At 41.9% G+C, this 57,671-nt stretch carries 46 protein-coding genes (2 of these 46 cut by a window edge); 18 read left to right on the top strand and 28 right to left on the bottom strand.

Going from position 1 to position 57,671, the window contains the following annotated elements:
- Positions 1–1,366, top strand: the 3' portion of a protein-coding gene (locus CWC28_RS13385; protein WP_105174678.1) for a dipeptidase. 125 nt of this gene lie to the left of the window's left edge; only the last 1,366 of its 1,491 coding nucleotides appear in the window; its start codon lies off the left edge, out of view; the stop codon is at positions 1,364–1,366.
- 62 nt (positions 1,367–1,428) lie between these two features.
- Here the strand turns inward: CWC28_RS13385 and CWC28_RS13380 are convergent, their stop codons facing one another.
- Positions 1,429–2,220, bottom strand: coding sequence for a putative porin (locus CWC28_RS13380; protein WP_138625263.1), 792 nt, complete (start codon positions 2,218–2,220; stop codon positions 1,429–1,431).
- Positions 2,221–2,346: 126 nt separating this feature from the next.
- Entirely contained in the window at positions 2,347–2,775 is a 429-nt protein-coding gene (locus tag CWC28_RS13375; protein ID WP_138625262.1) for an OsmC family protein, read from the bottom strand.
- 245 nt (positions 2,776–3,020) lie between these two features.
- Between CWC28_RS13375 and CWC28_RS13370 the strand changes: the two genes are divergently transcribed.
- From CWC28_RS13370 to CWC28_RS13360, 3 genes are all read left to right on the top strand, one after another.
- The gene (locus tag CWC28_RS13370) at positions 3,021–3,635 is read left to right on the top strand and encodes a hypothetical protein (RefSeq protein WP_063700321.1); all 615 of its coding nucleotides are present in this window, start codon (positions 3,021–3,023) and stop codon (positions 3,633–3,635) included.
- Between the two features lie 56 nt (positions 3,636–3,691).
- Entirely contained in the window at positions 3,692–5,779 is a 2,088-nt protein-coding gene (locus CWC28_RS13365; protein ID WP_105174675.1) for an SPFH domain-containing protein, read from the top strand.
- Positions 5,780–5,842: 63 nt separating this feature from the next.
- Positions 5,843–11,791: a DNA repair ATPase gene (locus CWC28_RS13360; RefSeq protein ID WP_138625261.1), complete on the top strand. Its 5,949-nt coding sequence runs from the start codon at positions 5,843–5,845 to the stop codon at positions 11,789–11,791.
- Here the strand turns inward: CWC28_RS13360 and CWC28_RS13355 are convergent.
- Both CWC28_RS13355 and CWC28_RS13350 read right to left on the bottom strand, forming a co-directional pair.
- On the bottom strand, positions 11,765–11,929 hold the full coding sequence (locus tag CWC28_RS13355) for a DUF2256 domain-containing protein (protein WP_082873955.1): 165 nt from the start codon (positions 11,927–11,929) through the stop codon (positions 11,765–11,767). The two genes, CWC28_RS13360 and CWC28_RS13355, sit on opposite strands and share 27 nt — an antisense overlap.
- Positions 11,919–13,415 carry a cryptochrome/deoxyribodipyrimidine photo-lyase family protein gene (locus CWC28_RS13350; protein WP_138625260.1) on the bottom strand — a complete coding sequence of 499 codons (1,497 nt, stop codon included), beginning with the start codon at positions 13,413–13,415 and terminating at the stop codon, positions 11,919–11,921. The genes CWC28_RS13355 and CWC28_RS13350 overlap by 11 nt, the downstream gene beginning before the upstream one ends.
- 169 nt (positions 13,416–13,584) lie before the next feature.
- Here CWC28_RS13350 and CWC28_RS13345 point away from each other — a divergent pair, with 169 nt between their 5' ends.
- Positions 13,585–13,872 carry an EF-hand domain-containing protein gene (locus tag CWC28_RS13345; protein WP_063700317.1) on the top strand — a complete coding sequence of 96 codons (288 nt, stop codon included), beginning with the start codon at positions 13,585–13,587 and terminating at the stop codon, positions 13,870–13,872.
- The gene (locus CWC28_RS13340) at positions 13,869–14,336 is read left to right on the top strand and encodes a hypothetical protein (protein WP_063700315.1); all 468 of its coding nucleotides are present in this window, start codon (positions 13,869–13,871) and stop codon (positions 14,334–14,336) included. The genes CWC28_RS13345 and CWC28_RS13340 overlap by 4 nt, the downstream gene beginning before the upstream one ends.
- 55 nt (positions 14,337–14,391) lie before the next feature.
- Here the strand turns inward: CWC28_RS13340 and CWC28_RS13335 are convergent, their stop codons facing one another.
- Positions 14,392–14,991 (bottom strand): FMN-dependent NADH-azoreductase, encoded by a 600-nt coding sequence (locus CWC28_RS13335; RefSeq protein WP_063700313.1) that lies wholly within the window; start codon positions 14,989–14,991, stop codon positions 14,392–14,394.
- A 188-nt stretch (positions 14,992–15,179) separates the two neighbouring features.
- Between CWC28_RS13335 and CWC28_RS13330 the strand changes: the two genes are divergently transcribed.
- Entirely contained in the window at positions 15,180–17,102 is a 1,923-nt protein-coding gene (locus CWC28_RS13330) for an alpha/beta hydrolase family protein (RefSeq protein ID WP_063700311.1), read from the top strand.
- A 54-nt stretch (positions 17,103–17,156) separates the two neighbouring features.
- On the opposite strand, the gene CWC28_RS13325 is transcribed toward CWC28_RS13330, so the two are convergent.
- The 3 genes from CWC28_RS13325 to yghU are packed head-to-tail and all read right to left on the bottom strand — an operon-like array spanning position 17,157 to position 19,778.
- Positions 17,157–17,543 (bottom strand): hypothetical protein, encoded by a 387-nt coding sequence (locus tag CWC28_RS13325; RefSeq protein WP_105174672.1) that lies wholly within the window; start codon positions 17,541–17,543, stop codon positions 17,157–17,159.
- 60 nt (positions 17,544–17,603) lie between these two features.
- Entirely contained in the window at positions 17,604–18,902 is a 1,299-nt protein-coding gene (locus CWC28_RS13320) for an MFS transporter (protein WP_105174671.1), read from the bottom strand.
- Positions 18,903–18,938: 36 nt separating this feature from the next.
- A complete protein-coding gene (gene yghU, locus CWC28_RS13315) occupies positions 18,939–19,778 on the bottom strand; it encodes a glutathione-dependent disulfide-bond oxidoreductase (protein ID WP_055021453.1) in 840 nt (279 codons plus the stop codon).
- A gap of 111 nt (positions 19,779–19,889) precedes the next feature.
- Here yghU and CWC28_RS13310 point away from each other — a divergent pair, with 111 nt between their 5' ends.
- Together CWC28_RS13310 and CWC28_RS13305 are read left to right on the top strand one after the other, a co-directional pair.
- A complete protein-coding gene (locus CWC28_RS13310) occupies positions 19,890–20,264 on the top strand; it encodes a SpoIIAA family protein (protein ID WP_105181125.1) in 375 nt (124 codons plus the stop codon).
- A gap of 8 nt (positions 20,265–20,272) precedes the next feature.
- Positions 20,273–21,292: an endonuclease/exonuclease/phosphatase family protein gene (locus tag CWC28_RS13305; protein ID WP_171038309.1), complete on the top strand. Its 1,020-nt coding sequence runs from the start codon at positions 20,273–20,275 to the stop codon at positions 21,290–21,292.
- A 46-nt stretch (positions 21,293–21,338) separates the two neighbouring features.
- On the opposite strand, the gene CWC28_RS13300 is transcribed toward CWC28_RS13305, so the two are convergent.
- Positions 21,339–21,929, bottom strand: a complete 591-nt coding sequence (locus CWC28_RS13300) for a rhomboid family intramembrane serine protease (protein WP_138625259.1) — start codon at positions 21,927–21,929, stop codon at positions 21,339–21,341.
- Positions 21,930–22,041: 112 nt separating this feature from the next.
- Positions 22,042–22,728, bottom strand: a complete 687-nt coding sequence (locus CWC28_RS13295) for a type 1 glutamine amidotransferase domain-containing protein (protein WP_138625258.1) — start codon at positions 22,726–22,728, stop codon at positions 22,042–22,044.
- Positions 22,729–22,862: 134 nt separating this feature from the next.
- On the opposite strand from CWC28_RS13295, the gene CWC28_RS13290 reads away from it, so the two are divergent.
- Positions 22,863–23,774 (top strand): LysR family transcriptional regulator, encoded by a 912-nt coding sequence (locus CWC28_RS13290; RefSeq protein ID WP_138625257.1) that lies wholly within the window; start codon positions 22,863–22,865, stop codon positions 23,772–23,774.
- Here CWC28_RS13290 and CWC28_RS13285 read toward each other — a convergent pair.
- The 6 genes from CWC28_RS13285 to CWC28_RS13260 all read right to left on the bottom strand — a co-directional run bounded on the left by CWC28_RS13285 (position 23,771) and on the right by CWC28_RS13260 (position 30,959).
- Positions 23,771–24,508: a dienelactone hydrolase family protein gene (locus CWC28_RS13285; RefSeq protein WP_138625256.1), complete on the bottom strand. Its 738-nt coding sequence runs from the start codon at positions 24,506–24,508 to the stop codon at positions 23,771–23,773. The genes CWC28_RS13290 and CWC28_RS13285 overlap by 4 nt on opposite strands.
- A gap of 89 nt (positions 24,509–24,597) precedes the next feature.
- Positions 24,598–25,827 carry a glycerophosphodiester phosphodiesterase family protein gene (locus CWC28_RS13280; RefSeq protein ID WP_138625255.1) on the bottom strand — a complete coding sequence of 410 codons (1,230 nt, stop codon included), beginning with the start codon at positions 25,825–25,827 and terminating at the stop codon, positions 24,598–24,600.
- Between the two features lie 35 nt (positions 25,828–25,862).
- Positions 25,863–26,720: a carboxylate/amino acid/amine transporter gene (locus CWC28_RS13275; protein ID WP_063700288.1), complete on the bottom strand. Its 858-nt coding sequence runs from the start codon at positions 26,718–26,720 to the stop codon at positions 25,863–25,865.
- A 99-nt stretch (positions 26,721–26,819) separates the two neighbouring features.
- On the bottom strand, positions 26,820–28,247 hold the full coding sequence (locus CWC28_RS13270; RefSeq protein WP_063700286.1) for an amidohydrolase family protein: 1,428 nt from the start codon (positions 28,245–28,247) through the stop codon (positions 26,820–26,822).
- Positions 28,248–28,394: 147 nt separating this feature from the next.
- On the bottom strand, positions 28,395–30,533 hold the full coding sequence (locus tag CWC28_RS13265) for a M3 family metallopeptidase (RefSeq protein ID WP_063700285.1): 2,139 nt from the start codon (positions 30,531–30,533) through the stop codon (positions 28,395–28,397).
- A gap of 216 nt (positions 30,534–30,749) precedes the next feature.
- Positions 30,750–30,959 carry a hypothetical protein gene (locus CWC28_RS13260; protein WP_063700283.1) on the bottom strand — a complete coding sequence of 70 codons (210 nt, stop codon included), beginning with the start codon at positions 30,957–30,959 and terminating at the stop codon, positions 30,750–30,752.
- Positions 30,960–31,157: 198 nt separating this feature from the next.
- Between CWC28_RS13260 and CWC28_RS13255 the strand changes: the two genes are divergently transcribed.
- Positions 31,158–32,030, top strand: a complete 873-nt coding sequence (locus CWC28_RS13255) for a mechanosensitive ion channel family protein (protein WP_063700282.1) — start codon at positions 31,158–31,160, stop codon at positions 32,028–32,030.
- Between the two features lie 23 nt (positions 32,031–32,053).
- Here CWC28_RS13255 and CWC28_RS13250 read toward each other — a convergent pair whose 3' ends face one another.
- Positions 32,054–32,602 carry an HdeD family acid-resistance protein gene (locus CWC28_RS13250; RefSeq protein ID WP_105174667.1) on the bottom strand — a complete coding sequence of 183 codons (549 nt, stop codon included), beginning with the start codon at positions 32,600–32,602 and terminating at the stop codon, positions 32,054–32,056.
- A 156-nt stretch (positions 32,603–32,758) separates the two neighbouring features.
- Between CWC28_RS13250 and CWC28_RS13245 the strand changes: the two genes are divergently transcribed.
- The 6 genes from CWC28_RS13245 to yegD all read left to right on the top strand — a co-directional run bounded on the left by CWC28_RS13245 (position 32,759) and on the right by yegD (position 40,563).
- Positions 32,759–34,453, top strand: a complete 1,695-nt coding sequence (locus tag CWC28_RS13245; protein ID WP_249324971.1) for a mechanosensitive ion channel family protein — start codon at positions 32,759–32,761, stop codon at positions 34,451–34,453.
- Between the two features lie 368 nt (positions 34,454–34,821).
- The gene (locus CWC28_RS13240) at positions 34,822–37,083 is read left to right on the top strand and encodes a TonB-dependent receptor (protein WP_063700278.1); all 2,262 of its coding nucleotides are present in this window, start codon (positions 34,822–34,824) and stop codon (positions 37,081–37,083) included.
- Between the two features lie 109 nt (positions 37,084–37,192).
- Positions 37,193–37,492 (top strand): hypothetical protein, encoded by a 300-nt coding sequence (locus tag CWC28_RS13235; RefSeq protein ID WP_054551791.1) that lies wholly within the window; start codon positions 37,193–37,195, stop codon positions 37,490–37,492.
- 48 nt (positions 37,493–37,540) lie between these two features.
- Complete coding sequence (locus tag CWC28_RS13230; RefSeq protein WP_138625254.1) at positions 37,541–38,197, top strand: HAD family hydrolase; 657 nt, start codon at positions 37,541–37,543, stop codon at positions 38,195–38,197.
- Between the two features lie 91 nt (positions 38,198–38,288).
- Positions 38,289–39,128: a DNA ligase gene (locus CWC28_RS13225; protein ID WP_105181114.1), complete on the top strand. Its 840-nt coding sequence runs from the start codon at positions 38,289–38,291 to the stop codon at positions 39,126–39,128.
- Positions 39,129–39,195: 67 nt separating this feature from the next.
- Positions 39,196–40,563 carry a molecular chaperone gene (gene yegD, locus CWC28_RS13220; protein ID WP_063700273.1) on the top strand — a complete coding sequence of 456 codons (1,368 nt, stop codon included), beginning with the start codon at positions 39,196–39,198 and terminating at the stop codon, positions 40,561–40,563.
- A gap of 32 nt (positions 40,564–40,595) precedes the next feature.
- Here the strand turns inward: yegD and CWC28_RS13215 are convergent, their stop codons facing one another.
- The 4 genes from CWC28_RS13215 to CWC28_RS13200 all read right to left on the bottom strand — a co-directional run bounded on the left by CWC28_RS13215 (position 40,596) and on the right by CWC28_RS13200 (position 45,037).
- On the bottom strand, positions 40,596–41,060 hold the full coding sequence (locus CWC28_RS13215) for a methylglyoxal synthase (RefSeq protein ID WP_063700272.1): 465 nt from the start codon (positions 41,058–41,060) through the stop codon (positions 40,596–40,598).
- 8 nt (positions 41,061–41,068) lie between these two features.
- The gene (locus CWC28_RS13210; protein ID WP_063700271.1) at positions 41,069–41,701 is read right to left on the bottom strand and encodes a LysE family translocator; all 633 of its coding nucleotides are present in this window, start codon (positions 41,699–41,701) and stop codon (positions 41,069–41,071) included.
- Positions 41,702–41,799: 98 nt separating this feature from the next.
- Complete coding sequence (locus CWC28_RS13205) at positions 41,800–43,641, bottom strand: S8 family serine peptidase (protein WP_105174665.1); 1,842 nt, start codon at positions 43,639–43,641, stop codon at positions 41,800–41,802.
- 223 nt (positions 43,642–43,864) lie between these two features.
- Positions 43,865–45,037, bottom strand: coding sequence for a multidrug effflux MFS transporter (locus CWC28_RS13200; RefSeq protein ID WP_105174664.1), 1,173 nt, complete (start codon positions 45,035–45,037; stop codon positions 43,865–43,867).
- A gap of 177 nt (positions 45,038–45,214) precedes the next feature.
- Here CWC28_RS13200 and CWC28_RS13195 point away from each other — a divergent pair, with 177 nt between their 5' ends.
- The gene (locus tag CWC28_RS13195) at positions 45,215–45,691 is read left to right on the top strand and encodes a hotdog fold domain-containing protein (RefSeq protein WP_138625253.1); all 477 of its coding nucleotides are present in this window, start codon (positions 45,215–45,217) and stop codon (positions 45,689–45,691) included.
- On the opposite strand, the gene CWC28_RS13190 is transcribed toward CWC28_RS13195, so the two are convergent.
- The 7 genes from CWC28_RS13190 to CWC28_RS13160 form a co-directional block, all read right to left on the bottom strand.
- Complete coding sequence (locus tag CWC28_RS13190; protein WP_063700263.1) at positions 45,688–46,170, bottom strand: bactofilin family protein; 483 nt, start codon at positions 46,168–46,170, stop codon at positions 45,688–45,690. The two genes, CWC28_RS13195 and CWC28_RS13190, sit on opposite strands and share 4 nt — an antisense overlap.
- Positions 46,160–47,311: a M23 family metallopeptidase gene (locus CWC28_RS13185; RefSeq protein ID WP_063700262.1), complete on the bottom strand. Its 1,152-nt coding sequence runs from the start codon at positions 47,309–47,311 to the stop codon at positions 46,160–46,162. The genes CWC28_RS13190 and CWC28_RS13185 overlap by 11 nt, the downstream gene beginning before the upstream one ends.
- 151 nt (positions 47,312–47,462) lie before the next feature.
- A complete protein-coding gene (gene fahA / locus CWC28_RS13180; protein WP_063700260.1) occupies positions 47,463–48,776 on the bottom strand; it encodes a fumarylacetoacetase in 1,314 nt (437 codons plus the stop codon).
- Between the two features lie 155 nt (positions 48,777–48,931).
- The gene (hppD, locus tag CWC28_RS13175) at positions 48,932–49,978 is read right to left on the bottom strand and encodes a 4-hydroxyphenylpyruvate dioxygenase (protein ID WP_063700542.1); all 1,047 of its coding nucleotides are present in this window, start codon (positions 49,976–49,978) and stop codon (positions 48,932–48,934) included.
- Between the two features lie 315 nt (positions 49,979–50,293).
- Positions 50,294–53,017 carry a metallophosphoesterase gene (locus CWC28_RS13170; RefSeq protein WP_063700258.1) on the bottom strand — a complete coding sequence of 908 codons (2,724 nt, stop codon included), beginning with the start codon at positions 53,015–53,017 and terminating at the stop codon, positions 50,294–50,296.
- 116 nt (positions 53,018–53,133) lie between these two features.
- A complete protein-coding gene (locus CWC28_RS13165; RefSeq protein ID WP_063700256.1) occupies positions 53,134–54,564 on the bottom strand; it encodes a peptide MFS transporter in 1,431 nt (476 codons plus the stop codon).
- A 244-nt stretch (positions 54,565–54,808) separates the two neighbouring features.
- A protein-coding gene (locus CWC28_RS13160; RefSeq protein WP_138625252.1) for a cellulose synthase subunit BcsC-related outer membrane protein crosses the window boundary here: on the bottom strand, positions 54,809–57,671 show its 3' portion. 950 nt of this gene lie beyond the right edge of the window; only the last 2,863 of its 3,813 coding nucleotides appear in the window; its start codon lies beyond the right edge, outside the window — the gene reads right to left on this strand; its stop codon occupies positions 54,809–54,811.

Raw genomic sequence — 57,671 nt, 5'->3', positions numbered from 1 at the left:
CTTAGAGAATTTAGTTTCGTATCCAACGGTAAATAAAGAAGGTCTAGCGACTCCTGATAACCCAGATTTCATTGGCTTTAAGTCGTTCTTAAAAATGAAAGCGGCGCAGTTTGGTTTTGATTATCAAGATTTAGGCTACACAGTGTTAATTGGCATGGGTAACCAAGCTGACAAAGTAACCATAGTAACCCATGGTGATGTGCAACCTGCAGATGCTAGTAAATGGCAGCAAAGTCCATTTGAAATGGATAAAACCTCTGAGCCAGGAAAGCTAATTGCACGTGGTACAGAAGATGATAAAGGTGCAATTGCGACTGCACTGCATGCAATGAAGGCGATTAAAGATAACGGTATTACTTTAAATAACCGTATTGAATTAATGGTTTACCTTGCAGAAGAGTCTGACTGGGCACCACTCGAAGAGTTCATGAAAACCTATCAGCAACCTAAATATGCTGTCACTATTGATGCTTCATACCCTGTGGTTGTTGCAGAAAAAGGCTGGAGCTTAATTGCGCCGACTTTCTCTGCGACCTCAGCACAAACAGGCTTATATGTTAGTGGCTTAAAAGGCGGCGCCTTTGTTAGCCAAATCCCTGAAGATGCCAGCGTGTTAGTACATAACGCTGATGCGGCGACAGTGGCTAAATTACACGACAATGTCGCTCAGCTTAAAAACGTCAAAGTGGCGATGACAGAGCAAGACAATAGCTTGTTAGTCCAAGTGAAGGGGATTTCAGCGCATTCATCTGAGCCAGAAGCGGGTGAAAATGCCATTGCGCACCTTGCAGAAATCTTTAAAGGTATTGATCTTGAGAACAATAGCGATGGCCAAGCAATTGAGTTTATCAATCAGCTAATTGGCCTTGATTTATACGGCGCGCAATTCGGTGAAATTGGTTACAAGCATGATTTTATGGGCCCGATGACTGTATCGCCAACCTTATTAAGCCGCGACGGTAACGACATTAAACTGTCGATTAATATGCGTCGTCCGGTAGGTAAACAAGAAGCTGTGCTTAAGCAGCAAATTAATGAAGCGCTTAGCGCTTGGCAAACCACTAATAATGTCACTTTAAAAGACACTAAAGTGGTAATTGGTACGCCAATGCTGTTAGATGGTGCGCCTCATGCAGAAGCATTACTCGATATCTTTAAGCACTTTACTGGCGATAAAGACGCGGGCTTTGTGTCAATTGGTGGTGGCACAAATGCTAAACTATTTGATAATGCGGTGTCATTCGGTCCATCAATGCCAGGTAAAAAGTACACAGGCCACTCAGAGCATGAGTTTATTACTGAAGAGCAGTTAGCACTGAACTTAAAAATGTACACTGCAATGATGATGAAGCTAGGTAATATGTAATTCTATAAACTGAAAACGCCGCTTTATAGCGGCGTTTTTTTAAACTGGTGACTCATTCCTATTTAGAATTGGGCAACAAACTTAAGGTTATAAAGTTCAGCTGAGCCGCTTTCAGTGTAATTAGCGGTTAAATAATATTTATCATTAATAAAGTACTTACCTTGTAAAACGAGTTCAGAATCATCCAACCCTGCACCTATGGCATAGTGTTCGCCAAAGTAATAGCTGATCATGGCATTGCTTGCTGATTCATAAAGGCTGTCTTGGTGGCCAACATCGACGGTAATGTAATGGCTGCCGCTTAAATGATTAAAGTATCTGGCAGAGACATTCCAAACGTCGAGTTCATCATCTGTTTCTGCGCTAAAACCAAGGTAATCCTTATCGTTGATTTGGAGGTTATACTGCGCTTTCAAGCGGAAATAATCATCACCATATTCACGCACATCTCTATTTACAGAGACTTTTAAGGCATCGGCAAATAAGTAGCCTACTCCTAAGGTATAGTCATCAGTATCATCAACATCGTAAATTTCACCTGTAACAAACCAGTTTTTATAAAATCCTTCACCAAACATACCGAGATAATCAGTGTAATCGCTATTAAAGTAATTCACTCGAATGTTTGAATCTGTATCTAGGTAGCCATAATCATCAAGTACCCCAGAGCTTTGCTGCTCCTCAAAGTAGTAATGGCTCACTAATTGGTAAGCATTAAAACTATATCTGTGATTCTCTATGTGCGTATAGTCGATACTATTGAACCATTGTTTACTCACCTGTTGTTCTGTTGCGATAGAGCAGTTTGAATAAGCAAGTGTTGCCAGAGCAATAGGGGCTAGTTGTTTAAACATACATATCCTTGTTGTATTTGGTTTTGTTTCATAAAGATAATACAACAAGCAGCTACTTACATTGTAATAAAGTGTTGTGGGTCTGTTAGTTTGTGAAAAGGCCAAGCAGCGCTTGGCCTATAAAGCTTAATTAAGCGTTGTGGTGAGTGATATTTCGGCATTCATCAGTTTAGAAATAGGGCAGCCTTGTTTAGTTTGTTCACAAAGTTGCTCAAATTTTTCGCCCGAAATTTCTTTTATCTTTGCGCTGACATCAAGTGCAATGTGGCTCACTTCGAAGCCGTCGTCAACCTCATCAAGGCTCACTGTTGCTTTGGTAGTTATGTCGTCAGCGACAAAGCCAGCTTCTGTTAGTGCCAGCGATAGCGCCATGCTAAAACAGCTACTGTGTGCCGCTGCAACCAGTTCTTCAGGGTTAGTGCCCGGCTTATCTTCAAAGCGAGTGTTAAAGCCAAATGGCTGTTTCTCAAGCGCGCCACTTTGACTAGAAATATAGCCTTTGCCAGATTTAATATCACCAGACCAACTCGTATGTGCAGATTTTTTAATCGTCATCGTCATCTCCTTTGTAAATTTTTTCGACAACCGTGAAAGGCTTTCAGGGTTTTGTGCCGAAAACTGTGAGTTAACGATATAAGTGCAACTTAAACGCCAATCTGTATGAAAAAGCTTAATAGTTGCTGAATTTTGTTGTATATATAAATGAAACTTGAATAGGTGAAGTCAATTCAGTGATAATTATTTACCTATTTAAGGGTCTTGATTGGCGCTAAATAATTATAAAAATGGAATGCAGTAATATGGAATTTTTGAACCTCGCTTTTAGTTTTCCTTCGGTTATTTTATCCGCTCTACTTTTTGTTGTAGTTATATTTTGGGCTATCACACTGCTCGGATTCGCAGATATTGATATGTTTGAGTCCGATGTCGATAGTGATGTATCACAAGCAAGTTCAGGAAGCATTTGGCATACATTAGGATTTGGTGATGCACCACTTACTGTATCGGCAAGTGTGTTGGTGATGACCAGCTGGTTAATTACCATTTATGCACACAAGTTTTTTGCAAGTGTACTTGGCAATGGCATTGTTTTTTATGTGCTTGGCGGTTTGTTGTTACTTATTAGCCTTTTGGTCGCTATCCCTATTTCTGCCCTTTTATTACGCCCATTAAGACGCTTTTTTGCGAGTAAAAGTGCATCACAAAGTTCAGATCTACTCGGCTTAGAATGTGTTGTTGCCACAGGTAAAGTGACTGACTCATTTGGTCAAGCGCGCGTTAAGTACCAAGGTACAGAGCAATTGATTGAAGTTCGTGCAGAAAATAATGAGCAATTCTCTTCTGGTGACACTGCCGTGTTGCTTGAGCACATCAAAGATAAACACTGTTACATCATTACCGCAAAGCCTTGGTGATCCTAGGCTTTAAGAAGTAATAAAAAATAAAATCGATAATCACGTTAGGACATAACATGGAATATTTAGATAACTTAATACCAATATTGGTTTTTGTGGGGATAGCGATCGTCGTTATTTTCGCAATTCTATTAATCATCGGTAAGTTCTACCGAAAAGTAGAGCAAGGTCAAGCGCTTATTATCAATAAAATGAAGAACGAGCCCGATGTAACTACAACCGGTGGCATCGTTTTTCCAGTCATCCATAAAATGGAAGTAATGGACATTTCGACTAAGCGTATGGTTCTTGAGCGTAAAGATAAAGGCGGCTTAATCTGTAAAGATAACATTCGTGCTGATATCGCGATTACGTTTTATATTCGTGTAAATGAAAACAAAGAAGATATTTTACGTGTAGCTAAGCAAGTGGGGTGTGCAAGGGCATCTGAGCATGAAACATTGCAAGAGTTATTTGAAGCGAAATTTTCAGAAGCGCTTAAAACAGTGGGCAAACGAATGGATTTCGTTGAGCTTTTCACTCACCGAAATGAGTTTCGCGATAATATCAAAGAAGTCATTGGCCAAGATTTATCAGGGTATACCCTTGAAGATGTGGCTATCGACTACTTAGAACAAACCTCAATAGAAAAGCTTGATCCTCAAAACATTCTCGATGCAGAAGGTATTCGCCGTATCACTGAGATGACTGCAATACAAAATGTTTCGACCAACCAATTGAAATGTGATGAACGTGCAAAAATTGAAGTTCAGAATCAAGAAGCAACTGAAAAATCTTTAGAGATTGAACGTCAACGTGAAGATGCCGTTGCTCGTCAAAGACGCGAAATTGAAACCGTTAAAGCTCGTGAAGAGTCAGAAGCTGAAAAAGTTCGTCAAGAAGAACGCTTAAAAGCAGAACAAGCACGTTTACTAACCGATGAAGCAATTGGTATCAGCGAACAAAACAAACAGCGTGAGCTTGATATTGCAGAGCAAAATCGTCTTCGTGTGCTTGCTATTGAAGAAGAAAAAGTTTCACGAGCTCGTGAAATCGAGGTTATTGAGCGCGAACGAGAGACTGAAATCTTACGGATCAACAAAGAAAAAGCACTGGAAGTCGAGCGCAAAGAAATTGCCGATGTTATTCGTGACCGTGTGATTGTTGAAAAGTCAGTTGCTGAAGAAGAAGAGCGTATTAAAGACGTTAAAGTGCTTGCCGATGCGGAGCGTTCAAAAGAAGCCATCATAATTCGTGCGAAAGCAGAAGCCGAAGAAGCCTTGGTGAAAGATATTGAAGCAGCAAAAGCGCAGGAGCAAGCGGCTGAGTTTAAAGCAAAAGAGCTAGAAACAATGGCCAATGCAGAGCTTCGTATTGCGAATCAACAAGCCGAGTCGAAGAAAATTCTCGCTCAAGCCCAGCAAGTTGAAGCTGCTGCGAAAGGGCTTGCTGAAGCTGATGTTATAAAAGCAAAAGCTGAAGCGAATGCACTGCAAGGTGAGGCAGACGCTAAAGTTCTTCGTCAAAAACTTGAAGCTGAAGCACAGGGTAACCGTGAAGTTGGCTTAGCACAGGCACAGGTTCAAAGTGCAATGGCTGAGGCTAATGAGAAGCAAGGTGAAGTTGAAGCAATTAACCTTGAACGTAAGATGCAAGCAGAAGCGAAAGGTCTTGAAGAGAAACTACAAGCACTTAATTCGATGAATCAAGATGCACGTGATTATGAGAGCTTCACATTACAGCTAAATCAACAAAAAGAATTAGTGTTAGCAAAACTATCAGCAAGCAAAGACATTGCAGAGCACCAAGCTCATGTAATGGCTAAAGCGTTAGGTGATGCTGATATTAATATCATGGGTGGTGATGGTCAGTTCTTTAATCAGTTCATGAGTGCGATAAGTTTAGGTAAATCAATCGATGGTATCGTTGATGAAAGCAAAACGGTACAAACTATCTTTAAAGATCATTTAAATGGTGACCGCAATTTAATTGAGGATTTAAAAGGGGTGTTAGCGGGGGCAAATGGTTCGGCAGAAACACTAAAGAACTACAACATGAGTAAATTGCTTAAACAATTGAGCAATACAACAGCTGCAGAAAAAAGTCAGCTATTAAGCATGTTAGGTAATTTAGGCTCCAAAGCAGAACTCGAGTCTAAAGACTAGCCTATTTTAGCCGTAGCATGCATTTGCTGCGGCTAACTTCTTTTAAACATCAGGACTGATTGCATGACGGATCAAACACAACAAGCATTAGAGCAGGGCTCGTACGATTTAATTAAACGCCGTTTAAATAATTTTGGTAGTAGCTTAAAAACACAAGTCGATAACGTTAATAAACAACGAATTGTGGAGTTTGGTAGCACCGAGTTACAAGTTAAAGGGCGGGTAAGAGTTCGCACCGAACAAAACTGTACACCACGCGATATTGCGATTGTTGGCGATAAAGTTATTTTTGCTTACAACGTTTCACTTGGTCTGAAAAAAGAAACGTCTATCAGTGATGTTTTCAGTGTCCATAAGTTAATTGAGCAGGATGAACATTATGAAGTTGAACCTTATCCTGAGCACACTCGCTTTTTAACGGATAAGCGATTTATTCGCGATTTTGAGGAACTCTATACTTATTACAAGCAAACAAGTCTTCAGCATCTTTACCAGCAGAATGGTAAGTTGTTTGCACTATTCCAAATTGGTGACAAGTTAACGGATGTAAGAGTATTTCGCTGGGAAATTCACCCAGATAACACAATTAATTACATCGATAACCGCGGCGAACGAGATATACAAAATGCCCATGACTACGATTTTGAATGGTTAAAAACAGACCGAAGTCATCACGTTGAAGGACGACATGCCCACGTTAATATCAATGATCAAGTATTCGTAGAAACGCTAGGTGGCACATTAACCATCAAAGTTGAAAACAGTACGGATACGGGAGAAGGCATCTACTTTGAGCCCGTTGATGATAAAAATCAGTCACTCGCTGATAGTGATATTGAATACGCGCAAGTCGGTGAGCTAATTTTATTAAAGATACTTCCGTATCGTGAAAAGCAATGGCGATACTTTATTTTTAACACGCGCACTCAGCAAGTGATAAGACAAGATGCAATTGGCAGTGCCTGCGTTAGTTTACCTGAAGATCATGGCATTATCTTTCCTGGCGGTTATTACTTACAGTCAGGCCAAGCTCGTTCATTTGAAGAGCAAATTAAGGACTTAGATTTTCATCGTCAAGTTAAAGCGCCCAATGGTGAAGACGTTTTATATGTGTTTTATGAACCAAGCGAAGGGCGCTATGCGCTATTTGCCTATAACATTATTGAGAAAAACCTACAAAATCCAATCTACTGTCACGGCTATGGTATCTATGGTAACGGTTTAACACTAACTTTTAAGGCTGATAAAGACGAAGCCGAACGTGTTCATCCAATTCAAATTTGGCAAAGTCCTTTTGTTTCATCGGAATTTGCAGCAAATGCACCGCCTGCAACCAGCTTATTCGGCAAAATAGGTAACCCAGAATTAGTTCGAGGTATTTCTGATTTATACAGTGTCTGTAAGTCTATAAACGAGCAGAATCCTAATGTTTATCATTATGAGGATCTTATTGCATTAAGCCGCAATATCTTCGACCGCTACCATTGGTTGAATGAAACTGATTTTGCAGACATTGCTACTTCTTTACATTCAATTTTTGAAACGGCTGAACAAGTTTTAGACGAATTTGAAAAGGTGACTGAAATTCAAAATAAGGCCAAGCAAGCCTTAGTTGAAATTAATTCGCAATTTACAGAAGTAAGCCGTGAAATTAGGCCCGATAGTTTCAAGTTAGCACCTGAATTTGTCCAAGGTATTGATGCGCTTAAGGTTCTAAAGGGACAAATAATCAGCCTTGAAGATGTTAAATACATTGATGTTGAGGCGTTGTCTCAGCTACAGCAGCAAACGGATGAAAAGCTAGAACAGCTAAGCCAAGCAACTGCTGAATTTTTACAAAAAGATACGGCTCTTGAGCCTTACCATGAAACACTGGCTGAACTTGAAGCGTTAAGTAATAAAAGTGAGAGTGTTACAGAGTTAAAATCGTATGTTGAGCAATTAGATACTCAAAGTAGCGAACTTGATTTACTTAACCACACCATGCTTGATCTTGATATCGCTGATAGTCGCGTTCGTACACAAATACTTGAAGATATCAGTGCGGTATATGCGCTAGTTAACCGTGCAAAAGCAAGTATTGAAATTCGCCAGAAGAGTTTGGGCAGTGTGGAAGCTAAAGCGGAGTTTGCGGCTCGATTTAAATTGTTCTCACAAAGCATAACGAATGCCCTAAACAATGCGAAAACGCCAGATGCGTGTGATGAACAGCTTTCTCGTTTGCTTATCCAGCTTGAAGAATTGGAATCACAATTTAGTGACTTTGATGAGTACCTTGCGGAAATTATTGCTAAGCGAGACGATGTCTACGAAAGCTTTGAGGCCCACAAGCAAAGCCTTATTGATGCAAGACAGCGACGGGCACTAAATTTAGCCAATGCGGCTGAGCGGATTTTACAAGGTGTGAATCGCCGTGCGCTGAGCTTTTCTGAGTTAGATAAACTGAATACTTATTTTGCATCAGATCCTATGATCAGCAAACTAAGAGCGTTGTGTAATGAGCTTAAAGACATTGGTGATGAAGTTCGTGCTGATGATATTCAAGCAAAACTTAAAGCGAGTAAAGATCAAGGGATACGTGCACTGCGCGATAAACAAGATATTTACAGTGACGGTGGTAGCACAGTAAGTATTGGTAAGCATGCATTTAGTGTTAATAAACAACAGTTAGATTTAACCTTGTTGCCCCGTGATGAGCAGCTGATGCTGCACTTAACTGGGACTGACTATTTTGAACCAATTAGTGATGAGCAATCACTTAACGTTTTAGCTAAAACACAGCACCTGTGGCAGCAAACGCTCGTATCTGAAAGTGATCTTGTCTATCGAGGTGAATACCTTGCTGCGCAAATGATTCTAGCCTGTGAAAACGCTGAACATCCATTGAGTTTTGATGAGCTTCAACAAGCTGAACAAAATGGCTCTTTACTTAAACTGATACAAAAGTTTGCTGAGCCTCGTTATCAAGAAGGTTATGAAAAAGGTATTCATGACCACGACGCGCATGCAATTATTAAATCACTTTTGCAGCAAAAAACATCCCTCGATTTACTTATCTATCCGGCTAGCTGTCGGGTGATGGCGCAACTATTTTGTGCGCAGTTATCAACACAGGATGTAAATACTTTTTACCATCAAGCAAGTAATGCAATGCTGATGGAGAAGCATTTTAATGCGGGACATTTTGCTGAAACCTTGATGATGCAAATAAGCCAACTTATCGATGCATTTAGTCAACAAATGTTAGGCTTTTGCCAACAATTAACGGATTTCTCATGTGAACTAAGTGCTGAGTATTTAGTTAAGCAATTAGGGCAACAACAAAGCGCAGAGCAGCTTCAATTTGTACTAACGCAGCAAGCTTTAAACTTAGCTAAACAGTTTGCAAGTGATGCAAAAGCGAAGGGGTACTTTGCCGATTTAAATCAAGCATCTGAGAATGTTAGTAATCTAAATGACCGTGCGCAGTTATTTTTTAGCTGGATAAGTGCTTACTGCCAACATCAACCGAGTATGCCATTGGCTGTGCAGTTAGAAGCCGCTAACTATTTACACTTAAGTGATAATACGCCAATCAAGCACAGGGTTTTGGATATTCAGGTTAATACAGCTGTTACGGATTTAATGGGACAACATAAGCGTGTTGTTGAGCAAGCAATGGACGTTAATTATGCGGAGTTTTATGCACGAACTCGGCACTATATAACCAGCCAAGTTCCAGCATTTGAACAGTATCACCAGTTGAGAAATACTATTTTAAATCAGCAAAAAGAGCGTCTTCAGCTAGACGAGTTTAAAGCTCGTCCATTAAGCTCATTTGTTCGAAATCAACTGATCAATAAAGTGTACTTTCCAATTATTGGCGATAATTTAGCAAAGCAAATTGGCTCTGCTGGTAAAGATAAGCGCAGTGATTTAATGGGGATGCTATTACTCATTTCGCCGCCAGGATATGGTAAAACAACCCTGATTGAATATGTTGCGAACCGTCTTGGCTTGACGTTTGTAAAAGTGAATTGCCCATCAATTGGACACGATCAAGTATCGCTCGATCCTGCCCAAGCTATAAATGCAACCGCTGAAAAAGAAATAGCAAAAATCAATCAAAGCTTTGAAATGGGTAATAACGTCATGCTTTATCTTGATGATATTCAGCATACAAACCCTGAGTTTTTACAAAAGTTTATTTCGTTATGTGATGGTTCACGCCGAATTGATGGTGTTTGGAATGGTAAAAGTAAAACCTATGATTTAAGAGGTAAAAAGTTTGCTGTTGTGATGGCAGGTAACCCATATACAGAATCAGGTGAAAGCTTCAAAATCCCAGATATGTTAGCTAACCGTGCTGATATTTATAACTTAGGCGACACGCTAGCAGGTTGCGAGCAAGAGTTTGCCATGAGTTTTATTGAGAATGCGTTAACATCGAATGCCGTTCTTGCTCCGTTAGCAAATCGTAATATGGACGATTTGTATAAGTTGGTTCGTATCTGCCAAGGTGAAGACATAGCTTTAAATGAACTTGAGTACGGCTATTCACAAGCTGAAGCGAATGAAATAAAGGCCGTATTAACTCGCTTGATGACCGTTCGCGACACCGTATTGAAAGTGAATGCTCAGTACATCGCTTCGGCTGCACAAGACAATAACTACCGTACAGAACCGCCATTTAAACTACAGGGTAGTTATCGGAACATGAATAAAATGGCTGAAAAAGTCGTTGCAGCCATGAATGAAGAAGAGCTTGAGAATCTGATCCGAGATCATTACCGTGGTGAAGCTCAGACCTTAAGTAAGGGCTCTGAGGAGAACCTGCTTAAATTAGGAGAATTACGAGGTACATTAACTGAGCAGGAGCAGACTCGTTTTACTCAAATCAAAACAGATTTTTGTCGTCTGAATAAGTTAGATGGCGCTGGTAGTCCGGCCATGATGGCTGTCGAGCAAATGGGATTCTTAAACGAGTCTTTAGAGACCATTGCGAGCAAGTTAAGTAAGACTAATTTGAGTCATGATTATAGTGAATTACTAAGTAGCCTAGGTATCAATTTAAAAGGATTAGATACCAAACCAGCTCTACATTCATTGCAAAGTACGATTCAACAGGGCTTTGTGCAAGCGCCATATCAAGATAGTTTTGAGCAGTTAAACCAGCTGTTAGCAACAAGCAATACGACTGAGCAGCTTAATGAATTAATTGCGATATTAAAAAACCACAATTATCAACAGCCTTTAGCCGTTTTGGCTGAACAATTCGGCCAGCTTGATAACCGTAAAGAACTACAAGAGCTAATTGAAACGCTGAAGCAAACCCAGTGTCAATCACAGCTAGGAGAGTTAACGTCAGCAGTCAAAGACACCGATAATCGGGCTGTATTAAATGCAATTTTACAGCAGCTAGCCAAGCTTGATAGCCGCAATGAGTTAACGGAGTTAACCGAGGTGGTAAAACAATCAAACCCGCAGAGTCAGCTTGCTGATTTGGCTGAGCAGCTTACTAAAGCGATTAATGGAAATAACACTAAGCAAAGTTTTGCTGGGTTACAAGATGCCTTGAATTTGCATACTCAACAAGTAAGCCATCAAGACCAGTTAGCTCATATCGCGCAACTTTTAGAAGTTCATTCACCTAAAGTCGCAATTGAAGAGTTAAAAATGAGTCTATTGGCAGCGTCACAGCAACAACTTCAGCATTTCACAACGCAATTGGAAAAGCTCATTACTGATAATCAGCAAGATGATTCGCTGCATGCAATTTTAGCTGCACTCAAAGCGTCTGCAGATAACTGCTCTCAATCGGAGTTATTAGGGCAGTTGTCTGAACAATTAGCCGCATCAAATAATCGCGATTTACTTTCGTTAATAGTCGAACAAAATAAAGTGCAGGCTGAATTTAATTCAGACTATGCTGCACGTCTTGAGGCTTTGTTGAATGAACTTAAAAATCAACCAGCCCGCGTTATTGAAAAAGAAACGGTTACAAGTTCATTGCCTAGACAAACTTTGTTGTAATAACTTCGCTTCACGCTTGCAACGCTCTGAGCAGTATTTAACATGCTGCCAGTCGCGTTGCCACTTCTTACGCCACATAAATGGCCTGTCGCAAACAGGGCAGGTTTTACTAGGTAAATTAAGCTTTTTATGAGCCATGGTGTTGCTTTTTAAGGCTTGTAACATGCTGGTGCAGCACGACCTTGGCACCTTGCTTTACATCATCACGTTCTCGAAATGACCATAATCGCTCACGTGCTTGCTTGGCTGCATGTTCAATATCGACCATGGGCTCAGGGTAGTCTTCGCCGAGTTTAAAGTTATTAAATAAGGCCTCCATTGGCGGCTGTTGCCATGGCTGGTGGAGATCTTCTATAGGTAAATTTTTAAGTTCAGGGCACCATGTTTTAATAAACATGCCATCTGCGTCTTTGTCTTCAGATTGCTTGATTGGGTTGTATAAGCGAATCGTGTTGGTTCCTGTGACCGATGCTTGCATTTGAATTTGTGGGTAATGAATTCCCGGTTCAAAATCTAAAAAATAACGCGATAAAATTAAACTAACAGGATGCCAATGAATGTTCATATGATGGGTCATAAAGCTGACTAACATAGCGCGCATTCGAAAATTAATGTAACCCGTTGCTGCGAGGCAGCGCATACACGCATCAATTAAAGGAATACCTGTTTGACCTTGTTCAAAGCGTTTTAAGTGCTCTGCAACGAGTTCATCATCGCGATAAGGATAGTGTAGGTAGCCAGCATTTTGCGGTGCAAACTCCATGCTGCACTGAGTTTCGAACTTTTGCATAAAATGACAATGCCAGTGAAGCCTAGATTCAAAAGCATGTAATGAACGACGCCAGCTTAAAGGCTGCTTAGCTAAATAGTATTTTAGGGTTTGATAAACCTGCCTAAGGCTCAGGTTACCAAAGGCTAAGTAAGGCGAAAGCCTAGAGCATGAATCTCTACTTTTTGATGGGCTTGAAATGCCACTTTGGTAGTTCATTGCTCGTTCTTCTACAAAGCTCTGTAGGCAAGCTCTGGCTGCATGAGGGCCACCATATTGAAACTGCGGGTCGTGCTCTAGAAAATCATCAACACAGGTCGCTGCTTGGTAATTATTAGGCAAAATTGCATTAAATGCTTGCCAATTTGGCGTTACAAGACGTTGGTTCATCACGCCATGCCAATAAGTTTGCCAGTCAAAGTGTTTAGGTCGCGCGCGCTTAACGCCCCCAAGTGGTGTTTCATACCATGGAATCGCTTTGTTGTTTAGCCAACTCTTCACCAACCTGTCTCGCTCAAAGGTATTGTATAGACCTATTTCTTGATGACTATAAACCCCTGCAATATCAAAATCTTCACTAAGGGTTTCTAACAAGGTAATCATTTCTTGATTATAAATGGCGATTTCAGCGTTGTATTTTTCAAGTTGTTGGTTGATGTCTTTAAGTGACTGAGCAACAAAACGCCAGTGCCTTAAGCTGTAATGGGGATCTTCGAGTAATAGTGGCTCAAAGTTATAAATCAGTATGCAGGGCAGGTCTGATGCAATCGCATTGGCAAGTGGTTGATGATCAGAGAGTCTTAGGTCACGTTTGAACCAAACAAGATTCACTTTTTGCTTTTTTGAGCCTGCCATAATCGTCGTGTTGGAAAATTGTTTTGCTCTTCATACGTAACAAGTCACAACTTCGATTAATTGCTAACGTAATCCACAAAGTTTCCACATTTGTTGCATATTGCCCACACACTTTTGGATGGTATTCAGATTATGCTTACGGTCAATTGAATGACATAAGAGGTTCGCTATGAAGCATTTATCTGCACTTTCTGTTTTAGCTATTTCGTTGTTAGCCACAGCGCCCGCTTGCTTTGCTCGCGACCATCAAGGCGGTCCACCTCCACGACCTGACTTTACGACGATTGATATTGATGGCAATGGGGTGATTGATTTTACTGAGTTTAGTGAACAGCCTATGCCTGAAGATATGCTGCAAACCATTTTTAATGACATGGATGCTGATCAAAATGGTGAAGTAACTGAAGACGAGTTCAACAACCATAAACCACCAAAACGTAAGGAAAATCAACGATGATCAACAGTGTTTCATCGGGTGCGAATTTTCAGCCCATGCAACGACCTCAAGCAGAGCCGTTAACCAGTGAACAAACAGAGTTAATGAATGAAACCTTAGCTCAGTTTGATCCTGAAAACTTAACTGCAGAAGATGCACAATCTATTATGCAAACATTTATGGACGCAGGTATTCAACCGGGTCAAGAGATGGAAGCAATTATGGCTGAAGCTGGCTTTGATGCCGCTGAAGTCGGTGAATTAGGTCGCCCTGAAGGTGAACGCCCGCCTGGTCCACCACCGCCGCCGCCAAGTGGTAACTCACTCGAGCAGGTTGATACTGAAGAAGTTGTCAGTTATTTAGATGAGTTGTTAGCGCAATATTCTGATCAACTGGGAGAAGAAGATAAAGAAGCGATTCTAGCCTCTGTGCAAGAAAAGTTTGGTTTATCTGAAGGTGATTCGCTGTTATCGGTCACAGCGTAAATCACAAAGCGGTCATGATGACCGCTTTTTTATATCTAGCTTTATTAATCACTTATTAAAGCGACGCGGTAAAAGCCTTTATTTTGTTTTGTGCTGCTTCTAAGCTTTGCTCTGCACCCGGCATCGCAAGGCCTTCTGCATAGATAAAGTTAACGTCAGTCATACCCACAAAACCAAGTACATCTTTTAAGTATTTAGTTTGTGTATCCATCTCTGTGCCTTGATACATACCGCCACGTGCAGCAAGTACCACTACTTTTTTGTCTGTAATTAAACCTACTGGGCCTTGCTCAGTGTATTTAAACGTAATACCAGCACGAGCAATACGATCAATCCAAGCTTTAAATGTTGATGGAATACCAAAGTTGTACATTGGCATGCCAATAACAATCAGGTCGTTATCGTTAAGTTCAGCAATTAAATCGTCAGAAATTGCAGCAAGTGCTTTTTGCTCATCGCTGCGCTCGTTTGCATCAGTCATCCAAGCAGCCATTTCTGTCTGCGTTAAGTGAGCAATCGCATTGTCGCTTAAATCGCGAGTTGTTACTGAAATTTGTTGGTTGTTAGCAAGCTGCTCAACAAAATGTTGGCTAAGTTTGCTTGAATTACCTTGTTCACCATTTAAAGATGAATTTAACACAAGTACTTTTTTCATCATGTCACCTAAGAAAACTGAAGTTATGCAGCCATTATAATTAGCAAAAAATAAATTAATAATGCTATTAATCGAGTGTTATGTTCGCTTTAAACGAATGAATGGTGTGCCTAAATTTGTGAACTGGTCTTTTTTTATAATTTAATGTTATTATTGCCGGTACAATAAAAATAGAAATGGACTTTATTATGAAGTACTTACTGCTTACACTTTTGGCAGTGCTCAGCTTAATGCCCCGTGCTGCTGAAAACACCCAACTCCCTGTAGAATCTTTCGCCTCTTTACGGGCTTTTAGCCAAGTAAAATTTTCGCCAAATGGTAAAAATTTATCGTTTATTCGAAATGTAAATGGTGAGTTAGTTTTAATGGTTTATAACCGTGAAACTAAACAAGCTGATTCTATTATCCGTTCAGATAACCACACTATTTTCTTCGATTGGTATGAATGGGCAAATGATGAAGTGCTACTTTTAGGTGCGCGCTATATTCAACGTCAATTTGGCGGTCCTAAATATTCATCGACTCGCATGTATGCCTACAATATTAACGATAAAGGCAAGGCGAAACTAGCCAATGAACCAAACTATAACCGTGATGAACGCCAACCTCAATTTGGCGATCAGGTCATCAGTTTTTTACCTAATGATAAAGATAAAATCTTAGTGCAAGGTGACTTTGATGTTGCCAATGCGCCTGGTGTGTATGAACTTGATTTAAATACACTTCGTAAAAAGAAAGTGCAGCGTTCACGTAACAAAGTCATTGCTTGGAAAGCAGACCGCCAAGGTAATGTACGAATTGCTCTTAAAATGGATGAAGATGAATTTGAATATATTCTTTACGATGAAGATAGAGATAATCGTAAAACGTTATTTAAATATAAAGCATTTAGCCCTGATGTCGTGACAATTTTAGGCTTTGATAAAGACCCTAATATTCTTTATTTCAAAGCACTTAAAGATGGCTATGATGCGCTTTATAAAATGGACCTAGCAACCATGAAAAAAGAGTTAGTGTTCAGCGATGACAACTATGATTTTGACGGCTCTATTTTTTATTCGCCACTTACCGGTGAGGTAGCTGGTTTTACTCATTCGCATCTAGAAGATGGCATTCGTTATTGGAACGATGACTTGAATAAATTATACACTGCATTACGTGGTGTATTACCAGCAGATAAGTTTGATATTGATATTATTGATACCAGTAAAGATCAGCGTCAATATGTGGTTTATTTGACAAGCGACGACAGCACAGGAACTTACCTGCTTGGGAATCGTGATACTAACGAGTTAACCGTATTTGCATCGGCATTCCCGGATATTGATGACACAGTTTATACTGGTAAAAAGAAAATCAGTTATAAAGCCCGTGATGGCTTAACTATTGAAGGGTATTTAACTTTACCTGTGGGTTACAAAGAAGGGGATAAATTACCCACTATTGTGTTCCCGCATGGTGGCCCTATGGCTCGTGATTATGCTGGTTTTGACTATTGGACAGCATTACTTGCCTACAATGGTTATGCAGTACTGCAACCAAACTTCCGTGGTTCGAGTGGCTATGGTCATGAATTTGAGATGGCCGCAGTTCAAGGTTTTGGTAAAGAAATGCAAGATGACTTGCAAGATGCTGCTAATTGGCTTGTTAAGGAAGGTATCGCTAATGGAGATAAAATCTGTATTGGTGGGGCAAGTTATGGTGGTTATGCCGCATTAATGGCGGTGGTTAAGCACCCAGAAACATTCAAATGTGCAGCAAGCTTTGCTGGCGTTACTGACCTTGAGCGTATTGTTAGTAAGGCGCGACATTTCACTAATAAAGAAATTGTGCGTAAGCAATTTGGTACTGATAGCGATAAACTAGAAAAGGTGTCGCCTGTTAATTTTGCGAAGCAAATCAATCGCCCGGTGCTATTGGTTCATGGCTCAGATGATAACGTGGTGCCTGTTTATCATAGTCGTGAAATGGATGATGAACTTAAAGACGAAGGCAAAGATGTTACTTACATTGAGCTCGAAGATGGCGACCATTACTTATCGCACCAGCCGTATAGAATTAAAACGTTGAAAGCGTTTTTAGAGTTCTTCGATAAGAACCTGAAAAACTAGCAAAGAAAAAGGCGACCTAGGTCGCCTTTTTTAATATTTGATTCTGCGTCAATTTTATTTATAGGCTAATTCAGCATCAATATTGCGCATTAAGTTGGTAACCCAGTTAATGTATTGGCGGTGGATTTTTTTGCCATTGTAATCAAGGTTTATCGAATCTTTGTAATCAATCGAGTATTCTTGTTCGTTAAACGTAATATCAACGCGTAATTGATGTTTACGAATATCAAGTTTACCTAAGATTTGACCTTCAGCGTTTGAACGACACGTCCAACCTAGTTTCATACATGCTTTTAAAATATTGGTTTTGATACTTTCAAGGTCATGTTTACCAGATGCCATTTGCGGTACAGGGTTTGCGTCAAAGTTACGAATAGGCACACTGGTGCTACAAGCAGAAAGTGTAAGTAGCGTTAAAAGTGCAAAAGCTGCCTTTTTCATAGTAAGTCCTTTTTTGGGAATAAAAAACAGCAAGATTATGCGCTTTTTTTAAGGTAGGGTCTAGGTATCAGGTAAAAACCAAGCACTTATAGCACCGACTAAGCCTAAGATACTGTAGAAAAAAATTAATTCTGCCGTTGTTAAAAAACTATTCAATAAGCCAACACTACCTAGCAGTAATAAAATAACCCCGATCACCGTATTACTGACAGAGACGTAGTCAGTGCGCTTGTTTCCTTCAGCCATATCAACAAGGTAGGTTTTACGACCAAGGCGAACCCCTTGATGAGCTACGGTGAGTAAAAAATAACAGAGCGGTAATAGCCAAAACTCATTGAGCGTTTGTGGGCTAAGATAAGCTACTAAATAAACGGCGAAACCGTTGAGGGTGACGAGCATTGCAGCAAACACTAATACTTTGCGGCTCGATAAGTCACTTAATCGACCCCAGATAGGCGCAGAGACTAAGCTGGCAAGCCCAGAAAGCGCCATAAACGTAGCAAGTAGTGAAAAGTCGAAAGCCTGTTCACTGGCAAGAACGATATAAAACGGTGCGCTTAAAGCAGAGCATAACAACAATGCTCGAGTGACAATAAAATGAGCAAATTGCTTATCTTGGTAAAGCAGTTTTAATTTTGATAAAGCATGTAAAAAGCCGTTTTCAGCGCCTTCGGTTGCGCCTTTGTATTCTTGAATGCGGCTATAACTGAGTGCTGCAAACAGCCACATTAAAGCGGCCAGCATTAATGCAACATACACCCCATTTTCATAGCCAAGGCTTTGTAGATACCATAAACCAAGACCAAAAGTGAGCGTTGCAAATCCGGCAAAACTCGCAGCAAGACCGCTAATGCTACCACGCTGCTGTTTTGGAATAACCTTGCCTAATACATCTTTTGCAGCGATGGAATTAAAGCCACGGGCTAGGCTAAAGACAATTAAAATAGCGATGATAGCAAACCCAGCAGTTGCACCTTGGAGTGTTAAAGCACAAATCAGCATACCAACAATACATAAAGCCTGCACAATTGCGCCAATCACCCAAACCCACTTTCTGACTGGGAGCTTGCGAATAGCACTGGCGATGGCCAGTTGTGGCAGCATTGAGCCTGACTCACGAATAGGCACAAGCCAAGCAATAAAGCTACTTGGTACATTAATGCTTTGTAATAGCCAAGGTAGGGTCACTTTAGGGTTTAACAAGGCATCTGCAAATTTACTGAATAGCTGACTTACTAATAGAGTAATAAAATTGCCGGGTACCACTTTACAAGCGGCTTCATCAATTGCTTTACAGGCACGGGCGTCTTCGGTGTTACTAAGGCGTTGGTAGATGTCTTCTTTACTGAGCTTTTTCATAGGGTTCAGAGGTTATGAAAAAGGGCAATTAAGCCCTTAAAAATCTTCCTTAGAGTGGCGCTCCGCTAACTGCTCAGCTTCATCACCCCATGTTTTGTTAACTCTGCGACCTCGTTTTACTGCAGGGCGGCGCTCAATTTGTTTTGCCCAGCGCATCACATGACTATATGACTCAACATCTAAGAACTCAGCTGCATCATATAAATTGCCAAGTACTAAGCTGCCATACCACGGCCAGATTGCGATATCGGCGATTGAATATTCGCTGCCAGCCATGTAGTCATGGTCGCTTAAATGACGGTTTAGTACGTCTAACTGGCGTTTTACTTCCATGGTGAAGCGGTCAATTGGGTACTGCATTTTAAATGGTGCATAACTATAAAAGTGACCGAAGCCTCCGCCTAAGTAGGGGGCAGAGCCCATTTGCCAAAATAGCCAATTACGACATTCTGTTTTACTGGCGTGATCGCTTGGGATCAGCGCATCAAATTTCTCAGCCAAGTATTGTAAAATTGCACCTGACTCAAACACGCGAGTAACGGGCGTTGTACTGTGATCCATTAAGGCTGGGATTTTTGAATTAGGATTAACACTTACAAACCCTGAAGAGAACTGGTCACCATCGCCAATTTTAATTAAAAATGCATCGTAGTCAGCTTCATCAATACCAAGCTCTAATAGTTCTTCGAGCATGATAGTCACTTTTTGGCCGTTTGGTGTCGCAAGCGAGTAGAGTTGAAGGTCGTGTTTACCAACGGGCAAGTCTTGCTCGTGGGTTGCACCTGAGACCGGGCGATTTGTCTTCGCCCATTCACCACCGTTTTCTGCATCCCATTGCCACACTTTAGGTGGTGTATAACTGTCGGTATTACTCATTGAAACTCCTAAATTGTGCTTTAATGAATGTCATTACGAAACTACCATCCTAGTTGATCAGATAAAGCAAGGGAAGTACAGTTATTAATTATGAATAACAAGGAGGATGACATGAAAAAGCATGGTTTAGCCATTGGCCTTGAGCGCACTGGCACGACTTTTTATCTCACAATGAAAATTGTGGGGAAGCTCACGCACGACGATTACAAAACTCTTACCCCTCTTATCGATAATGCAGTAGCGGCAGTTCCGAGTGCAAAAATAAGAGCCTATGTTGATATTACTGAACTAGAAGGCTGGGAGTTACAAGCCGCGTGGGATGATTTTAAGCTAGGCCTAAAACACAATAAAGAGTTTTGCCGTATAGCAGTAGTTGGTAACAAACACTGGCAACAAGTGGCAAGCAAAGTGGGTAACTGGTTTATCAGTGGCGAAGTGAAATACTTTGAAGACCCGATTATTGCCACTGAGTGGTTACACGAATAAGGAATTAAGTGATAGAAAACAGCCAATTAAAGGTGGCGACATTTAATTTATATAATTATTTAGCGCCACCTGACGCATTTTATGATTTTCAGCGCATTTATAGCGCTGAGCAATGGGCCAAAAAGCAGCGCTGGTTGGCCGATTACCTTAAAAATCAGCAGCCAGACATTATTGGCTTTCAAGAAGTGTTCAGTATCAATGAACTGAAACAACAAGTTAACGCAGAGGGTTACCTCTATTTTGCAGTCGTTGATGAGCCAACGGTGATTGATGACTTTATTTATCGCGATCCGGTTGTGGCTATTGCCTCACGCTATAAAATTGTTGCTGTCAGTCAGGTTGAGGCAGAGCAAGATGATATTTTAGCGATGGGCTTGAGCGATAATTTTAACTTTAGCCGCAGTATTATTCGCGCGACACTTGAAGTACCTCACTTAGGACACGTCGATTGCTATGTAGTGCACTTTAAATCAAAACGTAGCATGCTCTATCACCAAGATGATGAAAGCCACAGCGAACAGCAAAACTTAGTTATGCAGTTAAAATCGCAAGCCCTTGGGCGCTGGGCATCAAGCATACAACGTGGCAGTGAAGCAGCACTGTTACTCGTTGAAATTATTAAACGCAGAGCGCATAGCAATAACCCTGTGATAGTGATGGGGGATTTTAATAATGAGTTACACGATGGCGTTCTTAACCATTTAATCGCTGATCATCTTCGCTTTAGCGGTCATAGGCAAAATAGCCCATCTCGTTCAGAGTTCAAACTACAAGATAGTTGGCAACTCTATCAGCGCCATGTTGTAACAGAAGACGACAGAGAAGCCACCCACTATTTTGGCAGTAGCAGCTCAGTATTTGATTATATTTTGTTATCTCGAGAGTTTGATGCCGGGTTTCAGGGTAGCTTTTTTGAAGTAGTTGATTATCACACCTATGATCAGCACTTAATCAACCCACAGTTTGCCTATGATGATCAAAGTACCGACCATGGCGTTGTGATGGTGACAATGAAGTTAAGAGACTAGAAGCTAATAGCTTTCAGCTTTCAGCTTTCAGCTTTCAGCTGTCAGTTTAAAGCTTAGGGCTCTTTTGCTTATCACGCTTTGCCATAATATAGCCGATTAGTGCGCCGCTAATTGCGCCGAATAAATGGCTTTCGAATGAAATATGAATGCGCTGCGGGAAGACACCCCAAATCAGGCCGCTGTATAACACAACAACCGCAATACTGATTAAAATGGCTTTGAATGAGCGGTGCATAATGCCGTAGCTAATTAAATAGCCCCATAAACCGTAGATAACACCACTTAGCCCTACATGAATATTGCTGCGGCCAAATAGCCATACTAGTAATCCACCAATGAGCGCTGTGCCTGCAAACACCAGCCAAAAGCGTTTAACGCTAAATTGACAAACTAGCCAGCCGAGAATAGCAAATGGCACTAGGTTACTAAAAAGGTGTGCCCACCCACCATGTAAAAAAGGCGCAAAAAACACCCCTGATAAACCAGATATCTGCCTTGGCAAAATACCTAAGCCGTTTAAGTTTATGCCGGGTAGGGAATTAATTATTTGCAGTACCAAGCACACCAGCATAATGCCGAAAATTGCGAATCGCTTACTACTGATAGGAGGAATTTTGGCAGCATTTTTTTCAGTCATGATGAGAAGCTCTTAAATCAATGTGACCGAATGAGTATAACTTATTAAAAGTGAAGGTAAACACCTTGATATGCAAGGTGTTTACTAAAGGCCTAGGGCATGTTGACCTTGTTTAACCTAATTTGGTCAGTAGTTTTTTCGCAGCAAGCTCTGAGCTCGCAGGGTTTTGCCCGGTGATTAGTAGGCCATCTTCAATCGCAAGCTCGCCCCAATCATCGGTTTTTTGATACTGACCACCTTGTTTGATTAACTCATCTTCAACAAGGAATGGCACAACATTGGTAAGCTGTACGGCATCTTCTTCTGAATTACTAAAGCCTGTTACTTTTTTATCAAATACCACAGATTTACCAGCTGCATTTTTCGCATTCAGTAATACGGCACTGGCGTGACATACTGCACCGACTGGCTTATCTGAGTTAAGAAATTGCTCAATTAAGCTAATTGAATCTTGGTTATCAACTAAATCCCACAAAGGGCCATGGCCGCCTGGGTAAAATACCGCATCAAAATCATCGGCTTTAACTTCAGCCAGAGGTTTAGTGTTAGCCATTAAAGTTTTTGCTGCGCTGTCTTGCTCAAAGCGTTTTGTGGCATCGGTTGCTGCATCAGGGGCTGCACTGTTTGGATCAACCGGAGGTTGGCCACCTTTAACAGAAGCTAACGTTACCTCTGCACCGGCATCAACAAAGGCGTAGTAGGGTGCTGCAAATTCTTCAACCCAAAAGCCCGTTTTATGGCCTGTATCGCCAAGTTCATCGTGTGAAGTGAGTACCATTAAAATTTTCTTAGCTGACATAGTGAATCCCTTTTTGTGTATTAAACATCGTTGATAACACTATAGGGGTGAAAATCGAGTTAAACAACGCAGATAAATTTGACTTCATTGGTTTAATAATTGATACAATCATTCAGGTTAGATTAGGAGTTTGTATGAAAGTATCGTTTGAGCAGCTAAAAAGCATGGTGGTGTTTGCCCACATTGTGCAGCAAGGCAGCTTAACTAAAGCGGCTCAACAACTTGGTTTATCAAGGGCCGTTGTTAGTTACCACTTAAAGAAATTAGAACAGCAATTAAAGCTCACGTTACTTAATCGCTCAACGCGCACCATGACCCTTACCGAAGCGGGTATGGCTTATTACGAACGTTGTCAGGCTATCACCGAGCACGCTGAGGCCGCTAACTTACACCTTGAGAACTTAAAGAGTGAACCAGTTGGGATTATTAAATTGAGTTGTCCGGTAAATGTTGGTTTGCAACTTGTGGTACCGGCACTGGCTCAGTTTAGGCGTTTGTATCCGAAAATTGATATCGATTTACAGCTCAGTGATGATGTGGTTGATATCATCAAAGAGGGCTATGACTTAGCGATTCGAGGTGTTGCCCTTGAAAGTTCAAACTTACAAGCGACTAAACTTGCAAGTATGGCGACCTGCTTATGCGGCTCAGTCGATTACTTTACAAAATACCCTATACCAAAGAGCATTGCTGATTTAGCAGAGCATACATGGGTGGTGTATCAACCAAGTAGTGCTGTTGTTACGCTCGAAAAAGATAAACGCCGCTTTGATGTGGCTGTTAGTGGTGGCATAAGTACCAATAATGCCGCTGCGCGAACTGCCTTTGTTGAAGCTGGGCATGGTTTAGCGAAAATCCCTGTTTATGATGCACTACCCAGGATCAAAGCGGGATTGTTACGCACAATATTAGATGATTACAAAACTGCCGATATTGAACTTTATGGCGTATTCCCGCCAGGGGCGGCGGGAAGTAAAAAACTGCGGGTTTTACTTGATTACTTGAAGGATTATTTTACTAATCAAGTAGCCACTATGACGATTTAAACAAGCGTGCGATTAAATAAAGCAACGGCTTGTTGGTACATGCTGATGGCAAGCACTGGGTCATATCGGTCGCCTTCGTCGCGCATAAACGCATGTTGGGCGTTCACTTCTTGCCACTGGTAATTAATGCCTGTTGCCACCGCTTGTTGGTAAATTTTAAGGCGGCCTTCTTTTGGTACATGTGGGTCTTGTTTACCCCAAACAAAGTGGATCTCACCTTTAATATCTGCCATGCGCTCAAATGAGTTATTACCCGCTTGCGCCGGTAAGGTATCGCTGTGTATATCTGTTGCGTATAAACAAAAAGCGGCTTTGATACTTGGGTTTAATGCAGCACGGTATGCAAGGTGACCACCAATACATACGCCCATGGCACCGACATTTCCTGTGCAGTAATCTTGCTGACGTGCAAATGCAATTAAAGCGTCAGTGTCTGAGTCATGGCTCTCAAGCGGTTTTGCCCATTTGTCGGCATTGCCTTTGTCTTTTCCAGCATCATCATAAGCAAGTACCGTCCCAATAGGATTTAACTCATGAAAAACTTCTGGCACTAACACGACAAAACCATGACCAGCAAGTATTGCCGCAGAGCGTGCAATAGGGGCTGTTTCTTGGAAAATTTCAGAGTAGAAGATAATACACGGGTATTTACCTTCTTCTACAGGGCGATAAATACTGGTGCGCATTGTGCCTGTGTTGGTCGCTATGTCGTGGCTATGGTGCTGAATAATCATGTTTATCCTTGTAAAAAACGGTTTAGCTAATAATACCTCAGCCCCACCTTTTGGACGAGTCAAAGCCCTTGAAATTTATTGATGCTCAGCTATTTTATTGAGGCAGGATACTGCATACAGCTTGCGTAATAGGTAAGGGTAGCAGGCCAGTCAGAGAAAATAGCCATCACACCCACTTGCTTAGCAAGGACGTCTATCACATTCATCATTTGCCCATCTTGTTTAATCACGCTGGCAATCGACTGGTAATAATAACCACCGCCCTTAGTTAATGGACCAGAGCGCTCTAAACTCCAAGTAATGATGTTCAGCCCTGCTTGTTTAGCTTTAATAGCATAAAGCGATGGCACGATTTTACCTGACTCATCAAGGCTTAAAAGCATCCACATTGGCGGTGCGATAATACGTACTCCATCGTCATACAGAGCCTGCATTGATGGCTGCCAGGTGGTGTCATCCATGGCATCAAAGTCTGCTTGCTCATCTCGGCCATCAAGATAAATACTGTTGTTTGCAAATTCAGGGTGATTGTTTAGCCAATACTTCACATCTTCAAGATTAAATGATTGTGGATACACATCATCGCTATTCACACCTGTAGCTCGGTACTCATCAAGCATTTTTTGCGCATAATCTTGCTGGCTAAAACCGTTAAATGGCATGTTAACTTCTGGGCTTTTTAGCTCGGGTGTCATTTTTACACCCAGTGATTTGAATAACTTAATGCTTTGCTGGTGGGTCATAACAGTGCCACTGTTTGCGTATAAGTCAGTGCGCCAGCTTGGTGTGCCTTGCATATACTCTGCGACGGTTTTGGCGTTTGGGTTGGCGCCATCCATTTTAGCTTTTAGGGTTAAAAACTCAGCTTGGGTGATATCGCTGGTGCAGCATTTAGCCTGAGCTGGTTGACCGTCTTTGGCCGGGGTAAAAGGTTGGCTGCATTTTGCAGCCAACTCAGGAATCGCTAAAATGTTGGTAGTGGTGTGTAAATCGCACTGTGAATGGCGACACACGAGTTGTTTGTCTTTAGTAAAGGCAACGTCACATTCAAGTACGCCAGCGCCCATTCTTACAGCAGCCAAATATGACTCTTTGCTGTGCTCAGGAAACTGCATAGGGGCACCGCGATGACCAATTACAAAATCAGTTTTATAGAAAGGGCCATTACCGCATGCCGCAAGTTGCTGCTTTAAAGGCCCATCAGTCATCTTGTCGATTAAATAGTAAGGCCTAGCACCCACTTGCACTGCCTGCTCCTTGGGCAGACTCTTACAGCCTTGAATAACGAAAACTAAACAACATAAAACCAGTGCGCGCATAACAGCATTCCTCTAATCTAATAGAGTTTAGCCTATCATTGCTCCATGGCAGTTTTATTAAGTTTCTGATTTATAATAAGTGCTAATAAGATAATCGCTGCGCCGATGGCAAGCTTGATGATATCGGCATCACGATTCCATATCACAATGTTAACGATGATCCCGGCTGGGATCAGGAGGTTATTCATGACAGCCAAGGCACCTACATTGACGATGGTCGCGCCCTTATTCCAAGCAAAATAACCAAGCCCTGAAGCAATTGTGCCTAAGTAAATTAGCACGCCCCATTGTGTCGTTGTGGTGGGTAGCTTACTGGTATCACCAAATAAACCGTAACAAATCAGTGCGACTATTAAAGCACCAATAAAGAACCAAGCAAACACCCGAGAGTGGGGGAGTTGCTCATCTTGCATTAAACGTTTGTAGGTGACTTGCCCAGTGGCAAAGCAAATATTAGCAGCCTGCACCATTAACATACCAATGAGATAGTTTTCATCGACGCCTTCATAGCGAATAGCAACGGCGCCTAAAATAGCCAGTAATGCGGCGAATAAAAACTTGGCATTAAAACGCTTTTCAAGCAAATCGTTTAACAAAGTGATGTAAAGTGGCGTCATTACCGTGAATAGCAGTACCTCGGGCACGCTAAGGTACAAAAACGAATGGTAATAGAAGCTGTACATCACACCAAGTTGTACTGCGCCTATCGCCATGAGCTTTAGTGCTAAGGCTTTAGGGGTTTTACGCCAGTGTAAAAAGGGCAAAAACACGCAAGTTGCCAAGCCAATGCGCATTAACACACTAAACCATGCATCCACTTGGCCTGCTAAATAAACACCAATAAGACTAAACGAAAAGGCCCAAAGCAGGGTTACAGCAAATAAGTAGGTCATGTTATTCGAGTTATGTGCAAAAAAGGGCAGTGTATATGAGATGGCTGAAAATTAAAATTGCCCATGACGGATAATACGCGGTCATGGGCAATGGGGGGGTTAGGGTTGGCTGGCAACAAAGGCTTTTGCTTGTTGCTTTAATCGCTCAAGTGCGTTGCTATCGTAAAACGTGCTGTGCGAGACAACACCCTTTAGTGTTTGTGTGTTACGAATATCAATAAGCGGGTTTTTTGAAAGCAAAATGAGATCGGCTACTTTGCCTTCACTAAGTGCACCGTATTGCTGTTGTTTATTTAAAAATTTAGGTCCCGCGAGTGTTGCTGCTTGCAGCGTTTGCAGTGGTGTTAGGCCATATTCAGTAAAAATACTCAGTTCTTGGTGTAAAGAAAGCCCCGGATAAATATACGAATTTAAAAAACCTGCATCTGTGCCTGCAATAATGCTCACACCTGCTTGTTGGGCGATAGGGAGTAACTGTGCGGTTTTAATAAAACGCTCTTTGCGCTGTTTGATTTGTGCAGGGGTGTCTTTGTTCGCTCTATCAACTCGCCATTGATACGTCGCTTTTAAACCCTTACCTAAATAATCTAAATAGGCATCGTCTTGATGATTGTCTTCATCAATGTAAGCCGTTATTTTGCCACCGATCAAGGTTGGCACCACGGCGGTGTCGTTGTTAGCAAGAACCGTAAACTTCTCAATGGCTGTTGGTTCATCAAACTGCGCGGTGATAATGGGCAGCGCAGTGCGATAGCTCAGCTCTTTTGAGGCAACCTTTGCGGAAATATCCGCTTCGTTTTTAGCCGCAGCTTTAAGCATATAGGTCATATGCTCAATAGCATCAAGCCCCGCCTTGGAGACATCAGTCACAGACAATGAAAATGGAATATGACCCGAAATTTGGTAACCCCGTTTTTTAACCTCTTTTACTGCCTTTAGATAAAGCTCAGGCGTTAAAGCGCTGTCGGTAATTTTGATAAAATCAACGTCCATGCTGTCTAACAGATCCATTGCAGCATGCATTTCTTCAGTCGTTTCTACTTCTAAATCACCAGGCCAAATAGACCCTTTACCTTCTAATTTCGGGCCTGAGGTGAAAATAGTTGGGCCCACTAACTGACCTTGTTTTACTTGTTCTCGCCAGCTAAGTACAGATTCACTTAAATCAGCCGCAGCATCACGAACAGTCGTTACGCCGTAAGCTAAATATAGTGGCAAGAGCTGTTTATTCTCTTCAATAAGTTCATCACCACCGCCAAAATGAACATGCATATCCCATAGACCAGGCATTACATACTGACCTTTTGCATCAATCAATGTAGAGCTTTGATAGTGGTTACTTAAAGGTTTATCGCTACGTTTGATGATAATTCCATCGCGAATGGCAAGAGATTGCTTTGCTGCGATAGCCCCAGTTTGCATATCAATAATTTGGGCGTTTTCTATCACGATGTCAGCGCGCTGATCTGGGGGTGATGAACATGCAGCTAAAGCTGAGCAAAGTCCTAAAAGTAAAGCGTTTTTCATGTGTGAACTCGTGTTTTTCTTTGAGATTAGCAAAAACGAGTTAACTGACAATGGCTTTGAGGTGAATAGGAATAAAAGTGGGGTGAAAATTTAATTGATACTTAAAAAGTATGAGGGTTACCCCTCATACTCTAAACAACAGTGTGATTATTCAACTAAACCACGACGCTTTAATAGTGCGTCTGTTGTTGGTTTTTGACCACGGAACTCAATGTAGCTTTGCATTAAGTCGCGGCTGTTACCTTTTGATAAAATCTCTTTGCGGAAATTATCACCGTTTTCACGTGTTAAACCACCTTCTTCAGTCATATGTGCAAACGCATCTGCTGCGAAAACTTCAGTCCAAAGGTAAGCGTAATAACCCGCTGAGTAACCACCGGCAAAGGTATGGCTGAAGTAGCAAGACTTATAACGCGGTGGTACTGGGTAATATGCAATACCATGCTTGTCTAATGCATCATGTTCAAACTTTTGTACGTCAGTGATATCAGCATCAACACCAAATGAATGCCATTCCATATCAAGCAGTGCCGCCGCTAAGTACTCAGTTGTATCGAAGCCTTGGTTGAACTTTTGTGACTCAAGTACTTTCGCAAGTAACGCTTTTGGAATTGGTTCACCTGTTTTGTAGTGCTTGGCGTAGTTTGCAAGTACTGTCGGTTCAATATTCCAGTCTTCGTTTGCTTGTGAAGGAAATTCAACAAAGTCACGAGCAGTGGCTGTACCTGCTAAGCTTGGGTATTTAACATCAGAGAATAAACCGTGCGCAGCATGACCAAATTCATGGAACATCGTTGTTACTTCAGAGAAAGTCATGAGTGTTGGTTGACCTTCAGCTGGCTTAGGAATGTTCTGTGCATTGTAGATCACAGGCATAGTGTCTTTTAGACCGCTTTGGCTAACATAGGCACTCATCCACGCACCACCACGTTTACCTTCACGTGCATAAGGGTCCATGTAGAATAGGCCGATAGCGCTACCGTCTTCGTTAAATACTTCAAATACCATGACATCTTCGTGATAAACCGGTAGGTCTTTACGCTCTTTAAACGTAATACCGTAAAGTTTATTCATCGCAAAGAATAGACCGTCGTGGATCACTGACTGCATTTCAAAGTAAGGCTTAACTAAAGCAGGGTCTAAGTCGTACTTTTCTTGACGAACTTTTTCAGCGTAAAACGCCCAGTCCCAAGGTTGAAGCGCAAACGTTTTACCTGATTTTTTGATTACTTGTTGAATTTGCTCTGCTTCTGCTTCTGCTTTAGCAACCGCTTTCGGCGCTAAGTCATCAAGAATACCGTAAACGTTATCAGTTGTTTGCGCCATACGTGTCGTCATTACATATGAAGCCCAATCTTTGTAGCCAAGTAATGCTGCTTTTTCTGCGCGTAACTTGGTTTCTTTGATGATGATAGGGCCGTTTGTCGCTTGCGCACGTGTTGCCGATGTAGTCCAAATCTTTTCACGTAACTTACGGTTTTCAAGGCTTTGTAAGATAGGTTGGCGAGTCGTGTTCACGAGTGTGATCATGTAACCTTCTTTACCTGCTTTTTCAGCAGCGGCCGCAAGGCTTGCGATTTCGCCTTCAGATAAACCCGCAAGCTCGCTTTTATCTTTAACTAAAATCACATCTTCTTTGAATGACTTTAAGATGTTTTGTGAAAACATCGTTGAAAGCTTGGCAAGCTCTGCGTTGATTTCACGCATTTTTGCTTTTTCAGCTTCAGTTAGTTTTGCACCCGCATTAACAAACTTTTTGTAGTAATAATCAACAAGGCGTTGATCTTCAGCATTTAATGACGCTTTGTTGTCGTAAATGCTTTGTACGCGAGCAAATAATGCTTTGTTTAAGTAAATATCATCTGTGTGAGCAGACATAACGGGTGCCATTTTTGCGGCGATACGTTGGTACTCACTGTCAGAGATTAAACCCGATAAATTAAAAAATGCTGCAGAAGTACGGTCTAGTAACTCACCCGATAATTCCATTGCAACAAGGGTATTTTCGAATGTTGCTGGTTCTGGGTTGTTTGCAATCTTTGCAATTTCAGCTTTTTGCTGAGCGATCCCTGCTTCAAACGCTGGCTCGTAGTCTTTGGTCGAAATTTTATCAAACTCAGGAGCCATATATTGTAAAGGGCTTGGCTTGAAAAGAACGTTTTCAACATTGGCTGTTTGTGTTTCAGCGGCAGTTTCAACTTGAGTTTGAGTGTCGGCTTGTTGCGAACTACAAGCAGATAATAAAAGCACACTAGCAATTGTAGTTGCTACTAAGGTCTTACGCATGAGAGCTCCAAAAAAGTGGATAAATCTTTTTTAACTTACCAAATTTTTGGCTAGAAACAATCAAGTTTGTCGTCTGAATGGGGAATTTGAACGCAAATAAAGCTGTTGAGGGATAAAAATGTGTAAAAAGCCATCAATTGTGTATCAATGGCTTGCTTAGTAATAAAGTGGCGCACACTGCCAATTTAAATCCTGCTGGTAATAAATCACCATAGGTTAGTTATAACCCAATACAAATTTTTTCTCTGAGCCAAAGTTTTCTGGCATGGCGTTACCAAACTCTTTGTTAATTAAAGTCAGTGAGTGCTCTTGCTCAGCAAGTAAATTTAGGATTCGGTTACGATACTCTAAGCTTGATTCAAATAAGTTAAGATCAACCAAAGGTTGTAAAGTTGCAAGTTTTTGTGTGAGTGTCATTTGTGACATTGTGTTCTCCTCGTGCTATTCAAAGCCTGTGAAACCTCAAGCTCTCTCTATGTATATAGCAGTTATGGTCTAAAACAGTTAATAATTAGCGCATATTGCGCATAAAGAACTTAGTATTTACCAAGTTTTCACCTATTATGCCGTGCTAAACTTAGTCACAACTGAATCAAACTCATTTTTTACTAGGAATGTTAATTTATGACCCTTGCTGATCTGCAATCTGCATTATCGTTTGTATTGTTCACCTATAACGATGTGCAAATTACCGTACTTAAAGTAATTCAAGTGCCTTTGGTGCTGTTTTTAATGTGGTTTGTGGTCACCTGGATTGGTCGATTAATAAAAAAAGCATTACTGGCAAAAAACCTAGGCCCTGATACGGTTCATCTATTCACGCGTATTTACCTTGTTGTGACCATCGCTGTGCTTGTGTTTACTTCGCTTGAGGTACTCAACATTCCGCTAACAGCGTTTGCATTTGTGTCAGGTGCCATTGCAATCGGTGTTGGTTTTGGTGCGCAAAACATTATCAATAACTTTATTAGTGGTTGGATATTAATGTGGGAGCGTCCAATTCGAATCGGTGACTTTTTAGAAGTAGGTACAGCTAAAGGGGTGGTTGAGACAATTAATACCCGTTCAACGCGTATCCGTCGTAACGATGGTGTGCATATGCTGGTACCAAATAGCCAATTATTAGAAAATACCGTCACTAACTGGACCTTAATTGACCGTAATGCCCGCTCGTTTGTAAATGTTGGTGTTGCGTATGGCTCAGACGTTGTGCTTGTTGAGAAGCTGATGAAGCAAATTCTAGATGAGCATCCTGCTATTTTAAAAACACCTGCATCATCTGTGTTATTTGATGACTTTGCTGATAGCTCTTTAACTTTTAGCGCTATTTTCTGGGTGTGCGCTGAATCAGAAGCACCGCTTCGTCAAGTACGCAGTGAGCTGCGCTTTAGCATTTATAAGGTATTTGCCGAAAATAACATTACTATTGCATTCCCGCAGCGCGATATTCATATCGATGGTGAGATAGCTTTAACAAGGCGTAACAGCCAAAAATAAAAAAAGCGGCTTAGCCGCTTTTTTTATGCTTGTTCATTGAGCTTTTTCAGCTTTAAGGCAAGCAACACCATCATTATGCCAAATACGACGGCATAGGTTGCAACCAGCCACAGTAGGGTAATGATACCCGCGCCAGGGTTAAATATCAGATAACCACCAAAAATAATCGATATAATACCGCTGCCAATCAATAGCCACTCATTCGTGATTTCTTTTCGTAGTTTACTGGCAATAACAATTTCAATAACCCCAATAGCAATGGCCCATGCGGCTATAAAGTAAAGCATTAATATGGCCGTTACATTTGGGGCGAATAGCGTTACAAAGGCTGCGGCAATCGAGATTAAACCACCCACTAATAGCATCCACCAAAGCGGATTTTCGTTTTTTGAAGCAATAGCTAACCATGTTCTAATGGCACCATCGACAAAAAAGTAAGCGGCAAATATAAACATTAGAATCGCTAATGAGGCTTCAGGGGCAAACCAACCACACAAGCCAAAAACGATGGCGATGGCACCGTGGATCATTAATGATGACCAATGGGGGATCAGTGAACTTGAGATTTGCATAATAGTATCCTTTGCTTAAGTCTCTCTATAACTAACATTTCAGCGCTTACTTGCAAAGATTTTTAATTATTTTTTGTACAGTTACACAAACCATGCTCTAATTTAATTAGATGATTTTTTCAGCGTTAAAAAGTTTTTGCGGACAAGGAATTAAGTGTGAACAGTAGTACGACTAAGTTTTCATTGCAATTTAGCACGTTAGTAGTGTGTTTTTTACTGTTGTTTAATGCGCCTTTATGGGCAACAACCACCCCAGAAGTGACCGTTAAATCCTTAATTGATAAAGACAACAAGGAAGAGCAAGCCGAACAAAAGCCGGCCAAGCAAGAGCCTGAAGCGAATACACCTGCTACAACGGAAAAGGTGCAGGAGCCTCTTGAAGATGACTTACCCTATGATGCCTTTGATCGAACTACGCCTCGCAGCTCCATGCAAGGCTACTTAAAAGCAACCCGCGCTCGCGATTTTGAACGTGCTAGCCAATATCTTGATTACCGTAACTTACCGAAAGAAGTTGAGGCGCTTGGCAAAATTCAGCTTGCAGAAAACTTATCGGTGGTGCTGGATCGTACCTTATGGGTTGATGTTGATAGCTTGAGTAACAAGCCTAAAGGTAAACAAAAAGAAAGCGTACCTAGTTATCGTGATCTGGTTGGAGAAATCAGTACATCACAAGGCAAGGTGCAAATTTTATTGCAAATAGTGCCGGATGATAAAACAGGTAATCGGATCTGGAAGATATCGAATGCAACGGTGAGTCAAATTCCTCTGCTCACTAAAGAGTATGGCTATAACCGAGTCGGTGAGTGGTTGTACGATAATCTGCCTGATATTGAGTTTTTAGGTGTGATGCTTTGGCAGTGGATATATTTTGCCTTCTCTTTTGTGTTGTTTTTGGCAATCGCGATTATTATTACCCGTTTAATTACGTTTATTCTTGCACACTTAAAAGTACCTGTAGAAAAAGATGTCATTGGTTTCATTAATGGCCCGATCAGCCTGTTGCTTGCAGTACTTATGGCGCGCTCACTGAACGACCAATCTAATGTCACCATAGCAGTGATGGCGCTATTTCATGGTGCAACTGTATTATTAATTGCATGGGGTTGGATTTGTTTAAGGGCTGTCGATCTCGCCAAGCACAGGTTAAGTCAGCGTTTTATCAAGCAAGACAAGCCACAAGCGGTATTCTTATTACGACCAATTAGTAATGTAGCTAAAACACTGATTGTTATTTCGTTGTTATTTATGTGGTTTGAAAACTTAGGGTTTAATGCCACTACATTATTAGCGGGGTTAGGGATTGGTGGCCTTGCTATCGCCCTTGCTGCGCAAAAAACAGTTGAGAATATCATTGCTGCAATCACACTTTATATTTCTGCACCGGTGAAAATAGGCAGCTTATGTAAGTTTGGCAGCCACCTGGGCACCGTTGAAGAAATAGGCTTAAGGGCTACGCGAATTCGAACCCTTGATCGCTCGGTTATCTATGTGGCGAATGCAAAGTTTGTAGATATGCAGCTTGAGAACGTCTCTGAAAGAGAGCGTATTTCTTATCGACCAAAATTGATGCTCAACGCCAATACCAAACAACAAAACTTAATCTCGTTTATGCAAGCTGTAAGAGAGCTTTTGGAGCAACATAAACATATTGCCTTTGAACCATGTCGTGTTCGCTTTAAAGGCTTCACACCTTGGGCTTTACAAGTGGATGTACTAAGCTACGTAGAGACCGTCGACTTTGCTTTTTATATGGAAGTAATTGAAGAGTTAAATTTAGCAATCTTAGGCTTATTGAATGAGCACGAATGTGAATTAGCTAATCCAGAATTCGCACGTGTGACTGATTAGTTGCTAAAAAAGGGGTAAATGAAAGGGACTCTCATTTGTACATAATGTCTACACATTGTTGCATGTGGATGAACAGGACATATGTCCGCTCAAGTGAAAAATAATTGCATAAAATCTTCTAAATGCGGCGATGTTGCCGCTAATTGTTGTAAAAAATTTGTATATTTCTAATTTTTAATGCAGTAAAAGTGTCATAAAGTGTTATAATCGTCAGCGTTCGTTCAGCCTCTTTATCTCGTTTTGCACTCTCGAACTAGAGGTCCGCGCAGCTTATTACAAGGCGCGAAAAATTGGCCGAGCCCGTCAAATGAATTGACGCAACATCATCACCGTTGAATAAGAGTGCATAAAAAAGGTTAAAACCCGACATGAAAGCAATGAAAAGATCTACGTTAGCAACACTTATCAATGCAACGTTGTTCTCTGCCGTAGCAGGTACTTCATTTTCAACTCTTGCTGCAGACGAAGCGCCAGCAGCAAAAAGCAACCAACTAGAAGTTATTCAAATCACCGCTCGTAAACGTGTAGAAAACGCACAGGAAGTACCTGTAGCTGTATCTGCATTACAAGGTGACAGCTTAGATGCTTACAGCTCAGCTGGTATGGATATTCGTTTCATGAACGCGAAAATCCCTAGCTTATCAATCGAATCTTCGTTTGGTCGTTCTTTCCCACGCTTTTATGTTCGTGGTCTAGGTAACACTGACTTTGACCTAAATGCTTCTCAACCAGTTTCGCTAGTTGTAGACGAAGTTGTTCAAGAGAACGCAATCTTAAAAGGTTTCCCTGTATTTGACGTTGCACGTGTAGAAGTTCTACGTGGTCCACAAGGTACTTTATTCGGTCGTAACACACCAGCTGGCCTTGTTAAATTTGATACAGTAAAACCATCACAAGAATTTGAAGGCTATGGTTCAGTATCTTACGGTAGCCGTGGCGCAGTTGATTTTGAAGGTGCTGTTGGCGGTGGCTTAACAGACCGTTTATCAACGCGTGTTTCTGTACTTTGGCAAGAAAAAGACGATTACATCGATAACCGTGCTCCTGGTTTTGAACAAGATGACGTATTAGGTGGTTACACTGAAAAAGCGGCACGTGTTCAGTTCTTATATGAAGGTGACGATTTCACAGGTCTTTTCAACTATCACGTACGTGATATGGACGGTACGCCAATCGCATTCCGTGGTAACGCTATCAAAGCAGGCACAAACGATTTAGCTGATAACTATGAGCACGATGTGGTTTACCACGATGCTGCTTCTCGTGCGACACAGCAAGTTGAATCTCAAGGCGCAAGCTTAAAGCTTGAGTGGGATATCAACGATTTAACTCTTACCTCAATCTCTGCATGGGAAAGTGCTGAAATCTATTCTCGCGCTGACATTGACGGTGGTTACGGTGCAAGCTACTTACCAGATATGGGCCCAGGTTTTATCCCGTTCTACTCTGAAAGTGCTGACGGTATTCCAGATCAAGACCAATACACGCAAGAACTTCGTTTATCTAGCAACTATGCTGGCGACGTTAACTTCCAAGTAGGTGTTTTCTACTTTGACGAAGCGCTAACAATCGAAAACTTCAGCTACGACACTTATGGTTCAACGCCAGGTGAGTTAAACGGCTATGTTATCCAGCAACAAGATACTAAAGCGTGGGCGGTATTCGGTTCATTAGATTACACAATCACTGACGACTTAAAAATCACTGCGGGTCTTCGTTACTCAGATGATGAGAAAGAGTTCTCAGCAGACCGTACTTTAAGCCCAATTGGTGGTAGTGCGTTATACCTTACAGAAAACCCAAGTGACGACCACGTTAGCTGGGATTTATCTGCTAACTACAAGATCAACGATGACGTAAACTGGTACGCACGTGTTGCTAACAGCTTCCGTGCACCAAGTATTCAAGGTCGTATCTTATTCGGTGACGAAGTAACTGTTGCTGAGTCTGAAACTGTGACGTCATTCGAAACAGGTATCAAATCAGACGTACTTGACGGCCAAGGTCGTGTAAATGCAACTGTGTTCTACTACACAATGGATGACCAACAATTAACAGCTGTAGGTGGTGGTGCAAACTTCAACCGTTTAGTTAATGCTGATAAGACAACTGGTTACGGTTTTGAGTTAGACACTGAGTGGGTATTAACTGACAACCTAAACGCTACATTTAACTTAAGCTACAACAACACTGAGCTTAAAGATAAAGACTTAGCCGTTGACGTATGTGCACAGTGTACTGTTACAAACTCATTAAACAGCGCAGGTCAAGCTGTTCTTGATGGTAACAGCCTACCGCACGCACCTGAGTGGATCTCAAACTTAACTTTACGTTATAGCCGCGAAGTTGCTGACGGTGAATTCTTCACTTACGCTGACGTGTCTTATCGTAGCGAAATCAACTACTTCTTATATGAGTCAGTTGAGTTTGAAGGCAAGCCATTAACTGAAGTAGGTCTACGTGCAGGTTATGCTTGGGCAGAAGGCGACTACGAATATGAAGTGTCAGCATTCGTACGTAACATGTTCGACGAGCAGCAATCAATCGGTGCTATCGACTTCAATAACAACACAGCAATGGTGAACGAAGAGCGTTACATCGGTGCTGAGTTCAAAGTAAGCTTCTTCTAAGCTGAAAGATAAGTACTATTAAAACCCGCTGTATAGCGGGTTTTTTCGTTTATAATCGCGTTGGTAACTGCTAAAGTGGCAGGATTAATTTAAGAGAAAGAGAATAGCTATGGCTGGATTTTGGAACTACCGTGTAATTTTTTGTGAAGCAACAAAAGATGAAGCAGCACAATATCAAATTCACGAAGTTGAATATAACTTAAATGGTAAAGTGACTAATTGGTCAGAAACCGGTGCTGCACCATTTGGTAATACAGTCGAAGAACTTGAAGCAGATGCAGATCGTTTAAAAACAGCGTTTTCTAAGCCGATTTTAAAAGTGGTAAGAAAGCAACGTGGCTACGAGCTGGTTGATGTTGAAACCGGCGAAGAAGCATTTGCTGAGCCACCTGCGGGTTTAACAGAATAATCATAATTAAAGGTGCCTTTGGCACCTTTTTACTTTGAAGGAATGAGGATGACTTTAAAAGCAGTATTGTTTGATATGGATGGCACTTTGGTGGATTCTGAAAGTGTGCATTTTAATATTTGGAATGATTTATTAGCCCCTTTTGGCGTGCAATATGATGAAGCCGCGTTTTGCCAACGCTTTTCTGGTAGACCCACCCTTGAAGCAGCTAAAGAGGTCGTTACAAATTATGGGCTTACTATCAGTCCAGAGCAGTTAACGGATGAAAAGTACGCTGCGTTTGGGCGTTTTGTTAGCAGTAATTTACCTGCTTATATGCCTCACGCAAAAGCAGTGCTAGAGCAAGTCAAAGCCAGTGGTTTAAAAATGGCATTAGTAACAGGCAGTGCAAAAGATGAAGCCTATCCTATTTTAAATGGCTATGGCATTTTTGATTGGTTTGATTGTGTCGTTACCAAAGATGATGTTAACAATCCCAAACCTGCTGGCGATCCATACCAATTAGCCCTCGATACATTAAATATCATGGCCGATGAAGCCGTCGCAGTCGAAGATACTTTCACCGGCGTCACTGCTGCGAGTAATGCTGGAGTTGCTGTGTATGCGGTGCCGAATCATTTCACGTTAGAGCATGATTTTAGTAAAGCCGCAGGTGTGTTTGCTGATTTGAGCGAGTTTTTCAAATGGCTACAAACTAAACTATAATTAACTGGCTATTGCTAAGCCGCTATTGTTAAGTAGCTATTTTTAACTAGTAATAGCCAACTAATACTCACACATTTGCAAGGAAGCAATGATGGTTATTCTCACTCGCGCGCTGCTGTGCGCAATCACGTTATTTATCGGCATTTCAGCCGAAGCACAACAAGCTCCTTCAGTCCTCTTAGCGAACGTTTATGAAGCCGAAAAGGTTAATGTAAGCGATTATTTAGTTAGTGAAAAATATGATGGTGTTCGGGCCATTTGGACGGGGAGTCAATTAGTAACCCGGAACGGTAACCCAATTTATGCTCCCAAGTGGTTTACCGCGCCGCTGCCAGGGGTTTGGCTTGATGGAGAGCTTTGGACTAAGCGTCAAGACTTTGCCAACCTAAGCGGTATCGTTCGCAAAGTCACACCTGTAGAGTCTGAATGGCAAACCGTCAGTTACATGATATTTGATATGCCGGATGCGACAAAGCCGTTTAGTCAGCGCTTTGAAAATTACGCACGGTTAGTCAGTCAGCTGAACAGCGAGCATATTAAAGCTGTTGAGCAAAAGCACTTTAACGAGAACACGCAACTGAGCTTATTTATGGATGAGCTAATCGCACAAGGTGCTGAGGGTGTGATGCTGCATCTAGCCAGTGCTAAGCATAGTGCAGGGCGCAGTGATGCTCTTTTAAAATTAAAGCCCTACCTTGATGCCGAAGCGGTTGTGGTAGGTTACATCGCAGGAAAAGGAAAGTACAAAAATATGCTTGGTGCACTCAAAGTTCGAAACAGTGACGGGCTAGAATTTAAAATTGGTTCGGGATTTACCGATCAGCAAAGAACATCACCTCCCGCAATTGGAAGTACCATTACCTATAAATATCATGGTTTTACTAAAAATGGTTTGCCACGCTTTGCAAGCTTTTTACATGAAAGGCCATAGTGTCATTCAAAAATGGCTGCGACTGTGGTAAATTTCGCGGCCTTTTTATTGATGTATAGGTGTTAGAATGTTTGCAGGCTTTGATTACGGTAGCTCAAATTGTGCAATTGGTGTAATGGATAATGAGCAACAAGTGTCTTTAGTGCCCCTTGAGCAAGGCAAACAATATTTACCATCAACACTCTATACTCATCACAGTGCTTTAGTGGTTGATTTTGTAGCAAAACACCTTGCTGGCAGCCCATTTGAGCAGGATTTTAAAACTGAGCGTCAAGCGCTTTTAAATACCATCCCTCGCATTAAATCCGATTTAGATATTCAAGCTGGTGATGACACCTTATTTATTGGGCGAGAAGCGATCAGTGAATACGTGCAATTTCCTGAAGAAGGTTACTTTGTAAAATCACCTAAATCATTTTTTGGCGCCGTGGGCTTAAAGCAAGGACAAATTAACTTCTTTGAAGACATTGCTACGGCGATGATCTTAAAAATAAAACAACGCGCCGAGCAATCACTGCAAGAGTCATTAACCGAAACGGTCATTGGGCGACCGGTAAACTTTCAATCAGTTGGTGGTGAAGAGTCTAATCAACAAGCGCTCGGCATATTAGAGCGAGCGGCAAAACGTGCAGGCTTTAAAGAGGTCTCATTTTTGTATGAGCCATTAGCTGCGGGAATTGATTATGAAACCTCATTACAGCAAGACCAAAAAGTGTTAGTTGTCGATATTGGCGGGGGTACTAGCGATTGCTCATTTGTACAAATGGGGCCGAGCTTCCGTGCAAATCAGTGCCGTGACAATGACTTTTTAGCCCACAGTGGTAAGCGTGTGGGGGGGAATGATTTAGATATTGCGCTGAGCTTTCATGGTTTAATGCCATTGCTTGGTTTAGGCACAGAGTTTAAATCGGGTCTTCCGCTTCCGAATCAACCGTTTTGGCAAGCGTGTAAAATCAATGATGTGAACCTACAAAGCCAGTTTTATAGTGATGCTCATCATCGAGAGTTATTGACCCAGCTGCGTGAAGTTAAAGAGCCAGGACTATTTAAACGCTTAATTCAATTGCAGCAAAATAAGCAAGGTCACCAATTAGTGCAGCAAGGTGAAGCGGCAAAAATTGCATTGTCGTCAGCGAATGAATTTACTACTGATTTGCATTTCTTAGATTCAGAACTAACACAGTGTTTAACGTTGAAAGATTTAGCCTTAGCTGTTGATGACTCGATAAGCCAGATAGTGGGCTTAGCGAAACAAGCGATCAAAGAGGCAGGCACAACGCCTGATGTCATTTACTTAACGGGTGGTAGTGCGCAATCACCGCTTATCAAGGCTGCGTTACAGGCCCATTTAGGTGACATTACTATGCTGAACGGGGACCACTTTGGAAGTGTAACTGCTGGCTTAACTAAGTGGGCGCATAAGCTTTATAGCTAATCGCCCCCACTTTGAGATATCGACTTTAAGAATTAAAGAGTCACTTGGCGCGTTGCGAGATATTTTTCATAATCTGGTAACGTGCGGCACAGCTCAGTTTCCATCATAGGTGAGCTTAATAGCATATCAGCACTGACTTCATTACAAGCAACAGGAATATTCCAAACCGCAGCTAAACGTAGTAATGCCTTTACATCAGGGTCGTGTGGCTGCGATGCAAGTGGATCCCAGAAAAACACTAACATGTGCACTTCATGTTCAGCAATTTTAGCACCGAGTTGCTGATCGCCACCCATAGGGCCGCTTAGCAGCTTAATCACTTCAAGCCCTGTAGTACGCTCGATTAAATGACCGGTTGTACCCGTACCATACAGCGTGTGCTTGCTTAAAATAGCTTGATGCTTTTCACACCACGCCTGAAGAGCTGCTTTTTTGCCATCATGGGCTACGAGGGCAATATTCTTTTTGGCTGGTAAGGCTTGTTGTTTTTGTTCCATAAGTGCTCTTATATCAATAGGTTAATTGCTAATGCAATAAACACCAGTCCCGTGATCCGATCAATCCAAATTTGGGTTTGTGGGTGATCACGAAAATAACTGGCTATCTTATCGCCGAAATAAATATACGTGCAGTCGATTGGAAAAGCAAAAAGCGGGTAAAGTAAGCCAAAAAAAGCGAGCTGAAAGGTCGTTGAAGACAAGCTCGGATCGACGAACTGCGGAATAAATGCAATAAAGAATAGCGCGACTTTTGGATTAAGTACCTCGGTCATCATTGCTTGAAACATCACATTTTGCTTTTTACTGGTACTTACATGAGGCTTTTCATCACAGTCAGGTTCAGGCTGTGTGAAGGTGTCTTTTAAGGTCATTATGCCTAAATAGCACAGGTACGCTGCACCTAAATACTGAACTGTGGTATACGCGACTGTAGATGCTTTTAAAATAGCAGTTAAACCCACCACCGCAAAAAAAGTATGGACCACACCACCTAGGGCAAAACCGAATGCACTTTGCATTCCTGCTTTACGGCCATTGGCAAAGGTTTGTGCCATTAAAAATGCATTAGAAGGGCCGGGAGCCACGGCAATTAAAAAACTGGCGCCTAAAAACGACAGTAACGATTCTGGATTGATCATCGGCACAAAGATAAAAAGCTAGGTAATTGATTTTAACAAGCTTCTAGAAAAAGAAAAAGCGGGCAATCAATGCCCGCTGATTTGGGTTGGGGAAAGTATTAGAATGTCACTGAGCTGTTGTTTGAACAAACAGTTGTGCTTTGTGCTTCACATACTTGGTAAGTGTAAGTGCCGCCACCTTTCGTTGTAATAGTGTCAGTATAGCTGTTAGTGTTTGCCACTGAGCCTACTTTACTACCATTACGGTACACATCAACAGTGCTTGTAGCAGCACCACTCCAGCTTAAATCAACATACGCAGTGCCTTTTGATTTATAACCTGAAGTAGAAAGGCTAATGTCATCGCTACCCGGTGTTGTGCCGCCGCCATTATCGCCACCACCTGCACAGCCATTGGCTGTTAGGTATGCATCTGCATCAGCTGCTTTAACAATACCGTGACCGAAGTAAACATCGTGACCAGAAGCACCTTGGTCTTGTGCTGTCGCTTTTAACGCATCACGAATTTCTGTACCTGTACACTCAGGATGGTTTGACCATACTAGTGCTGCGATACCTGAAACAGCAGGCGTTGCCATTGATGTACCGCTCATGAAACCATAATCACTGGTACCAATTGCGATATCAATTGTTGTACTTGAAAGTAGAGCTGAGCGGTCTTCAAGTGCCGCACCGACAGCAGGAATTGTTGTATCGTTAGTATCGCCTAATGTAGCGTATAGCATACCTGCTTCGTTATTGATGATAACAGCGCCGATACCGCCTGAGTTCTCGCAGTTATTTACTTTGTCGTAGAACGAGATATTACCACGGTCAATCATACAAATTTTGCCCGCTGCGCCAGAATCAACACTTTCAGCAGTACCCATGTAATACGCCGTGCCTGATGCATTACCCGCGTTTTCCATTGATGAAGTAGCAAAGCCTGCGCCATCAGCTGCTAAGCTAGCTGACGTTGCCATACCTGCTGGGTAAGTTGAAAGTGTATCAACACCGCCTGCTGTTACTTCAACACAGATAGTTTCATCGGTAGTTACACGTTTACCACGACCTGTTGTACAGCTAGGGAATTGCGAAAAATCTGCAATTTGGTTGTTCGCATCATTTGCACCAACCATCATGACTGAAGAATAACCTGCAGGGTATGAGCGCACGCTGTTACCATCGTTACCCGCTGCAGCAACCACTAAACCGCCGGCGTTAGTAAAATTAGCAAACGCGTTAGATTCGGTGCTATTTGAACCACCGCCACCAAGGCTCATGCTGATAATATTTGCACCAGCTTGAGAGCATAAGTCCGCTGCGTGTGCTAAATCTGAAGAATAACCCCAGCCTTCAGCATTAAATACTTTGATGATGTGCATTGCCACACCCGGTGCCATCCCAACCACACCAACATTGTTGTCTGCCGCACCAATTGTACCTGCTACGTGAGTACCGTGTGGGCCACCATTGTCGTACCAGTTGCCAGTGCCACTGTCGTTATCACCTGTGATATTACCCCAAACGAAATCAGGGTTTGTTGCATCTAGACCTGAGTCAATTACACAGACTTTCATGCCAGCATTCGCATCGAAGGTAACTTGATCAGCTTGTGATTGATAAACTGCATACGGCGTTAATTGTTGCTGCATTGCATTACCGGCGTCATCGTTATACAGCGCCATTGGTACACGCTTTTGATCTTCTTCAATTAGTTTAATATGAGGGTTGTTCAGTAAGCCTTTTACACTTGCAAGATCATGACCTGTAAATTGCGCTGCAATAAAGCCATTACCATCAACTTTAATATCACCACCGAGCTTTTTAGCGAGTGCTTTAACTACGCCTTTATTGTTGTTGTCTACTTGGATGATGTAACGATCGTTTGCTGCATTTGCAGTTCCTGCAGCACATAGTCCACTGATGATAAGTGCTAATGCTAATTTATTCTTTTTCATAATTCGTATCCCAAACATGTTGTTGAGTTAACTAAATGTTAACGTGAGTAAACAATAGTTTAATGGCGCTATAGGTACAAGCAAAATAATCCACAAAACTGGAACAAATTATTCTAGAAAGATACTTTTTATAACGGTAGGAAATAACAGGATGTCTAAACGGGTAAATAGAGTATAACGATTCTCATTTACCCGTCATGACGAAAAGTATGATAAAACTTTTTTATGACAAGTGCTTATGCTTGAACAATAAGTAGGTAAATGGAATGAGCATTAAAAAGTGCACGCCAATTAATACCGGGGTAGTCAAATTTAAGAATTGCGTTATAAACACTAATAAGCTTGCACCACTCATTTGCATCAAACCAATAAGTGCGGAAGCGGTGCCTGCTTGTTTAGGAAATAAACTTAATGCACGGCCTGCTGATGAGCCAAGTGTCAGTGCAAAACCAAACGCAGCAATAAACATCGGAAACATCAACGCAAGCGCAGTACGTTGTTGGCTAAAGGCCAACATTAAGGCACCTGCGATTACAAGTAACAAGAGTCCTGCTTTTAACGCGCGTTTTGGTTGGCGCTTGATGTACAGTGGCATAATAAAGCTAGCAACAATGCTCAATACTGCATTACAGGTAAACCAGAAAGTAAAGTCGGTCACACTGCCACCTAATTCAGTAATAAGCCAGCCTGGTGCTAGCGTAACGAAGACTAAAATAGCCGACATAGTTACCAAGCAAATTAAGCTATGGAATAAAAACAATGGCGTGCTGATGATTGGCATAAAACGGCGTAGGTCAAGAATATGACCACTATAGACGCTATCGGCAGGGCGGGTTTCTTTGTACATTAACAAGGTTATGAATAAACCGATAAGTGCAAATGCTGCCATGAATAAAAAGTTCATGCGCCAACCAAACTGCACTGTGAGCCAAGCACCTAAAATTGGCGCTAGGGCAGGGATAAAGCAGACGATACCATTGAGATAAGTAATGATTTGACCGCTGCGTTCACTACCAAATCGATCTCTTACAATCGCAAATGCCACGACAAACGTGGCACAGGCCCCCAAGCCTTGCAGTGCTCTTGCCATCATCAGGCTCGCAAAATCAGGTGCTAAATACGCCCCAAAAGCCGCTAAACCATAAATTGTCACACCGGTAATTGCCACTGGCTTACGACCAAACTTATCTGCTAATGGCCCTGCAATGAGCTGTCCAAGCCCAACGGTAAGCATAAAAATAGCGACGGTTTGCTGAATTTGCTTTTCTGAAGCGTTAAATTGTTCTGCAATGGTCGGAAATGCGGGTAAGTAAATATCAATTGCTAACGGGCTAAAAATAACCAGAAGGCCAAGAATAAATAGTAAGCTGAGGTTTTTGTGCTGGCGTGACTGCATTCGCTCTCCTTTAAAACGGTATTTTATGTGCCCCTAAAGGAAAAGAAAAGCGTTCACTTGGCTAAAAGTGTAATACATACGTAATCATTAAAACTGCTTACAAAAACTTTCCATTTCGCTATCTGGTCTGATGTGTTAGTTTTTTATCTCACATCATAAAAATAATGGATAAACGTCGTGAGCTCACCATCATCATTATTAAAAATTTGGACTAAATGTCAGTCACTGCCAAAGGGTAACTGGTTGTTTAGTAAAGCCGTGTGTTTTAAAGCCCCTTACTTTGGGTCAATAAAGCCATTGATCACACATTTAACTGCTGGGCATTGCAGTGCAACCGTTAAAAACCGCCGAGCAATCCACAATCATATAGGGACTATTCATGCAATTGCACAGTGTAATGTCGCTGAGTTATGTGCAGGTTTAATGGTTGATGCCACTGTGCCGGCAAAAACGCACCGTTGGATCCCAAAAGGCATGACCGTGAGTTATTTAGCGAAAATTGACACAGATATGCGTGCTGTTGCCCAGATAGACGTGCCGAGTGAGTGGTTAGAAAAGCAGGACTTGCTAGTACCCGTGAAGGTTTTTAATAGCCGCGATGAACTTGTTTTCACCGCGGATATCACAATGTATGTAACCGCTAAAAAACGTTAAGACTTATCAGCGGCTTGTTTGTTAACAAACGACAAGTCGTTGTCGTCATCAGCCAATAATGAAGAACTTGTTTGTTCTTCAGGCTTGATTGGCGCCACATTATCTTCTTCGTGACGATGTTTTAAACTACCTTCAATGATTGCGCCGGCTTCGATGCTCAGTGTGTCATGAAAAACATCACCATGAACTTGTGCTGTGCTTTCAATCGTCACTTTGTTGGCAATCAGTGAACCGATAATTTTACCTTTGACGATAACACTATCAGCCTCAATGACACCTTCAATCATGCCAGTGTGACCAATCACTAAATGTTTAACACGTAAATCGCCTTCGATGCGTCCATCAAGCTGAACTTCACCTTGGCTGCTGAGGCCGCCAGTTAAACGAACGTCTTCAGAAATAATAGAAGGAGTGTGGTTGGTTCTTTTTAAAGATGAGCCAGACGAGCTAGCTGCTGATTGTTTTTTTTTACCGAACACGAGAAAGCGCCTTTGTTATTTTAACCGGGTTGACATGTTTGCCATTCACTAAAACTTCGTAATGTAGGTGAGTGCTGGTACTACGGCCAGTACTACCCATTAAACCAATGACATCGTCTTTAGTCACTGTTTGGCCTTTTTTAACCTTAATTTTATTAAGGTGACCAAAGCGAGTAACGAAGCCATTTTTGTGTTGTAGTTCGATAAAGTTGCCATAGCCGCCATTACGACCAGCACGTAAAACGGTGCCATCAGCGGGAGCAAAAATCTCGGTTTTATGCCAACCTGCTAAATCAACGCCTTTGTGAAAAGCACGGCGGCCATTCATAGGATCTTTTCGAAGACCATAACTACTTGAAATGTAGTAATCGGCAGCAGGAAGTGTTTGTGGTAATTCGCTGAGTAAGTTTTCAAGGTTATTTAATGCCAGCAATTTGTCGGCAATCGCTAAAAACTCAGCGGGAATTTTTGATTCGTCAAATAAATCTAATGGACCACCTTGTGCCGTTTCGCTACCGTCTAAAACAGAACCGTCAGCAAGGCTACTATCAAGGCCTGCACCTTCTAACATGGCAACAATTTCTTGGTGACGAAGCTTAATTTGCTCATCTAATACAATAAAACTGCTGTTATAAGCAGCATCAAGACGCGCTAAGCGCTCAGAAATACTCTCTAAGCGTTTTACTTGTTTAGGTTGCTGTTCATCTTCTAAAGGCGCGTGAAACTCTTCAGCGTGCTCCTGAACAGGCAAAAGTAATGGCTCTGCGTCGGTTGGCAGTGCAGGTTTGTTCATTGATTCTGGAAGCGATTCAATCATGCTTTGCAATAGCGCTTGTTTTTGTTCAAGGACTGCCAATTGCTCTAGCTGTTTTTCATAAACAGCTTGTTGCTGATAATGCTGTTTTTGCCATTCTTGTTGTTTTGTTAGCTGAGTTTGTTCGATGCTAGTGATCTTGTCAGCTTGAGAAATGATTTGCAGTGTTGAAATACTTAACCAAACAAGAGCGGTTAAAATGACTAGTAAGGTCGTTAATTGCACCCAAGGGGCTAATACTAAGTGTTTTACTTCGCCATTTTGACGGATCAACAGCTGACGAGCTGGAAAAAACGTGCGATAAAAAGACTTAAGTTTAACTAACATGGCGTACAAAATTTGACTAATAACCGAGCTAAGATAGCAATCTCATTTAAAAAAGCCAGCAAAAAATTGTAACTCAACTGAAAAAAATGCAAAAAAAAGGGCAAAAAATGCCCTTAATCGTTGTTCTGGAAATAAAAATAGCGAGTTATTTTTATTTGGCAGGTAATACTGTACCTTCGACTGAACCAAAACCAATGCGTGCAAAACCGTCTTTTTCACACCAACCACGCATGATTACGTTGTCGCCGTCTTCTAAGAAAGTACGTTGTTCGCCATTAGCTAGCGTGATCTTTTCTTTACCACCGCGAGAAAGTTCTAATAATGAACCCGCTTCTTCATGCTCAGGGCCCGATTGTGTACCCGAACCTAACATGTCGCCTGGTTGGAAGTTACAGCCATTTACAGTGTGGTGAGTGACCATTTGCGCAACGGTCCAGTAAGAGTGCTTGAAGCTTGATTTAGATACTTGTGTTGGTGCTTCGCCAGCTGCACGCATCTTTTCTGTTTCGATTTGTACATCCATTTTGATATCGAATGCACCAAACTCACGGTTATGAGCTGACTCTAAATAGTCCATTGGTTGTGGATCGTTTTCGTCACGTGTCCAGTTTGTTCTAAATGGTGCCAGAGCTTCTGTTGTAACAATCCAAGGAGATACAGTCGAAGCGAAGTTCTTCGCAAGGAATGGACCAAGCGGTTGGTATTCCCATGCTTGTAAGTCACGTGCAGACCAGTCATTAAATACACAGAAACCAAATACGTGGTTTTCAGCATTTTCAATGGCAATCGCATCGCCTAATTCATTCCCTTTACCAAGGTAAATACCTAACTCAAGTTCGTAGTCTAGGCGTTTACAAGGGCCGAATGAAGGGACTTCTGCATCTGGCGCTTTAGTTTGACCGTTAGGGCGGTGGAACGTTTGACCAGAAACATCAATTGACGATGAGCGGCCGTGATAACCGATTGGTACCCATTTGTAGTTAGGTAGAAGTGGGTTATCAGGGCGGAACAAACTACCTACCGCTGTTGCGTGGTAAATAGACGTATAAAAGTCAGTGTAATCACCAATGCGACATGGCAGCGCAAATTCGATGTCTGCTTGAGCGATAAGCGCTTCGCTTAATTGTGCTTGCTCACTGGCACCTTCACGGAGTGCTTTTGATAGAGCAAGACGAAGTGCAGACCAATACTGCTGACCAAGACCCATAAATTCATTGAGTGTAGCTTGGCTTGCGGCTTTAACGGCAACCTGTGCATCACCAGAGAATAAACCAAGCTCATTTACTTTTGCTAAATCGATAACTTGATCACCAATTGCGACAGCGCCACGGAACGCTTCGTCTGAATTTTTACGACGTACTTCTGCAAAAGGAAGGTTTTGAATTGGGAAGTCACAGTTCGCTTCGTTAGCAGATGCAACCCAGCTTTTTAGATTAATATCGTGGGTTTCGTTAATTAGGCTCATACTCTTTCCTTATTTGTTCGCGCTGATTTATTAGTTATCTATATGGAGGCAATCAACGCAATTTAAACAGTTAGTTTAAAACAGAATTTAAAACGACAAAAAGCAGCGTGTGAATTTACCCAAACCACACGCTGCTTTTTATTCATCATGATGAACTAGATTACACCACGACGCTCTTGATCACGTTCGATTGATTCGAAAAGGGCTTGGAAGTTACCTTCACCGAAACCGCCGTCATCTACACGTTGGATCATCTCGATGAAGATAGGACCAAATAGGTTCTTCGAGAAGATTTGCAGTAGGTAACAGTTTTCGCTTTGGCTATCTACAAGGATTTGATGCTTACGGATCTTCTCTTTGTCTTCTTTAACCCAAGGCACACGGTCGAAAATGGTGTCGTAGTACTCAGGGATGATATCAAGCGTGGCAATCGTTGATTGGTCAAGCTTATCAAGTGAGCTTACTAGGTCATTCGTTAGGAATGCTAAATGCTGTACACCCGGACCATTGTACTCGTTTAAGTACTCATCGATTTGGTTGTTGTTATTATCTTTACCTTCGTTGATTGGAATCGAGAAAGTACCGCACGGAGATTTAAGTGCGTAAGATAATAACGCTGTTTTTTGACCTTTAATGTCGAAGTAACGAACTTCAGTAAAACCAAATACGTCTTTATAGAAGTTAGCCCATGTTTCCATCGTGCCTTTATAAACGTTATTGGTTAAATGGTCGATACGGATGAAGCCTTTGTCTTCAACAATGTGTTGCTCGCTTAAATCTTCAAAATCTGACTCATAGATAGAACCTTTGTCGCCAAATTGCTCGATGAAATAGATTAAGCTGTCACCAATACCGTAAATAGCTGGGTAAGGTAAATCTTTATGTGTTGAATCTGTCGCAGGTTTTGCACCGCGCTCAACAGCAACCTCGAATGCTTTTTGCGCATTCTCTACACGCCAACCCATAGAACAAATTGCTGGGCCGTGGCTTTTAGCAAATTCAGCAGAGAAACCATCACGCTCATTGTTTAGTAAAAAATGAATGTCATGTTGGTTATAGTAAACGATGTCTTTACCTTTGAATTTTTTTAGCTTTGAGAAGCCAAAATCAGTAAACACTTTGTCCATGTAATCTGCATCTGGTGTTGCGTATTCAGTGAATTCAATGCCCACTAGGCCTAACGGATTATTTACTTCGCTCATTGTCATTACTCCCGCAATTATAAGCACTGCGCTAAAAAAGAATTATTGTTCTGCAATGAGCGGATGATTAACCAGAATCTCAATAAGGGGAAGATCCCCGCATTATTTAGCCAAAGCCTCTTTTGTAAATTAAATGGGACAATGATTTTAATTTCAGCAATTGCACTATCAAAGGCAGTGAGTAAGCCACTATATTGACTAACAGAGGGTATCCTTTTTTATATCTATCTATATGTATTTAATGGTAAATTTTTGTATTTTTCAGGCAGTAAAAAAGGCCTTGCACGGCCTTTTTTATTAAGTCGCTTGTATTGATTAGTTTACAGTTTGACGTGCTTTGTTAAAAAACTTGCTGCGCTGTTGTAACCAAGGGTTATCTAAAACTTGTGGTGCTGCTTGATAATGGCGTTCAACCACTTGGTTTAGGGTACGGGTTGATTGCGTAAAACTAAGTTGCTGCTGTGCAGCACCCATATTGGCAATCTCGGCATCAGTCATCGCACGACCAGCAAATAACAAGGCGTTTAAGTATCCCGGCTTAGTTTCGTAGTCATTATCGGTTAAAAGTAAGGCCGCATTGTTGATTGCCCAGCGCTCATTGATTTCACCTTCGTCTTTAATACCAATCAGCTTACCATCAAGATAAATTTTCAGTGCGCCATTGTTTGGAGCAGCGTAAAACACAAAGGCAATACGATGCCAGCTGTTTGCCAAAAGCTCGCCAAAGTAACCACTGTCACTGGTGGCAATACCAATGGCGTTATCTCGGCTAACGTACAAGTCTGCGTCATCACTGTTAGTGATATCGGTTTGTAGTAGTGAGCGCCACTCATTGGTGCTTTGTTCTGGCCACATAATATCCATCACTAAGGTGTAATCAGCGATAAGGCCTTCTGTTTGGTAATCACCGTTTGCGGCACTATTAGCCGTTAAGGTTAAGCCTTGCGTTGGGCTATGGCGAGCAAAGGCGAGCACGCCTGAGGCACCCGTTGGTAAATCAGCAATTTCAAGCTCTGTAGTGGTGGCAAATTGACTATCTTCTGGCCCCCAGTTTTTGTCTTCAGGGTCGAAAAAGCTGAGTGTTGCAGGGCCAACGTCACTGCTAAAGCCTTGCTCAGGATTGTTAAAATTCCATACCGTGACTGCATCATCTGTTTTACACGCATTCAGTGTGTTATCGGTATCAAGATATAAACATTGGCTGGTGCGTGCTCGCGCGTAATTATCAAGTAGCCACCAACTTTCTGCGACCAATTGGGCTTCTAAGCTTGGCAGAGCAGGGAAGAACAACCCGCTATTTAGTGCTGGGCCTTTAAATAAAGCAACCTGGTAAGTGCTTGCGTCATCAAGGTTATCTGGCACTAACGAGACCCATTCAGGCTGGCTTTCGCGCATGCTTTTCAACTGGCTGCCAGTCACCTCAACTTGATAAATTGAATTAAAGCCTGGGGTGTTTGATGGTTGGCGTTCAACCTTAAATGCGGCATGGAAGTCTTCTTGGGTTAACGTACCCGGTAGCCAGCGATCTTGTACTTGGCTTGCATCAAGCAAGGCAGCATCAATCTCGGGGAACTGCTGCATAGCAGCTTTGGCAGTAATCGTCGTGAGCTCTTCTGCAGAAGGGTAATTTTCTGAAACCGCAATTTCGGTGTTTGCATCTGGGGCATAGCGACCCATGATTTCATCGATGGCGTTTTTAGTGCTTTCATCTTGGGTCGTAATGCTGGTGGTTGCGACGGTATTGTAATCAACATCCGCAAGTGTTTTGTCTTCAAGGTTAAAAGTTAAGGTAAGATCAGTCAGACCTTGTGCAAAAAAGTTTGGCTGAATAACAATACTGCCGTTATCTAAGGTTTGATAACTTTCACCGCCATGAGTATGCCCACCAAGCACTAAATCAATTCCCGCCACATTTTGTGCAATGCGGGTGTCAGTGCCTTCACCTAAGTGACTGACCATGACCATGTAATCAACATCTTGACGGTATTGGTTTACAATCTGCTCAGCCACGTCTTGCCACTGCCAATTCATTTTAAAATTAGCGATAAAATCAGGAATTGGCTCGTCTTCAACTGGTTCATCAAGTTCATTCCAAGGCACTGAAGTCATGCCAAAAAAGCCGATACGAAGGCAACCAACTTGGACAACAGAAAAATCGACACCGGCAAACGACGTCTCGCTGCTACCATCATATTCGGTGTTACTTGAAAGTACGATGGCATTATCGTCATCGGCAAAGTCCAGCAATTGCTCAGGTCCCCATGCATAATCGTGGTTACCTATGACACGTACGTCAAAGGCCATGGCTTTTATAGCTTCGACAGTGGCTAACCCTTGTGATGTTTGTTCCGCTACGGTGCCTTTTTCATAATCGTCACCACCATTGGTGAATAAAGTATTAGGGTTTTCAACTTTAGCCTTGTCGTAGTAACTGCGAATACGGCTGAATAACTGCTCTTTAAAGCCAAAGCGCGCGTGTAAATCTGCAACATGAATAAAGCGTACCGTTTGGTTACTGGCTGTGTCATTACATTGCTCGCCAATTGTTTTACTGGCCGCAGGAACGGTGCGAGACATTAAAGCAAAACTACCAAATTCTGTAATAGCACTGACAGCAAATCCATCATCGCTTTGTTCAGTACTGAGAGTTTGCCACTGCTCATCAACTAACTGCACTATGCTAAAGGCAAGGTTGGTTTGTTCATCTGGTAACTTAATCGCTAAACTTAATGGCTCAGCAAATATCAGGTTATTTGGGCGAAAGGTATGAATACTCGATACAATACCTTGCTCGATATCCGTGCTTGAAGCGCTTGTCTCTGTATAAGTAAATGTGGTGTCTGTCGTAACTGTGTTACTTATTGCATTAAGTATGACATCGCCCTGTGCAAATTCAGCTGATAAGCCATTTTCGACAGAAATAATCAAACCAGACTGATCAGGAGCTGTTGCGACTTCTTTTGTTGTTTTATCGCCACCGCATGCTGTCAGTAATAAGCTAGTCAGAATAATGACCAGTAGTTGAGTGTTAAAGCGCACTTACTCAGTTCCTTTGCCAAACCAAATTAATATCAGAATATAGTATCAGTTTTAAGGACGCAGAGGGAATAGGGGAGAGAGAAATTCCCCGCAGCGAGCGCTACGGGGAATAAGTATTATTGCTTTTCAGCAGACACTTCTAGCTCTTCAGCTAGGATGTGTTCAGTCGTTTGTGGCTCGTGTTGGCCTTCAGCACCGTGCATCCAAGCGACTAGTTTGTCGCTTAGTAAGTACATGATCACTGCAGAAAGAACCGCAGTTGCGCCTAAGCCAATGAAGATACCCATCGCGTTGTCTAACGCTTCTTCACCTTCACCTAGGAATGAACCTACGAAACCTGCAATTTTGTTTGCAACCGCTGTACATAGGAACCAGATACCCATAAGCATTGAAGCTAAACGTAGAGGTGCAAGTTTACTCACCATAGATAAACCAATCGGCGATAAACATAACTCACCTAATGTGTGGAATAAGTAGAATAAAACTAACCACATCATGCTGATTTGTAGGTGCTCACCTTGACCTTGTGTCATTAGCGCTAGGATCATCGTGATGAAACCAAGTGCTAAGAAAATAAGTGCAATAGCAAACTTAACCGGAGAGTTTGGTTCACGTTTATCAAGTTTCAACCAAATGATGGCAACTAAAGGTGCAAATACAATGATGAAAATTGAGTTTAAAGATTGGAACCAAGAAGCAGGTACTTCAAAGTTAAATAGCATACGGTCAGTGTAATCGTTAGCGAAAAGGTTCATTAAACCGCCCGCTTGTTCAAAGCCCATCCAGAAGATGATACTGAATACACTCATAGTGAAAATAACTTTAATACGGTCAGTTTCAACTTTCGTTAAAGGCTCTTTAGTATTTGATTCAGATTGTGCTTGAGAAAGCTTAGCCGAAGGAACAACACCGATTTCGCCTAAGTATTTATTACTTAGTGCAAGTTGAAGAAGAACTGAGATCACCATACCTACACCAGCTACGATGAAACCCCATTGCCAGCCCATTGCTGCAGCAGCATAACCCGCAACTAGAGGACCTAATGCACCACCTAGGTTGATACCCATGTAGAAGATAGTGAACGCACCATCACGACGTTGGTCACCTTCTTTATAAAGGTCACCTACCATGGTTGAGATATTTGGTTTAAATAAACCGTTACCTAAACAAAGTAGTGTTAAGCCAATATAGAAAACGTTTTCTTCTTGGCCAGCTAAATAGCTGTGAGGAACACCCATAGTGAAATGGCCTGCAGCCATTAATAAACCACCAAGTATAATCGCTTTACGTTGTCCTAAGACGTTATCGGCTAACCAACCACCGAATAGTGGTGTGATATATACAGCCATAGTGAAGGTACCATAAAGGCTTAATGCGTCTGCATTTGACCAACCAAAACCACCTTCTTGTACAAGCGCTACTAAATATAAAACTAAAATGGCGCGCATGCCGTAGTAACCGAATCGTTCCCACATTTCTGTGCCGAACAACAGGAATAACCCTTTAGGATGCCCTAAAAAGTCACCTGCTTTAGGTAATGAACTCATATTTACTTCCTAACTCTAAGTTTTTATTTGAGGCCTTATTGTTTTTGCTTTGGTCGTTCTATGTATTTATTTAGTGAACGGGCGGCCATGTTTATTGATGCAGCTAAGATAATGGTTTGTTGCTCAAGTTTTATACTTGAAGGTAAGAGACACACCCTTATCCTAGCTACAAGTGCGCTACAGTATACATAGACCTTATGGTGAGGGGAAGATCTTGCGACACTTGCTCCTTGTGATGCGATGGTTAGTAGCTTGCATAAGGCACAACAGGTTTACCCGGGAATGCCAGCTCGCTATACACCGGATTAAAGTAATAACGGAAGTACAGCTGAGCGTAATTCGGTTCATAAAAATCGGCTCTATCTAGGTTGAAGTAACCACCAAAGAACCAATGAGGCGTGAATCGATACTCAAAACTTGCCCCTAAGTTATACGATAAGCCACTGCTGGTATCGCCCTCAAAGTAAGGCACAACACCCGTTACAGCTGTTTGAGCTTCTGCTTGGCCTTGCAAAATAGGGTCGTTCGGGAAAAATGCGATGTCGTCAGTGGTGGTGGTAGACCAAGACACCCCAGCCCGAAGCCTATATACAAAATTATGACCAATTCGTTTATCAAAAATCACAGGTAAAGACGCGCCCAAGTAGTTTTGTGGGCTGTAATAGCCACCATGCCCCCAGGTTTCTTCACTTAAATTATACTTATATGACCAGTGTAATAAGTTAAGACCTAGGCTTAATTCGGTGTTTCTTTCGCGAATATAGCGATAGTAACTCCCCCCCATTAGGCTGTAGCTTTGGTTGTCTTTGACATTTTTACCTTGCAAGAGTTGATAGTTGGTACTGCCCCAAAACCCCCAATCTAGGCCTAGGTCATGAGATAGATTAAGTTGTAATTGCGTAGCTCTAACACCGCCCCATACTTGGTTGGTAAAGACATCTTCAAGTCCGGCGTAAGATAATACAGAGCTAGTGACTGGGCGTTTATTAAACGTGACGCCATAACCAAAGTCGCCTAAATCACCTTTGTAATTAACGCCCCACACGATATCTTCGACTAAAAAGCCAAGTGGAGTGGTACCAACATCAATGCGCCATTGCTCGTTTTGCCAAGCAAGGCCAATATCCATACCTTGTTGCTTTGGTTTTATGCTTAAAAGTGGGCAGTCAAAAATACAGAGGGCCCCTTGACCATAGCGGCTACCTGCAAAGGTTTCATCAAAGCGGGTTTCTTGGCTCGATATCGTCATTGGGTCTAATTTCACAATCCCAGTGCCACCCCACAGTGGAAAACCGGCTTCGATAGGCGTTGCACCAGCGCCGAGGGTTGACTCATTTTGCGTGCTTGTTTGGCTACTTAAGTTGATAGCGGCTGTGATATAGGCTTGTTCATCGCGCTCGATGCTTTGTAATTGGCGCTTGGCATTATTGACATACCATGCTTCATTTTCATCAAGGGCATACAGCTCATAGTGCTGCTCATCGCTTAAGTTGCTCGTTGCCGTATCTGGATCAACTGCCGCGCGGTACCAGTTTTGAGCAAGCGTAGTTTGTTGCTTAGCTTGTGCAACCGCTGCCGCTTGATAATAAAGTTCTTGGTTATTGTTTGATTTAGCCAGCAATATTTCAGCTAGATTAATGGCACTTTGTGTATCTTCAAATTGTTCAAGTGCGGTCATTAATTGCTGCTGACGATAGCTTTGTTCACTTGAAACCTGATTAATTTGTCCAGCAATGATGCGATTAGCTAAATCATCTCTTTGCTGCTGACGAGCGAGTGTCGCAATAGCTAAAGCAGTATCCGTTGAGACAGTTTGCCCATTTGCGATGTGTTGCTCATAGCGGCTAATAGCTTCTTTACTATTGCCTTGCTCGATATGAGCATTGATCAGCGCCTCTGACAGTTCTGGGTTATCAGGGTAGCGTGTTGCAAGCTCTGAGAGCTTAGTAACTCTAAGATTACTATCACTAAAGCGATTAACGTAATTAACTTGAAGTGCTAACCATTGTGATTGCTCTGCATCGGTTGCGTTACTCGGCAGGTGATAGTTTGCAAACCAGCTATCAGCAGTGTTTTTATCGTTGCTTTCAATTAGCCAATTAGCATAAGTCATATGCCAATAAGGGCTCAAGCTTGGGTCACGATTGAGGGCTTTTTTCAGTTGTCTAATCGCATACTGCTGCTCATTAATTTGTTGCCATTGGCTGGCAAGCTCAGCTTGCATTAAAGGTGTTAATGGCTGTGCTTCTAACTCGGTAAGCTTATAAATCACCGTGGCTTTATTGCTAGCTGTGTTGTTGGCAGACAGTCTTTCTAGCTTAGTATTAATACTCAATTGTTCTGTGAGTACATTGATTTGTTCGGTGCGTGCGTTATTAGGAATGTAATCTAAGGTTGCCAATGCTCCTTGATAGTCATTCAACGAACGTAAAAATAGGGCATGGCTATAACGTAAATCTGCATCTAGAGGAAATTGCCACAAGGTTTTTTTATACAGCGCTTTCGCATGATCAACTAAACCCTGTTGCTGGTATAAATTTGCAAGGTCGTAATATAGCCAGCTTTGACGAGGGCTTTGTTTAATTGCCATAAGTAGCACATCAACCGCTTCATCAAGCTTACCTTGTGAAGTTAGTTCGTCTGCTCGAGCTCGCAGTTGCTGTGTTTGTAATAGGGTGTAATCTTCGGTCAGTAGCGCTTGTTGCTGACGAGTTAAGCTATTATAAAATTGATGACTACGAGCATAATTGCCATCTGAGGCCGTTAATTCGAGCATGGCACGCAAAGTAGGCTGTTGCAGAGGATCGTCTTTTAGCACTTGCTTATAGAGATTCATCGCGTTTTGGTATTGCCCAGCTTGTTTGGCAAGTTCAGCGCGGTAAAACAACACGGTATTAGGGTCTTCATTTAACGTATCTGCTAAATCAAGCTTAAGTGCAGCCTGTTTTAACTCATTGCTACTAATGGCCGATTTAGCTTCATCAATGTATTGCCAAAAACGTGCGGTATTGGCGAGACCTTTTAATACCGTTATGCGGTTTGCATCTATGCTGTATTGTTGTGCTTTTTTAAAGTACTGGTAGGCATTGGCATTCCTGCCTTGTCTT

It is taken from the genome of Pseudoalteromonas sp. S4492 (genome assembly GCF_005886115.1).
GTDB lineage: Bacteria > Pseudomonadota > Gammaproteobacteria > Enterobacterales > Alteromonadaceae > Pseudoalteromonas > Pseudoalteromonas gelatinilytica.
The sequence above is the reverse complement of the archived record's forward strand: the minus strand, read 5'-3'. Positions and strand labels throughout refer to the sequence as shown.

Coding starts and splice junctions, on each gene's coding strand:
- CWC28_RS13380 (WP_138625263.1), bottom strand. CDS start 2,220: ATGTTTAAACAACTAGCCCCTATTGCTCTGGCAACACTTGCTTATTCA.
- CWC28_RS13375 (WP_138625262.1), bottom strand. CDS start 2,775: ATGACGATTAAAAAATCTGCACATACGAGTTGGTCTGGTGATATTAAA.
- CWC28_RS13370 (WP_063700321.1), top strand. CDS start 3,021: ATGGAATTTTTGAACCTCGCTTTTAGTTTTCCTTCGGTTATTTTATCC.
- CWC28_RS13365 (WP_105174675.1), top strand. CDS start 3,692: ATGGAATATTTAGATAACTTAATACCAATATTGGTTTTTGTGGGGATA.
- CWC28_RS13360 (WP_138625261.1), top strand. CDS start 5,843: ATGACGGATCAAACACAACAAGCATTAGAGCAGGGCTCGTACGATTTA.
- CWC28_RS13355 (WP_082873955.1), bottom strand. CDS start 11,929: ATGGCTCATAAAAAGCTTAATTTACCTAGTAAAACCTGCCCTGTTTGC.
- CWC28_RS13350 (WP_138625260.1), bottom strand. CDS start 13,415: ATGGCAGGCTCAAAAAAGCAAAAAGTGAATCTTGTTTGGTTCAAACGT.
- CWC28_RS13345 (WP_063700317.1), top strand. CDS start 13,585: ATGAAGCATTTATCTGCACTTTCTGTTTTAGCTATTTCGTTGTTAGCC.
- CWC28_RS13340 (WP_063700315.1), top strand. CDS start 13,869: ATGATCAACAGTGTTTCATCGGGTGCGAATTTTCAGCCCATGCAACGA.
- CWC28_RS13335 (WP_063700313.1), bottom strand. CDS start 14,991: ATGAAAAAAGTACTTGTGTTAAATTCATCTTTAAATGGTGAACAAGGT.
- CWC28_RS13330 (WP_063700311.1), top strand. CDS start 15,180: ATGAAGTACTTACTGCTTACACTTTTGGCAGTGCTCAGCTTAATGCCC.
- CWC28_RS13325 (WP_105174672.1), bottom strand. CDS start 17,543: ATGAAAAAGGCAGCTTTTGCACTTTTAACGCTACTTACACTTTCTGCT.
- CWC28_RS13320 (WP_105174671.1), bottom strand. CDS start 18,902: ATGAAAAAGCTCAGTAAAGAAGACATCTACCAACGCCTTAGTAACACC.
- yghU (WP_055021453.1), bottom strand. CDS start 19,778: ATGAGTAATACCGACAGTTATACACCACCTAAAGTGTGGCAATGGGAT.
- CWC28_RS13310 (WP_105181125.1), top strand. CDS start 19,890: ATGAAAAAGCATGGTTTAGCCATTGGCCTTGAGCGCACTGGCACGACT.
- CWC28_RS13300 (WP_138625259.1), bottom strand. CDS start 21,929: ATGACTGAAAAAAATGCTGCCAAAATTCCTCCTATCAGTAGTAAGCGA.
- CWC28_RS13295 (WP_138625258.1), bottom strand. CDS start 22,728: ATGTCAGCTAAGAAAATTTTAATGGTACTCACTTCACACGATGAACTT.
- CWC28_RS13290 (WP_138625257.1), top strand. CDS start 22,863: ATGAAAGTATCGTTTGAGCAGCTAAAAAGCATGGTGGTGTTTGCCCAC.
- CWC28_RS13285 (WP_138625256.1), bottom strand. CDS start 24,508: ATGATTATTCAGCACCATAGCCACGACATAGCGACCAACACAGGCACA.
- CWC28_RS13280 (WP_138625255.1), bottom strand. CDS start 25,827: ATGCGCGCACTGGTTTTATGTTGTTTAGTTTTCGTTATTCAAGGCTGT.
- CWC28_RS13275 (WP_063700288.1), bottom strand. CDS start 26,720: ATGACCTACTTATTTGCTGTAACCCTGCTTTGGGCCTTTTCGTTTAGT.
- CWC28_RS13270 (WP_063700286.1), bottom strand. CDS start 28,247: ATGAAAAACGCTTTACTTTTAGGACTTTGCTCAGCTTTAGCTGCATGT.
- CWC28_RS13265 (WP_063700285.1), bottom strand. CDS start 30,533: ATGCGTAAGACCTTAGTAGCAACTACAATTGCTAGTGTGCTTTTATTA.
- CWC28_RS13260 (WP_063700283.1), bottom strand. CDS start 30,959: ATGTCACAAATGACACTCACACAAAAACTTGCAACTTTACAACCTTTG.
- CWC28_RS13255 (WP_063700282.1), top strand. CDS start 31,158: ATGACCCTTGCTGATCTGCAATCTGCATTATCGTTTGTATTGTTCACC.
- CWC28_RS13250 (WP_105174667.1), bottom strand. CDS start 32,602: ATGCAAATCTCAAGTTCACTGATCCCCCATTGGTCATCATTAATGATC.
- CWC28_RS13240 (WP_063700278.1), top strand. CDS start 34,822: ATGAAAGCAATGAAAAGATCTACGTTAGCAACACTTATCAATGCAACG.
- CWC28_RS13235 (WP_054551791.1), top strand. CDS start 37,193: ATGGCTGGATTTTGGAACTACCGTGTAATTTTTTGTGAAGCAACAAAA.
- CWC28_RS13230 (WP_138625254.1), top strand. CDS start 37,541: ATGACTTTAAAAGCAGTATTGTTTGATATGGATGGCACTTTGGTGGAT.
- CWC28_RS13225 (WP_105181114.1), top strand. CDS start 38,289: ATGGTTATTCTCACTCGCGCGCTGCTGTGCGCAATCACGTTATTTATC.
- yegD (WP_063700273.1), top strand. CDS start 39,196: ATGTTTGCAGGCTTTGATTACGGTAGCTCAAATTGTGCAATTGGTGTA.
- CWC28_RS13215 (WP_063700272.1), bottom strand. CDS start 41,060: ATGGAACAAAAACAACAAGCCTTACCAGCCAAAAAGAATATTGCCCTC.
- CWC28_RS13210 (WP_063700271.1), bottom strand. CDS start 41,701: ATGATCAATCCAGAATCGTTACTGTCGTTTTTAGGCGCCAGTTTTTTA.
- CWC28_RS13205 (WP_105174665.1), bottom strand. CDS start 43,641: ATGAAAAAGAATAAATTAGCATTAGCACTTATCATCAGTGGACTATGT.
- CWC28_RS13200 (WP_105174664.1), bottom strand. CDS start 45,037: ATGCAGTCACGCCAGCACAAAAACCTCAGCTTACTATTTATTCTTGGC.
- CWC28_RS13185 (WP_063700262.1), bottom strand. CDS start 47,311: ATGTTAGTTAAACTTAAGTCTTTTTATCGCACGTTTTTTCCAGCTCGT.
- fahA (WP_063700260.1), bottom strand. CDS start 48,776: ATGAGCCTAATTAACGAAACCCACGATATTAATCTAAAAAGCTGGGTT.
- hppD (WP_063700542.1), bottom strand. CDS start 49,978: ATGAGCGAAGTAAATAATCCGTTAGGCCTAGTGGGCATTGAATTCACT.
- CWC28_RS13165 (WP_063700256.1), bottom strand. CDS start 54,564: ATGAGTTCATTACCTAAAGCAGGTGACTTTTTAGGGCATCCTAAAGGG.